Source organism: Peribacillus cavernae, assembly GCF_003989135.1.
GTDB lineage: Bacteria > Bacillota > Bacilli > Bacillales > DSM-1321 > Peribacillus > Peribacillus cavernae.
In genome coordinates this window covers 1-57,671 of the sequence record NZ_RYZZ01000033.1, presented here as the reverse complement: position 1 = coordinate 57,671, position 57,671 = coordinate 1, and the positions used below count along the sequence as shown (strand labels likewise).

The following is a 57,671-nucleotide window of genomic DNA, read 5'->3' as shown; positions in this document are numbered from 1 at the left end:
GAAAAGAATCAAGGCGGGGAATTCTTCTACCTATCTAAATTTGGCGAAAAGCCGCATACGACTTTTGATTACAGTGACAGGGATAAGGAATATTACTTCTTGTTCGGCCGTGAGACAACCGGCCTCCCGAAAGATTTAATCCATGAACAGATGGATCGCTGCCTGCGTATCCCTATGACCGGCAATGTCCGTTCGCTAAACTTGTCCAATACAGCAGCCATCCTTGTGTATGAAGCACTTAGACAGCAGAATTTCCGTGACTTAGAGATAAAAGGAAATCTATAGCGAAGGCAGCAGGGAATTCTCTGTTGCTTTTTCTGTCTGTCCGCCTGCTTTTTGCTTTGTCCCAAATGGAGAGAGGGAAGAATACATGAAGAGGTGAAGAATGATGAACGAAGTAATCGAACGGATGCTCTGTTCGATCCTATGAGGAGAGGCTGTTAGGGTTTTAATAAGCGACAACAAGTAAGAAAGCTGCCACACTGGCAGCTTTCTTACTTGTTACTTAACACTTGGTTTATCATTGTACCCGCCAGTGAAAATGGCAGTTAAAAATGTAATAGCAACAGCAATAATTATGACTGTACCCATTATGTAGCCCTCCTTTTTGCTTGCACAGGTCGTGGCAAACATCGACTTTCCTCTATTTACCCTAATTCTACTATTAAAAGTATTATACCCCAACTTAGTATGTCTGTGAATGAAAACGAATGTTTTTTGTCCACAAATTTCCCTTTTCATTATCTAACATGTTCAGGCAAATTGAAGCATAGATATAGTAACAACTCTGAAAGCTACAGGGGGAGGTTCCTTAAATGGATATATTGAAGAGGATTGAGAAGTACAGAGAAGATGAACAGAAGCTGAAATGGGAAGGCACCTTTGCAGAATATTTAGAAATTATAAGAGAACAGCCATTGGTTGCTCAATCTGCACATTCACGCGTTTATAACATGATCAAAGACGCCGGAACAGAAGAAGTCAATGGAACCCGCAATTACAATTTCTTCAGCGGCCAGCTCTTTGGCCTTGAGGAATCGCTTGAGAGGCTGGTGGAAGAATACTTTCACCCTGCCGCCAAAAGGCTCGATGTCAGAAAAAGAATCCTGCTTTTAATGGGACCTGTTTCAGGAGGAAAGTCTACGCTAGTGGCAATGCTAAAGCGGGGATTGGAATCCTACTCACAGAATAATCAAGGAGCGATTTATGCCATAAAGGGCTGTCCGATGCACGAGGATCCGCTCCACCTCATTCCGCTTTACTTACGACAGGACTTTCACGAGGAATATGGAATCAGAATCGAAGGCAACCTATCACCGCTCAATGTCATGAGACTGGAAAAAGAATACGGCGGCAGGATCGAAGACGTGATAGTTGAAAGGGTATTCTTGTCGGAGGATAAACGTGTCGGGATTGGAACATTCAGCCCATCCGATCCGAAATCACAGGATATTGCTGATTTAACGGGAAGCATTGACTTTTCGACGATTGCTCAATATGGTTCTGAATCAGACCCGCGCGCCTACCGCTTTGATGGTGAACTCAACAAGGCCAACCGCGGCATGATGGAATTCCAGGAAATGCTCAAATGTGACGAGAAATTTTTATGGCATTTGCTCTCGCTTACACAGGAAGGGAATTTCAAAGCGGGAAGGTTTGCGTTAATTTCCGCGGATGAGCTCATCGTCGCTCACACGAATGAAACGGAATACAAATCGTTCATTGCCAATAAGAAAAACGAGGCGCTTCATTCAAGGATTATCGTGATGCCGATTCCGTATAACCTGAAAGTAAGGGAAGAAGAAAAAATTTATGAAAAAATGATCCGCGAGAGTGATGTTGCAAATGTGCATATTGCCCCGCATACATTAAAGGTGGCGGCGATGTTCACCATCCTGACGAGAATGAAGGATCCGAAAAAGGGTGATATCGATCTTGTGAAAAAAATGCGCCTGTATGATGGGGAAAACGTGGAAGGTTATAGTTCTGCGGATATTACCGAACTGCAAAAAGAACATCAGGACGAGGGAATGAGCGGCATCGATCCGCGTTATGTGATTAACCGGATTTCGTCGACAATCATCCGTAAAGAAGATAATCCATCCATCAATGCACTCGATGTTCTGCGCTCATTGAAGGAGGGCCTAGACCAGCACCCTTCGATTACGAATGAGCTTCGGGAACGCTATTTGAATTTTATTTCGCTGGCACGTAAGGAATATGATGCAATTGCGAAAAATGAAGTGCAAAAAGCCTTTGTATACTCGTATGAAGAATCGGCCAAAACGCTTATGGACAATTACCTTGATAATGTGGAAGCTTACTGCAACAAGTCAAAACTCCGCGATCCGTTGACAGGGGAGGAAATCTCACCGGATGAAAAGCTGATGCGTTCCATCGAGGAGCAGATTGGTATTTCCGAAAATGCGAAAAAAGCATTCCGTGAAGAAATTTTGATCCGTATTTCTGCCTATGCAAGAAAAGGAAAACGTTTTGACTACAATTCACACGACCGTCTGCGCGAAGCGATTCAAAAGAAATTGTTCGCCGATTTAAAAGATGTTGTGAAAATTACGACATCCACAAAAACTCCAGATGAAAGACAGCTTAAGAAGGTAAATGAAGTTGTTGCAAGGCTGGTTGAAGAGCATGGATACAATTCTACCTCTGCGAATGAACTGCTGCGGTATGTAGGAAGTTTGTTGAATCGGTAATAAGCTGAAAAAAAGCTGTTGGGATAAGACCAACAGTTTTTTAGTTTTATTAAAAGAATTCTTGCATCATCTGCTTGAATACATCCTCCATCTCTGGGGAAGGTAAGTGAGGAGGCGGTTTACTTGGAAAAGAAGAATCCGGAACAGGAGACAGAAAGTACGGTAGCTCCCGGTTTTGATTATAAAGATGAGCTAAACGAAAGTGCTACAGAAGAGGAAATTGAAAAGGATGAATATACAAATGTGACTACTTTGTCGTTGGACGAGGTTGAGCCAAGCTAAAAACCCTGTCTACTGACAGGGTTTTAAAAAAACGAAGGCCTCCGCTATTTGGTGACATTCAATCCATGTTCTTCAAGCTTTAAAATGATTTGATCATGGGAAATTTTATTTCGGTCGAATTCCACTTTCACTTCCCCGTCATCAGTATCCACAATTGCCCGTTCAATTCCTTCACTTTGCAGCAGTAGTGACTCTAGCGTCTGGATCGCTCCGCTTGAAATAGCTTCCTTTACATAAATCGTTGTACTATCCATTCCTGTATTCCTCCTTTTTTCCTTTGAAAAAATGGCTTGTTTTATCTATACCCCGGTCAACAGGAGTTATGTAAAACGAATTGAATCTTGGTCTTACCTTGTTTATTGACTTCTAGTTTGGGGTAAAGATTGGTAGAGGTGATTTATAATGGATAAAGAACTCAAAAAGGAACATGTACCAGAAAACAGCTCTATGGCGAAGGATTTGGAAGAGATGAAGGACCTCGGTAAGCAAATGGAACATTTAAGAACAAATAAAGAATTAAAAGAATCGGATAAGCACCCCGGTACAGTACAGCATGAAGAAGTTGAACAGGAATAAACAAGTCTCCAGGTCTGGAGGCTTTTTTTTATTTTCATAATGATTGAACCTGGAATCAGGATTGTCCTATTTTTTGTGGACGAGCGCCCATTGTCAAAATTTTTGTAAATTATCCTCTATCTCTGCATATGATAGAGTAATACTTTTCTTAATAAACTGTAACTTTGCCAAGGGAAATGCCCTGGATTAACCTATAGAAAATAAGTATGAAAACGAAAACCATTGAAACACCTTTTTTAAGGGAATTTTCACATTACCACATCGTATGCGTGATCATGAAAGAATGTGCAAAAAAATAAGGAGGGGAAGAACATGTCAGAAGAGAACAATCATCAGTATGTGATTTCGAAAGAAGATTGGTCCCTCCACCGCAAAGGCTATGACGACCAGCAGCGTCATCAGGAAAAGGTTCAAGAAGCGATTAAAAACAATCTGCCGGATTTAATTTCAGAAGAAAGCATTGTCATGTCAAATGGACGTGATGTTGTCAAAATTCCGATTCGCTCTTTGGATGAATATAAGATAAGGTACAATTACGACAAGAATAAGCACGTCGGACAGGGAGACGGAGAAAGCCAGGTGGGGGATGTAGTTGCCAGGGACGGATCCGATTCCCAGCAGAAAGGTCCGGGAAAAGGGCAAGGAGCGGGTGACCAGGCCGGTGAAGATTATTATGAAGCAGAGGTTTCGATGATGGAACTTGAAGAAGCATTATTCAGCCAGCTTGAGCTGCCGAACTTACAGCGCAAGGAGCAAGCTGAAAACACGGTCGAGCATATCGAATTTAATGATATCCGCAAAACCGGACTTATGGGCAACATCGATAAAAAGAAAACAATGATATCTGCTTTCAAGCGCAATGCCCTGACCGGTACACCTGGATTCCATCCGATCTATCAGGAGGATTTGAAGTTTAAGACATGGAGTGAAGTCACCAAACCGGACTCTAGAGCAGTGGTGCTGGCGATGATGGACACTTCAGGATCTATGGGAATTTGGGAGAAGTACATGGCGCGCAGCTTTTTCTTCTGGATGAACAGATTCTTGAGAACTAAATATGAGACAGTCGAGATTGAGTTTATCGCGCATCATACAGAGGCGAAGGTCGTCCCGGAAGAGGACTTTTTTTCTAAAGGGGAAAGCGGGGGAACCATTTGTTCATCGGTTTACAGGAAAGCCCTGGAGCTGATTGATTACAAATACGATCCAGTGAAGTATAATATCTATCCATTCCATTTTTCCGACGGTGACAATTTGACATCCGACAATGCCCGCTGCGTCAAGCTTGTGGAACAGCTAATGAAGGTATCGAATATGTTTGGGTACGGCGAAGTCAATCAGTACAACCGTCACTCTACACTTATGGGTGCCTATAAGAACATCAATAATGAGAAATTCCGCTATTATATTTTAAAGCAAAAAGCTGACGTATTCCATGCGATGAAGAGCTTTTTTAAGAACGAAGACAATAAGCAGTATGCGTAAATAAAGGCCAGCCGCAGGGCTGGCTTTTATTATTTGGTCATTAAGCTGCATAGTTTTAATCATCCAACAAAGGAATCCGGCCCTTATATTTATCGCACATTAACGGGATTTTGACCGATAACTGTCCGTAAATTCCTGATTTGTAAAATACAACTCAAACATTGCTCAACCTCGAGCAAGACGTCACCGTTTCATATGAATCATAAACCTGTAACGGTCGGCGCGGTACACAGATTTAACAAATTCAATCGGGGTACCGTCTTCAGAAAAAGATTTTCTTTGGATTAGCATGACCGGCAATCCTTTTTTTATCTTCAAATATTGTGACTCCATTTGATCTGCTATGGAAGATTCAATGATTTGTTCAGCCTGATCAATTTTTACACGTGAATGGTCCTCGATGTATTCGTACAAGGATTGATTGATCATGATTTCTTCGGTTAAACCCTTTATCAGGTTGGCGGAAATATAGGTTGTTTCCAGGGCCATCGGAACATCATCTGCTAAACGGATTCGTTTGATTTCATAAACGGGTCCATATTCCTGAATGGCAAGGTGATTTGCAATCGAACTGCTTGCCGGTATAACTTCGAAGCTGAGAGGCTTGCTCCCGGGCTTCATTCCTCTCGATTTCATATCTTCTGTAAAGCTGGTCAGGCCCTGAAGCGGCTGTTCAATTTTTCTTTCAGCAACAAAGGTGCCTTTCCCTTTGACACGGTATAAATAGCCTTCATCGACCAGTTTGGTTAGTGCCTGTCTGATTGTCATGCGGCTAATTTTAAATTTCTCTGCATATTGTCTTTCAGAAGAGATTGTATCACCGGGCTTTAATTCGCCTTTTTCGATCATATTCTTTATTTGTTCTTGTAACTGATAGTAAATGGGAATAGGGGATTTTTTATTGATCATGCGAACTTCTCCTTGCCTTTGCCAGAGCCGCTTCATCAGCGATAATTGTAACATCTGGATGCCTTTTTAACACGGACGCCGGAAAGCTTTCATCGATATCGCCATGCAAAAGACGATCCACAGCTTCTTTCTTTTTATCACCTGAGATAAGAAGCAATATTTCTTTGCTTCGCATGATTGTGGCAATGCCCATTGTGATTGCTTGAAAAGGAACGTTTTCCTGCTTATCAAAAAAACTTGCGTTTGCTTTTCTGGTAGAATCTGTTAAATTGACAATATGTGTTTTGGAATCGAATGGCGTTCCCGGTTCGTTAAATCCGATATGACCGTTGCTGCCAAGGCCTAAAATCTGAAGGTCAATCCCGCCGTAGTTTTCGATCAATTGTTCATAAAGCTGGCATTCTTCTTGAATGCCCTTTGTATCACCGCGGGGGATATGGGTTCCGGACATTTCAACGTCAAGATGATTAAACAGGATGTCATTCATGAAATATCGGTAGCTGTTGGGATTGTCGCCGGCCAGGCCGATATATTCATCGAGGTTGAAAGTTGTGACTTGTTTATAAGAGATTTGATTGGTTTTATGATCTTCAATTAAATTTGCATACGTTCCTGCAGGAGTATTACCTGTAGCGAGCCCGAGGATAATCGCCGGGTTTGTACGTACCTTTTCAAGGATGGTCTCAGCTGCTTTTTTACTCATTGCCTTATAATCTTTTACTTCGATAATTCTCATTGTGGTTCCACCTCTTTACTAAAAGCAAGCATTCCTTTGCAAAATGTCATCACTACATCATGATTTTCGTCAAAAATGACAAGGTCAGCATCTTTCCCTGCTGCAATGCTTCCTTTGCGGTCAAATACATTCAATTGCTTTGCCGGATTGACTGATCCCATTTTGATGGCACTCTCAAGTGTGCAATCTGTATAAGCTACTATGTTTTTAACAGCCTGGCCCATTTTTAAAATGCTCCCGGCAAGAGTTCCGTCACGCAGTACAGCCTTGCCATCCTTAACGGTCACATCCTGTCCTCCCAAATCATATGTCCCATTGTTTAAACACTTTGCCCTCATGGCATCCGTAATCAAAATAAGTCCATGCTGTCCTTTTTGTTTATAGACGAGATTGACCATTTCCGGGCGTACGTGGACACCATCGGCAATAATTTCAGCCTTTAACTCAGCTCTCAACAGCGCAGCCCCGGCAACGCCAGGCTCTCGATGATGCAACCCTGTCATTTGATTAAAAAGATGGGTTACATGGGTAGCGCCTGCAGCTATTGCTTCCGACACTTTTTCATACGTTGCATCAGAGTGGCCGATCGAAGCGATGACGCCATTTTTCTTTAAATATTGGATCAACTGGAGCCCGCCTGGTTGTTCCGGAGCCAATGTAACGAGTTTAATTGTATTTTTTGATAACTGTTGCCATTTTATGAACGTTTCCAGGTTTGGTTCAACGATATATTCTACTGGCTGTGCTCCGGCTTTTTTGGGATTTACAAAGGGGCCTTCCAGATGGACTCCAAGGATTTCCGCTTTTCCGGGAGATTGGCGATCCTCGATATAGCGACTGGCATTTAATAAAGCCTGTTCAATTGCTTCACTTTCCTGAGTGATTGTCGTCGCTAAAAAGCTTGTTGTCCCTTCTTCCGGAAGCGCCGTAGACATAGTTTCCAATGCCTCTTTTGACGCGTCCATCGTATCTGCGCCATTGACGCCATGAATATGGACATCAATAAACCCGGGGATAACCTTAAAATGGGCTGGAAGTGCAAAATTCTCATATTGTTCTTGATTGGAGAGTTGGTTTATAGAACCAACTTCTTTAATTTTTCCATCCTCTACTTTTATAAATCCATTATCTATTATCATATTCTCGGTATAAATAGAGATATTTTTAAGTAAAATTTTCTGATTTGGCTTCACAGTGCTTTACATCCTTTCTAATCCATAGAAATTTTATCATTTACTAAATATAGTTGTCTATACCACAACATGTGGACATAATAGGTGCCTTTTCTTAATATTAATATTATAGTAAAGAAATCTCATGATTGACAAATCTATAAAAAGTTCTCAGTGAAAGGGAGGTAGATTGGTATAGACATCTATATTTCCCCAATGATAAGATGATGTCAAGCAGGAAAAGCGCTTTCATAACTTATAACTTATTTAAGGAGTGATTCTAATGTTGGGATTTTTGCAGCGCATCGGTAAATCCTTAATGCTTCCGATTGCCGTATTACCGGCAGCTGGGTTATTGTTGCGATTTGGGCAGTCTGATTTGTTGGATATTCCTTTTATTGCAAACGCAGGAAATGCTATCTTTGCAAATCTCGCACTGATCTTTGCCATTGGGGTGGCGATGGGTTTTGCCAAAGATAACCACGGTGCCGCAGCTTTATCGGGAGCGATCGGTTATTTGGTGTTGACAGAAGGGGCAAAAGCAATCGATAAAGATATTAATATGTCCGTTCTTGGCGGGATTATCGCGGGTATCATTGCAGGGTTATTATACAATCGTTTTCATGATATTAAATTGCCGGAATGGCTTGGTTTTTTCAGCGGACGGCGATTTGTCCCGATCATGACCTCACTGGTAATGATTGTCCTTGCAGGAATTGCCGGGTTTGCCTGGCCGCCGATTCAAGATATAATCAATGGGTTTGGTAATTGGATTATTGGGCTGGGTGCAATTGGCTCTGGTGTATTCGGGTTTTTTAACCGTTTATTGATTCCGCTAGGATTGCACCATGTATTAAACAATTTATTCTGGTTCCAGTTTGGGGAATATGCGGATAAAACCGGGGATATAGCCCGTTTCTTTGAAGGAGATCCAACGGCAGGGCTATATATGACGGGCTTTTTCCCAATCATGATGTTTGGTTTGCCGGCAGCTGCATTTGCGATGATTGCTGCGGCGAAACCGGAAAAGAGAAAAGCGGTAGCAGGTATGCTTGCCAGCCTTGCTTTAACATCATTTGTTACAGGGATAACAGAACCTATCGAGTTTTCATTTATGTTCTTATCACCGTTGTTATACGTAATACACGCTGTATTAACTGGCCTTTCGATGTGGGTTACCTCTGCGTTGGGAATCAGGGATGGCTTTACGTTCTCTGCAGGAGGAATTGACTATCTATTAAACTTTAATATTGCCGAAAAACCGTGGCTGCTCCTGCTTGTAGGCGTGATTTATGGCATCATTTACTTTATTGTTTTCTACAGCTTAATCAAAATGCTGAAATTAAAAACACCTGGCCGTGAAGACGATGAAGTATATCTCGAAGACGGCAGCGAGACAGTTAGCGATGATAAGTTTGAACAAATGGCTCATCACTTTATGAATGATATCGGCGGAAAAGAAAATATTATTTCAATTGATAATTGTGCCACCAGGCTTCGTCTGCAGGTTGAGGACATGGGAAAAGTACAAGATTCTTCCTTGAAAGCACATGGTGCCAAAGGTGTTATGAAAATCAATGACCATAATCTGCAAATTATTGTCGGGACTGAAGTGGAATTTGTTGCCGATGCTATGAAGAGGCAATAAGGTGGATAGAAAGTAAAATTGAAGGACCATTGAATAAGAAGGGTCTATCAGGTTGACTGGAATAAATCTCAGAAGATTGGCAGGATATCTCCTTCCGATCTTTTTTTGAATTCTTTTTATAGTCTTTTGTGTGATTATAAGTACAGTTGTGACAACTGTTTGATCAATCCAGGATTTTAGAAGGATTCCAATATATTCAACCGGGACTAATGGCGTAAAATGGCGTGTAATTAACAAAATTATGTAGTAAAACTCCAAAAGTTATATTATTCTTTATTTACAACAAGATGGCAACAGATTTCGATATAAATGGAAGCCCTTACAAGAAAAAAGGAGGGTAAGATGAAAAAAACATTATATGTTGTTACAGCCGTTCTTAGCATTTCGATGGTATTTTCCGGAGAAGAACTTGTAAATGCCGCTAATGAAAAGCTTACTTTTTCAACAATTGTGCAAAAGAAAGAACTGGGTATGGCAGCCAACAATGCTTATCCATTTACTTGGGACAATCCCGGGCCTTCATCTCCAGTGCTACAAACCGGCTCGGTACGATCAGCTGGAATGGTCACTCAGCCTTTACGTGAAATCGATCGTTTGATAAAAGATGCGATTGAGCAAAAAACAATGCCTGGTGCCGTCGTTTATGCTGCACGTCAAGGCGTTACTGTGAAACATGACGCATACGGATATGCGGCTCGTTATAAAGATGATCAATTTACAGAGATAGACGAGAAAAATCCTATGAAGAAAGACACCATTTTTGACCTGGCGTCGATTAGCAAGGTATTTACGACAACGGCTGCTATGAAGCTTTATGAGCAGGGAAAATTCGACTTGGATGATCCAGTAGCCCATTATATCCCCGAGTTTTCACAAAACGGCAAATCAACTGTCACAATTAGACAACTCATGACCCATACCTCAGGTTTTGTCTCATGGATTCCTCTATACAAAATGGGTAAAAACCGTGAAGACCGGATACAAGTTGTTTTTTCGCAGCCTTTACAAAACGAGCCTGGCACCCATTATACATACAGTGATCTTAACATGATAACCCTCGGTGCCCTTGTTGAAAGATTATCTGGAAAACGGTTGGACGAGTATATAAAAGAAACCATTACAAAACCTCTCAAAATGAATGATACGATGTATAATCCGCCAGCATCCTTAAAGGAGCGGATCGCAGCTACAGAATATCAGCCAACGCTGGGACGCGATCTTGTCTGGGGTGAAGTGCATGATGAAAACGCTTGGTCGCTTGATGGTGTTGCCGGTCATGCAGGTGTTTTTTCAACTGCAGCAGATCTGGCGAAATTCGCCCACATGTTTTTGCAGGAAGGAAAATATGGCCGTACAAGAATTCTTCAGCCCGAAACAGTCAAGCTCTTGAACGAAAACCAGAATGCAGCTTTTGAAGGAGACGATCACGGCTTAGGATGGGAACTGCAACAAGGCTGGTATATGGATGCTTTAACGGGAAGCAGTACACTTGGGCATACTGGATACACAGGTACCTCCATTGTAGTAAGCCCGGCAAATGATACGATAGCGATTTTACTAACAAATCGTGTTCACCCCTCACGTAACACAGTATCTACAAACCCAACGAGAAGAATGCTTGCTCGTCAGGTTGCAGATTCGATCCCTGTTGCAACTCCTGGCAGAAAACCAGCGTGGTTCTCGGGGTATGGAGATAACCTTAAAAGACAGCTTGTGCTGGAAACAGAACTAAAGCAAGGTGCAGAGTTATCGTTTAAAACGTGGTATAGAATCGAAGCAGAATCTGATTATGGCGATATAGAGATTTCAACAGATGGAAAACATTGGACACAAGCTAGCACATCGGTTACAGGAAGCAGCGGAAAGTGGCTCTCACAATCGTTTTCAATACCGGCAAGCACCAAATTTATCCGTTTTACTTACAAAACAGATAAATCTATTAACGGAAGGGGCTGGTATATCGCGGATGTAAAGCTATCGAGCAAAAATGGCAAAGTTACCCCCAAAGTCGATAATGAGGGGTGGATTCTTCGAAATTATTAGCACACCGAGTTTCTTTTAATTTTTGCAAAAAATCTGTTTAAGAAAGTATGTTTTACTGAATTTTCCCAAGGAGGTTGCATAATGATCGATTTGCGAAAAACATTTGCCATTCCTTTCCTTATCGCGGGATTGTTGTTTACTCAGTTGTTTGCCACAGCTAAATCGGAGGAAGTAAAGGCGGAACGCAATCAAGGAAACACTGATGTAATAATCTACCAGAACCTTCCTGAAATAGATTCGGAGATGAAAGATGGTCAAACTTCATTAAAGGTTCTCCGTATTCATGAACAGGGTCATTTTAGTGAGGTAACCGAGGGACTAACATGGAAATCAGCGAATAAAAATGTCGCCCGCGTTGATGAAAATGGAAAGGTTACACTTACCGGAAAAAGCGGAAGAACGTTCATTACGGTAAGGGATGGAGCAGCCTCCGACCGAATTGGGATAGAGGTTAAAGGTGATTCAGTGCCTAAGAAAAAGGGCAAGCCTGGAAAGCCAGCCAGCGAAGTAAGTATCGTCAAACAAAAAGGAATACGCTATAACATCATTGAAAAAGCGATCGATGGGCTAACGGTAGAAGAAAAAGTTGGCCAGATGCTCATGCCCGATTTCCGAACGTACAATGGAAAAAACGTTACTGAAATGTTGCCTGAAATTGATGCGTTAGTGAAAAAGTATCACCTTGGCGGAGTCATCCTATTCCGGGAAAATGTCGACACAACCGAACAGACAGCAAGACTTGTTGCCGATTATCAAGATTCGTCTGAGAAGTTCGGTATACTGCTGTCAATTGACCAGGAAGGCGGCATTGTAACCCGACTGCAGTCCGGTACCGATTTCCCCGGAAACATGGCGCTTGGAGCAACAAGGTCAGAGGAAATTACCAGAAAGGTTGGCAATGCAATAGGCGAGGAACTCAATTCCCTTGGCATTAATACGAATTTTGCTCCTGTCTTTGATGTGAATAATAACCCGGACAATCCGGTTATAGGTGTTCGCTCATTTGGTGAAGATCCAGAACTTGTCGCAAAATTTGGTGTGGCTTATACACAAGGGTTACAAGAAAGTGGGGTTTCTGCAACAGCCAAGCATTTTCCGGGCCATGGTGACACCGCTGTTGACTCACACCTTGGTCTTCCAGAGGTACCTCATGATAAAGAACGTCTAAAGGAAGTAGAATTATATCCGTTTCAAAAAGCAATGGACGCAGGCATTGACGCGATCATGACTGCACACGTCACTTTCCCCAAAATTGATGATACTAAAGCGATCTCGAAAAAGGATGGTACAGAGATAGCTGTTCCAGCGACGTTATCCTACAAAGTGTTAACTGAATTAATGCGTGAGGAAATGGGCTTTGATGGTGTCATAACAACCGACGCTCTCAATATGAATGCCATCGCTGATCACTTTGGAGCAGTAGATGCCGCGATTCGTGCGGTAAAAGCAGGCTCGGACCTTGTTTTAATGCCGGTCGGTCTTGAGGCTGTTGCGGAAGGCTTGTTAAAGACTGTAAAAACCGGAGAGATCCCGGAGGAGAGAATCAATGCTTCTGTGAAACGCATTTTAACCCTGAAGGTAAAACGGGGAATCTTCAAATCGGAATCATCGATTGACAATGAAAAGAAAATGGAAAATGCACGGCAGGTTGTCGGATCTGAGCAACACAAACAGGTTGAAAGAGAAGCCGCTGAGCGCTCGATTACGTTAGTGAAAAATGATAACGCATTGCCTCTTAATTTAGACGATACTGAGAAAGTGGTCGTAGTCGGCAATACGTATCTGGATCCGCTTGCCCAGTCTGTCCAAAGTCATCACAGCAATACCACCGTTATGAAGGCAAGCAACGTTCTGGCAGGCGATCAGCTAGACGAATTAAAGTCAGCATCAGCCGTAATTATCGGCACATATACATTCAATGTTTCCGGCAGGGCTTCTGACAGTGCTCAAATGAAAATGGTCAATCAGATTATCGAAGAGGTCGAGGCGCCCGTAATTGCGCTTGGAATACGTAATCCATATGACATTATGGCCTTTCCAAAAGTGGATGCATATCTGGCGCAGTATAGTTTTAGAACAGCAAGCTTTGAAGCATCTGCAAAAACGATTTTCGGAAAAAATAATCCGACCGGAAAACTGCCTGTAACGATTCCAGGCAATAATGGCAATGCACTTTATCCATTCGGACACGGCTTAAGTTACTAATTTACAAGGCGCTTACGCCTTTCTTCCTTTATAGGAAACTATAGATTGAATTTTAAGTGGATAGCTTAGTTTTGGTTATCTGCATCCAGCTCCAGCGCCTAGCCCCGACGCACAGGACGTGCTAGTGTCGACGATGCCACAGGACGTGGCGGTTTTTAGTCGACGTTCCTTTATTCAAGGCGCTTGCGCTTTTGTCCTTAGGAGGGAAAATAATGAAACGATGGCTGTTTAGCATATTCATTCTTGTACTCTTCCTTTCATTCCTGTCTGTCGCGATGGCAAATGATACTCGAGGGAAAAGTCAAGGAAAGGGAAAGGCGCCGAAAAAATTTGAACTTGGAGTCGAAGTGTTGCTTGATGAACAGAAGGATCTCATTAAAGGGAAGCGAGTCGGCTTAATTACAAATCCGACCGGTGTCGACCAAGAGCTAAATAGTATCGTTGATAAACTGCATGAGGATCAGGACATAAATCTTGTCGCGCTGTACGGACCTGAACACGGAGTCCGTGGAAGCGCCCAGGCTGGGGAATATGTTCCATTCTATACGGATAAAGAAACCGGACTTCCTGTTTACAGTTTGTATGGACAAACGAAAAAGCCGACTCCGGAAATGCTTGAGGGAGTCGATGTGCTTCTATTTGATATCCAGGACGTTGGAACTCGCTTCTATACCTATATCTATACGATGGCCTACGCCATGGAAGCAGCGAAAGAAAATAATATTCCATTTATTGTGCTCGACCGACCGAATCCGCTTGGGGGAGCAAAGGTGGAGGGGCCAGTTCTCGATCCTGACTATTCTTCCTTTGTCGGCATGTATCCGATTCCGCTGCGTCACGGCATGACCGTAGGTGAATTGGCACTATACTTTAATAAGGAGTTTGGGATTGGTGCGGATCTTACTGTTGTTGAAATGAACGGATGGAAACGAAATATGTACTACGATGACACACCGCTCGAGTGGGTGCTCCCTTCACCGAACATGCCTACATTAGATTCGGGACTCGTATACCCGGGAGCTGCGTTGATAGAAGGTACAAACGTATCCGAAGGCAGAGGAACCACAAAGCCGTTTGAATTAATAGGTGCACCATTTATTAATAGCACAGAATTAGCGAAAAAGCTGAACGAAGAGAAGCTTCCAGGTGTCACGTTTAGAGCGGCAAGCTTCACGCCAGCCTTCTCTAAGCATACGGGTAAACTTTCGAACGGCATACAAATTCACATTACAGATCGGAATGCATATAAACCGGTGGAAACTGGGTTAATAATCGTAAAGGCGATTCTTGATCTATATCCGGATGCATTCGAATTTCGTGCAGAGGATAGCAAGGGAACTTCCTTCTTCGACTTATTGATTGGCAACGGCTGGGTCAGAGATGCCATTGAGGAAGGGAAATCTGTAGACGAAATAAAGAGAACGTGGCAACCTGGTCTGGAGGAGTTTATACAAAAGAGAGAAAAATACCTTCTTTACTAATCGGGTCGCAAATACGGTAGTAATAAATCTAAATTCCGAGATAATAAATCCAAATCCAAAGATCATTCGGTAGTAACAAGAAAACAGCGCCCGCCAGGCGCTGTTTCTTGTTTAGTTGCTATAAGTTGAAATAGTCAGTTCCTATTCCGGTTAAAGTTTTGCCGTCTGTTTTTTATATAAGCGCTTAATAGAATTTATGAGCCATTACTGAAATTTAAGAGCTATTGTCCAGGTTTAAGAGCTATGGCCGAAATTTATGAGCGATGTCATGAATTAGCCGGCTGTCATTGCCATTTTTTATAGAAGGGGCCTGTATCTTAGCGTAGATAGCGGTCCATTTTTACTCTTATGAGCGCTTAATAGAATTTATGAGCCATTACTGAAATTTAAGAGCTATTGTCCAGGTTTAAGAGCTATGGCCGAAATTTATGAGCGATGCCATGAATTAGCCGGCTGTCATTGCCATTTTTTATAGAAGGGGCCTGTATTTTAGCATAGATAGCGGTCCATTTTTACTCTTATAAGCGCTTAATAGAATTTATGAGCCATTACTGAAATTTAAGAGCTATTGTCCAGATTTATGAGCTCAAGCAAAATATCAGATTTGTTTCCGAAATCTCAAAGTTGAGACTAATCCTATTTCGCCGCTTTCCGAAATCCTTCCGAGATAAAGTCTGCTGCAAATACGAGAATGATATAGCAGATGAGCAGCAGCGTAATTTCAGTGTAGTGGAAGTAGCTGAGGCTCAGTTTGAATTGCTGTCCCAGCCCGCCGGCTCCGACAAATCCAACAACGATGGAGGTTCTCATGATCACCTCGCCGCGATAAAGGATGTAAGTGAGAAATTTCGGCATGACGGTTGGAATGATTCCATAGAAAAGGATTTGGGCGTTGGAAGCTCCGCTTGAGGCCAGGTTTCGTATCGGCCTCGCATCCGTATCTTCAATGACCTCCGCGCAAAGCTTTCCGAGAATCCCAAAATTATGAAGGGCCAGCGCAACTGCTCCCGGCAGAATGCCTGGTTTTAGGATAAAAACGATAACCATTGCCCAGACAAGTTCAGGAATCGCACGGGAAAAAATATAGATGACACGGAAAAAACCGAACAAAATCCAGCGATACCAACGTTTTGAAACGGTTAACGTTCCATCCGCGATGTTGCGTGCGGCGGGGATGACGGTAAGCAAGGCGGCAATGGTCGCAAAGCCAATGGCCATGACACTCATTTGCAACGTTTCATAGGTAAGCTTCCCTGCATTTATCCAAGCCTCTTTATCAGTAAAAGCAGGCTTTTCTTCCTGAAGGCCGAATAGTCCGGAGAAAAATTTTTTCGCATATTCAGCATTCTGCTCATTGAAAAGAGTAAAAAAGTTGGCTCTTTCCGCATAGAAAATATGTCCCCAGGAACCTGCAAGCAGGGCTAATGCCAACAGAATAGAAAAAGCTACAAATGAAAAACGGCGTTTTTTTGAAGGGATTTTTATTTTACTCATCATAGCACCAATCGCTTTCGCAGGGAGTTGCTCCAGGCATCGATCAGGACAACAATCGCAATCAGAAAGAAGAGAAATGTCCATACTTCATCATAATGGAGATCTGCAAGCGAAAGCTGAATTTGATAACCCAGGCCTCCAAGCCCGACAAAGCTCATGATGGCTGATGAACGGATCGAGCATTCAAAACGGTACATCGTATAGCTAATCATGTTGGAACGGATAAGAGGCAGGTATCCATACATCAGACAGTGCAGACGGGAAGCACCGGCCGCACGAAGAGCCTGGATTGGTTCTCCGGGAACGTCATTTAACATATCCGCAAAGATCCTGCCTAGAATGCCGCCGTATGGAATGCCGAGGGCAAATATAGCTGCATAAGGGGACAGCCCGATGACGGCGACAAATAAAAGCGCCCAGACGAGTTCGTGAATCGCTCTGATTATTGCCAGTACTGCCCTGGAAAAACCAGCCGTAACGATTCGAACAGGACGGGAGGATACTAAGACACCGGAACCTAAGACCCCTAAGACAAAAGCGATAATAAGGGCGACTGTCATGCCTGTCACCGCGTATACAACCGTAACCCACGAGGATTCTACCGCCAGTTCCAATATATCGGGAGAAAGATCGGGTTTGATCAATCCTTCCAGTATTTGTACGGTAGTAGCCCATCCGCCAGCGTGAAGCAGGTCACGGCTCCAGGTAACGGAAAAAAGGCTCCAGATAAAGGCCGCAAGGAGGACGAGCGTTAAACTTAAGCGTTTATGAAGATAAAGGGGAGACAGAAGTTGTTTCATCTAAAGAGCCATCTCCTTTAATAAGTAAAGCTCAGCCAAATGTTCTTTCGTGATTTCACTAGTTGGCAAATCAAAAAAAACTTCTCCGTCGCGGAGGGCTATAATCCTGGAAAAATATTTTTTGGCGTACTCGACAGAATGGAGGCTCATGACAAGCGTCTGGCCTTCTTCTTTAACTAGTTTAGTCAGCATTGCCAGGACATCTTCTGCTCGCGCAGGATCCAATGAAGCAACAGGCTCATCAGCAAGGATTACTGCAGGACTTTGTACGAGAAGGCGGGCTAAGGCGACACGCTGCTGTTCTCCTCCTGAAAGCTTGGAGGTTTGATCGTATAGCTTGTCCAAAAGGCCGACGCGATTCAATGCATTCGCTGCAAGTTGTTTATCCTGCGGCAGAAACAGCGAGAGCATCGATTTAAAAAATCCCCATTCACCAAGTCTCCCTGCCAGAACATTCTGGATAACGGGGAGAGAGGCAATCAGATCAAACTGCTGGCGGATGACGCCGATTTTTTTTGCAAGTTCTTTTCTTTTTTTATAATGCTGGATGGGAACACCGTCTAAAAGGTAAGTTCCTGTGTTAGGAGCAGTGATTCCCGCCAGCGTATTCAACAACGTTGATTTTCCTGCACCACTTGGTCCGATCAGCGCAACCATTTCCCCTTTTTTTACATGAAAAGAGAGGGAAGATAGTGCTATCTTCCGCTCGAATTGTTTGGTTATATTATTTAATTCGATAAGAGGCATTTCTTTAACACCTTCTATTTAATGATCTCGAGTTCTTTTGCAACTTCTTCAATTTCTTTATAGTTTTCATTTTTTGTTTCGATAAATGAATCTGTTTGGAATAAGTCGAGGAATTCTTTCAAATCTGCATCGTCTTTATTGACTGCAAGAATGGCTTCCTTCATATTATCCTTTGTGCCTTTTCCAAACTTATCATCCACTTTGTTGATTGTCCAGTGGTAGTCATAGTAGGACGGAGTTTTATAAACAACTTTGACTTTGTTTAAGTCCACCTTTTTTTCTGCTACTGCCGCTTCCCATACAGATTCATTCAGTACGCCGGCTTTAAAGGCCCCAGACTCAACCAGCTTATATGTTTTATCATGTGATCCAGAGTAGTTAGGCTGCCCATCAAAGTCCTTGTCAGGGTTGATTCCTGCCTTTTCCATGAAATAACGCGGCATTAGGTGGCCAGAGGTTGAGCTTTCGCTGCCGAATGTGAAATTAAGTCCTTTTAGATCGTCTAGTTGATCTGCTTTGACATCTTTTTGGGCAATAAAGATAGAATGGAATTCTTTATCGATAGGCCGTTGAGCGATTGCATCTGCTTCAGGTACAAGATTCCGTGCCTGAACGCCTGTCAAACCACCGAACCAGGCCATGTCGATTTCACCGCGTTCAAATGCTGTCACAAGTGCTGCATAATCGACTGATGGAACATATTCGACCTTTAATCCAGTTTCTTTGCTAAAGTACTTGGCAAGTACATCCATACTCCTGCTTAAATCTGCAGCATTTTGGTCAGGGAGCGCCCCGATTTTAAAAATCTTTTCTTCCTTTTTATCTGAGGAGCTACCATTAGTGGAATTATCGTCCGATGAACATCCAGCAATAAGTGCAAAGGTTAGCATAAACAATCCAATAAAAAACTTCTTCAATTCCGTCAGTCTCCTTCGTTTAAATGATAATGACTATTAGATTTTACACCTATTATGAAAATTTACAATGAGTAAGACTTCCTAATAGATGAATTAAACGAATTTGTCAACTATTCGAATGAATTTCCTCTTGATGTATTGGAAGATTTGTTACCGGAAACGAATGGGCTGTCTGTGACCCAAAACCTCCAAGGGTAATCTTTTGCTTCGCCAGAATTGCCAATGCCGATCCGCGGACCAGAGGATATTGTATCAGGGATCTTTCCTGCTGCAATCCACAATGGCGGTTCGCAGCAAGTATGTCCATAATCCGCCATTGTAATGCCGAGTGCTTTTGTCAGCTTACCGGGCCCATTGGTCAATTTCCGCAGCTCTGACATTCCCCGCCGTTCCTGCATCAGCGGGATGCCCCGATAAGGTTCAACCGCTCTGATCAATATCGCCTCGGGCTTTTCTGTTTCTCCGCTGACGATATTCACTAATGTATGGGTATGCATGACATAAGTATAGATATGCCCGGCCTCGCCAAACATGACTTCCGTCCGCTTGGTCCGTCTATTGCCGAAGCTGTGTGCAGCCCTGTCTTCAGGGCCGATATAAGCTTCTGTTTCCACAATATATCCGGATGCGGTTCCTTCAGAGGTTTGTTTGATAAGGAGGCGGCCAAGCAGTGCCTGGGCAAGCTCTAATGGCGGAATTCGGAAAAACTCTAAAGGAAGAGGCTGGCAATTAAAATGTTCCTGTTGAAGATTCTTTGGCATAGCATTTACCTCCTTCTCATAATTCTTCTATAATCTAAACTTCCCCTTACTGGTTCAATTAAACGAATTTACTCGCGGAAAAGTAAATAAATAGGGTTTATACAATAAGCATTCGTTGAAAGTTTGGGCGGATGCTTTTTCTATTGTTTCATACAGAGCCTGATTAATAATTGGATAGTTGGATAACCTATCCTTACATGTTAATGTTATTGTTTTCACAATGGAGTGACTTCTTTAGGGCGTAGGAGTAGTTTCGCAGTATACAAACAGAAAGGATCATTTTCCATGAAAAAATGGTTTCGCAACAAATATAATCAACAAGTTCAATCCTCGAAAAAAATGTCTCATACAAACTATGATCAACAAGACCAATCGCTTTTTGCACTAATAAACCAATTCAAACAATCAGGTGATTTTGTCCATTTTTATAATCCGCAATCCCCTCAACCATTTTGGATCTCATATTTTAGCTCCTTGATCGATGTGGAGATTTTGCATCGAGATATTCTCCCGTATCTGAATACAATAAAACTCTCTTCATTGGAAGAGTTACGTGGAGCGCTTCCTATTGAAAACATTGTTATCACAAGTGATCTGGAAATCATTCAAAAGGAGTTATTCAAAGGATTCGTTCTTATTCAATTCAATGAAGAGGATTCGGCATGTGCCCTTGTTCGCGGAGAAATAAAGAAGGTACGTGAGTTGACGATTGCAGAAGAGGAATATAGTGTTGTCGGTCCAAAAGAAGGTTTTGTGGAATCCTTAGCTACGAATTTAAATTTAGTTCGAAAACGATTGCCCGTTTCACAATTATTAGTGAAAAAAATGGAGATGGGAAAACTTTCGAAAACAGAAGTGGCTGTTTTATACCTCGAAGGAATTGCGAATGAGGAAAACGTCAATACCGTTTTACAGCGTCTTCAGAAACTGGAATTTGATCAAATTATCGATAGTTCTGTTATTGCTGAATTGATTGCTGATAATGGGAACTCTGTCTTTCCGCAATTAATGGATACAGAGCGGCCCGATCGTGTGGCTGGCGTTCTAGGGGAAGGAAAAGTGGTTATTTTAGTCGATGGTTCTCCTCATGCCCTGATTGGGCCGATTAATGTCGTGAATTTTTTTAGTGCTTTTGAAGATTATTACATGAATTGGCAAATGGCTTCAGCCTTTAGAGTCATTCGTCTGTTTGCCGTTATCTTCTCCGTACTGGTCACCCCGATTTACGTGGCAATTGTAACCTATCACTATCAATTAATCCCGAAAGATTTAATGGTTACCTTGGTTACTTCAAGAAGAATGGTTCCTTTGCCGCCGATTCTTGAAGCGCTTGTCATGGAGTTAACGATTGAATTGCTTCGTGAGGCCGGTGCAAGGCTCCCGACAAAAGTTGGAACTACCATCGGGATCGTAGGCGGTATCGTCATCGGAACGGCAGCCGTTGAAGCAGGGGTCACGAGTAATATTTTGCTGATTATCACAGCACTCGCTGCGCTTGCTGCCTTTACGACACCGATTTACAGGATGAGCAGCACGATCCGGTTAATTCGCTTTCCATTTCTTCTATTCGCACAACTGTGGGGACTGTTGGGAATTGCTGTTGCATTTATCTTTTTGACCACGCATCTATTACGCTTAACTTCCCTTGGAAGACCGTATCTAGAACCAATTTATCCTCCGCGTCTTGGTGATTTGAAGGATGCATTCATTCGTCTTCCCTTTTCCTGGCAATCAAAACGGCCCATGTTTTTACAGGCGGAAAGCCAGAAGCGTTTTGTAAAAAAACAAGCAAAGGAAAAAAGGGATATTGATGAATAACAGTCCGCAGATAGTGGGAGGCATTTTATGAAAACCCCAATTAAAGAGCAGTTTCTTGTTGCACCTTTTCTTGTTTTTTTTCTCGTTCACAGTACGCAATTAGGTGTTGGAGTTTTGAGTTTCCAACGGGATATTGCCGAGTTTGCCGGTCAGGATTCTTGGATTACTGTTATCGTATCGGGAATCATTGTCCATGTCTTAATTTGGATGATATATACGATATTGAACAAGGAAAAGAGTAGCCTTATCGTCATTCATCAAAATGTGTTTGGAAAATGGCTCGGTGGTCTGATAAATATCCTGTTTATCCTCCACTTTCTTGTAATCAGCATCGTCGTATTACGGACGTTTATAGAAGTTGTTCAGGTCTGGATGTTTCCTTCACTGAGAACATTGCCGCTTGCTTTAGTTTATTTATGCAGTGTTTACTATGTTGTTTCAAGCGGTTTTCGCACTGTTACCGGGGTCTGTTTTATAGGGGTAATCTTCTCTTTGTTTTTGATCGTTACTTTTTTAGCGCCATGGGAATTTTCCACTTTACGGAACTTATTGCCTGTATATGATCATTCATTTAAAGAAATGGCCAACTCCATAAAAGAAATGACGTTTCCTTTTATAGGATTTGAATTTTTATTAATGTATTATCCTTTTATTCAAAAGCCGAAAACATCACAAAAATGGGCTCATTATGGAAATTTAGCCACAATGGCGATTTATCTTATTCTCATGTTAACGGCATTGGTTTATTTTGAACAAGAGCATTTACTAAGGACATCCTGGCCTACATTAACGATGTGGAAGATCATCAATTTCTCCTTTTTGGAACGGTTTGAATTGATAGGGATTGCATTTGGGGCAGTAGTGGTTTTTCCAAAGATGTGCTTGGTTTTATGGGCTGCAAGCCGGGCCACGAAGGAATTGTTTAAAGTCAGGCAGATAAAAATACTTGTTTTCCTGTTATCGATTTGTCTTATTGGAAGCTGCATCCTCAAGGACCGAGACAGTATAGACCTATTACAAAAATTTGTATCAATGGTTGGATTTTATCTGTCTATTGTTTATATCCCTATCCTATTTCTCATTTACCATCTGCGTTTTAGAATGGGGGGCAAACGATGAAAGTAAAAGCAGTAATAATCGGCATCATAACAGTAGCTGTCATTATATATGGCAGGCAACCCACACGTATTTTGGATGAAATAAGCATGCCCACCGCTATAGGATATGATTATGCGGGGAAAAATAAAGTGAAAGTAACGTATACTTCCACCATCTACAAGCCGGATAAAAGCATGGAGACTACAACTCTCTCTGCTAAAGATGAGATAAGTAAAGAAACGCTCAGCAAAATCCAAAAAAAATCAGTCGGCTATGTCGTAACCGGCAAGTATGAGGTTATCGTCTATAGTAAAAAACTTGCAAGACATGGAATCGAAAACTATATTGACACTCTTCAGCGAGATCCTTCTATCAGTGAAAATTTATATCTAACCGTTGTGGATGATGAAGCCAAAAAGATTTTAGATAAACAGTATGGCGTTGAAGATACGGGTATGTATATATCAAAGTTGATCGAACACAATACGGAGAATGGAGTGCTGCCTAGAATGAATCTGCATTTTTTTCTGGGCGACTATTATTCCAAAGTCAGGGATCCTTTTTTACCATTACTTGAACAAGATGGTGAGGATGTTAATATAAAGGGAGTGGCCTTATTTAAGGGTGGCCGTTATGTTAAAACCCTTCGACAAGATCAGCTTTTCACCTTTAGAGCGCTTATTGAAAAAGTCACTTTAGGGAACTTTAAAGTTAAACTAAGCAGTAGTGAATATGCCTCCATCGAGGGGATAAGGACCAGACACAGATATCATGTTCGAAACGGAAAAAAAGAGCCGGAAATTGATATTGATCTATATGTGAAAGGGAATATCAGGGAATATCAGGGGAAGAAGTTAGATGAAAGAAAGTCGAAAAAAATTGAAAAAAAAGTGGAAGAAAAACTCGAAAAGCAAGCCACTTCAATGATTCGCTCTTTTCAGAAGTCTAACATTGATCCACTGGGTCTAGGAAGGCAAGTACGAAGCCGTACAAGGGATTTCAGCAATAAAAAGTGGAGGGAACAATATTCAGATGTAAAGGTCAACGTAAGGGCGAATGCCATAATAACGGAGAAGGGTGTGGTGGACGGGGAATAACAAAAGCAGGGAAGATTGTCAGGAGAAATAATAACATTTATGAAATTGTTCAATCGGCTGATTGGTTCAATATTGTCGGAAGCGGTTATGTAAAGTTTCTGCAGATGATTGTGATGCCGCTTGTTTTTATTTTATATAAAAATGAATCAGTGAAACTTGAAGCTGAAGCATAAGAAAAAGAACTCCTGCATTGTAGGAGTTCTTTTTCTTATGCTTCAGCCATTCTCAAAAATACTTTCGAAGTAAAGGTTTACAATACAATTTACATCAAAATCTTAATAATGATAATAGCTCTAAGCACTAATACTTTCACTATTCAACGCTTCCTCCACACATACATAGTTATAGCCAAGGTCGCATGCAACTGCCTCAAAGGTGATTGCGCCGTTTGCAACATTCACGCCTCGAGCTAGTGCAGCGTTATCACGGATCGCCTGGATTGCTCCTTTATTGGCAATTTGCAGGGCGTATGGTACGGTTACGTTGGTCAGGGCGATCGTCGACGTTTGCGGAACAGCACCCGGCATGTTTGCAACGGCATAATGGACTACACCATGCTTATCATATGTCGGATTGTCATGGGTGGTAATCTTGTCAACTGTTTCGAAAATGCCGCCTTGGTCAATGGCAACGTCGACAATCACGGAGCCTGGAGACATGGATTTAACCATTTCCTCTGTAATAAGCTTAGGAGCTTTTGCACCTGGGATTAATACAGCGCCGATCACAAGGTCTGATTCGGCTACAGCATGGGCGAGATTGTACGGATTTGAAATTAAAGTCGTAATTTGATTGCCAAAAATATCATCCAATTGGCGGAGACGGTCAGGACTTAAGTCGATGATCGTTACATCTGCACCGAGGCCGATGGCGATTTTCGCAGCGTTTGTGCCGACGACACCGCCGCCGATGATCGTTACCTTTCCGCGTTTTACCCCTGGTACACCGCTAAGCAGGATGCCCTTGCCGCCTTTAGGCTTTTCAAGAAACTGAGCGCCGATTTGCGCGCTCATTCGGCCGGCCACCTCGCTCATCGGTGTAAGCAGTGGGAGAGTGTGGTTGACAGCTACTGTTTCGTAGGCGATTGCCAGGACACCGCTGTCTTTTAAAGCCTGTGTTAATTTAGGCTCAGCAGCCAGATGCAGGTAAGTGAATAAGATTAATCCTTTTCGAAAATATTTAAATTCTGCCTGAATCGGTTCCTTAACTTTTAGGATCATATCTGCCCTAGTCCAAACATCGGCAGCGCTTTCAACAATTGCCGCACCTGCAGCAAGATAAGAAGCGGTTGTGAAGCTGCTTCCCGCTCCGGCATCTTTTTCAATATATACTTCATGGCCGGCGTTCACGAGAGCTATGACACCTGCTGGAGTGATTGCTACACGGTTTTCATTGTTTTTAATTTCTTTCGGTACACCAATTCGCATGATATAATACCTCCATTAATAAATTTCACCTTTGTAATAAAATTATAATGCGAAAATCAAAAATAATAATTGTGTAAAAAAGAAAAGAAAAAAAGGAGCGTTTGTGTAATTCCACAAATGCTCCTTTTTATATGATTCATTATTTGTATTCGCTTTCAAGCAAGTAATTAAATTTGTCCAGTCTCTCGAGAATCCGGCGTTTGCGATAGAGCATATGTCCAGTTTCGGCAATCTCTTGTATCATCGACCGGTTCGTGAAAGCCCCAAAAATCATCCCGGCAATCGGAACCATCTGCAATAACTTTTTCCAGCCGAACTGATCGCGATATGTGAAAACAACCTCGCGCCAGCCCTGTAATTGGGACATGATCACCTTCGTATTTTTATCCTCGTGCCGATAAAATGAAGATAGCTCATTAAGAATGGCTTCTTTTCCGACTATATCCGCAGTTGCGAATTGGAGGCACTTCACGATGAAGATTCTTTCTTCTTTCTTTTTCGGATCAAACCCATAAGCCATTGCGATATCCTGAAGGGTTTTTAGCGAAAGTCCTAATAAAACAGGGATATCAACAGCGAGTGTAAAGATACCGCCAAAACCTGTCGTGGCTCCCTGTACGGTAGCTATTTGGCTATGTTTCTTCTGTATATCTTCACAAACAGTGTCCATCACTTCGAGTGGTACTTTTTCAATATCTTCAATAACTGAAATGGTTGTATCAGCAGGAAGCCTGTCCTGCAATTTGTTTAGGATCGTTTTTTCTTTTGATAAATAGCGGCCGCCTGACTGGACGAAGCTGCCAAGTTCCTCTAGAAGGATTCCTATTTTCTTTTGAATAAACGCAGGCGTAATCTTATCCAGTAATTTGAATGGAATCCTGCCAATCCGCTCCCAGAACCATAGCCCTTTCTGGTCGTTTTCCCACTTTTCTATCTGTTGCAATTCGAATTGCAGTGTTTCTTTAGATTCCGGTATCACCAATTTGTCCACCTTTTTTATGAGAATAGTATTAATACGGAACAAACATGATCAGGTTTCCGTTTTCTTCAAAAAAATTTCGTATTGCTTTAGTTTAAAACCGAGAAACAGGGACATTTTTTGCAAGGGATCTTTCAAGTTAATCTCCCCAATATCAGTTATCCTCTTTAAGCGGTAATTTAATGTATTAACGTGAATGTGAAGCTGCTTTGCGGCTTCATTGGGATTGCAGTCTTTTTCTAAATAAACCTGCAATGTTTGCAAAAGGTCTGTCTGGTTTTTAGCATCATACGCCGTGAGCATTGAAATGGAAACATTTCCGGTTTCGGAGTATTGGCTTTTTACCAGCATATCCAGGGATTGATAGATACCAAGCTCTTTATATTGGGTCATAGTTTCAGTATCTTCGGGAAAGGCCTGCTTTATTTTTAAAGTATACAAGGCTTCCTGGTAGCTGTGCATTCCCTCCGATAACTTCTGGTAAATACCGCCGGCAGCACCTGTTATGCCACTTACATGAAACCGGGACTTCATTTGCGTAATAAAGTAAGGAACGAACTCGCTGATCGATGCTGGAAATCCTGTCGTGTTTTCAGCTCCAATTAATAAGATCAGCCGGTTGTGGTCAGTAGTGAAAAAATACGGTTTAATTTTTTGGGTGGTCGTAAGCATATAGGAAATGTAGCGCTCGACATCTCTTGTTATCTCATCGGCAAATTCGAAAACAAGTACTGAAAAAAGGGCAGGGACCTGAAGGGAAAATTGCGAAAGATGTGCCGTTATTTCCTGTTCATTCTGGTAGTGCCCGGTCAGCAATTGCCAGAAAAATTCTTCGTGGCCTTCTTCTTTCCTTTTTTTTCGCAATTGGAGCTGCAATAGTTGGTTTTTGGCTTCTTTAGCGGCCAGCTGTAAGAAATCCATGTCTTCTTCAGAAAATGGTTTATTTATCTCAAGCGCCCAGATGAAACCAAGGACTTCATCATTTTTTCGAATGGAAATCGCTGCTCTCTTGCCAAGACCGACATCCTCGATGGATTGTACCAGTATCGGTTTTTCATCTTTCAGGAGTGCCGGCAAAACGCCCTCTTTCCATAAACTGTTAATCACTTTCTCAGGAACCCTTCGCCCGATGATCGTTGAAATCCTTGCTTGATCAGTCGTTTCTCCATGTGTACTGTACGCAAGCAACCGATGATTTCCGTCTTCGACCGTAACCGGGCAGTCAAGCACTGAACTGATACGATCCGCAAACTCCATAAGATCACCGAATACGCCTTTAAAGACTTCCCTTTTTTTGGATTCCTGCATATACCAGCTCCCCTTAATCATCAATAATCGCCTTCTATTGAAAGTGTAATATACTTTGCAGTAATCAGTAAAGAAAACTCGCCGATTGGCGAGCCTGTAAAGGCGATGACAGAGGCGTAGTTGCACTTATGCAGATAAGAAAGTTTATATTTTCTTATCTGCCGAAAAAATCCTTTACGAAGGGAAAGGATTTTGTCTTTTTTTAATAAATTCTAAATTGATTTCAGAGTGGCTAAGATAATCTAGGCTATCTACATCTAGCTCCAGCGCCTAGCCAGTTTTCTTCTTTGAATTACTCCCTGAGTATCTTGCGAAAAACATGACCTTGACCTTCAGGTGATGTTTTTCGCAGCTCGAGGTCATAAGCCAATCATTTGGGAAGAAGACCGCTCCCCATACAAATGCTTGTCTTATGCTTGTCAGGGCTGAGCAAGGCGCTTCCGCTTTTGATCTTAAAAGAAAAGATTTAATAAAAAGTACATCAGGGCAGCAAAGGAGCCGGAAATAGGCAGGGTGATAAACCAAGTAATGATCATACGCTTTGCAGTACCCCACTTTACTCCTTTTATGCGGTGTGCGGAACCTACACCAAGGATAGAGGAGGAAATGACATGCGTCGTACTTACTGGTAAGTGAATGTATGTAGCGCCGAAGATAATCGCGGCACCTGTCAAGTCAGCTGCAACGCCGTTAACCGGGCGGATTTTCATGATTCCGCCGCCAACTGTCTTAATGATTTTCCATCCGCCGACAGAAGTGCCAAGGCCCATTGCCGTAGCACAGGAGAGTTGGACCCAAAATGGGATGTCGGTGCTGGTAAGCTGGCCGCTTGAAATCAAAGCCAATGTGATAATCCCCATTGCTTTCTGAGCATCGTTTGTACCGTGTGAGTAAGCCTGAAGTGCAGCGGTTGCAATCTGGATATAACGGAAACCCCGATTGGTTTTTGATAAGTTGTTATTCTTAAAAACGACTTTAAAAATGCTGTAAACGATATAACCCACTGCAAATGCCAGTAATGGAGAGATGATTAAGGCTTGAAGGATTTTAAGGAATCCACTCCAATTTAAAGATCCGAAACCAGCGGCTGCTATGGCTGCCCCTGCGATCGAACCGATGATTGCATGGGAAGAGCTGCTCGGTATGCCGTAATACCAGGTAATTAAGTTCCAGGCAATCGCAGCAACAAGGGCTGCAAGAATAACCAGGGATCCGTTGTGTAAAGTGAACGGATCGACGATATCCTTTGTGATTGTTTTGGCAACTCCTGTAAAGGTCAAGGCTCCGAGAAAGTTCATGACTGCTGCCAGGAGAATCGCATGTCTAGGTTTTAAAGCTTTTGTGGAAACCGAGGTGGCGATGGCATTGGCGGTATCATGAAATCCGTTGATGAAATCAAATGCCAGGGCCCCGATGACAATCAGTATTGTTAGAACAAATAATGTATCCATGTATGGAGGACTCCTTACGCATTTTTCATGATAATTGATTCAAGTGTATTGGCAACAGTTTGACAGCTGTCTGCAATTTCTTCCAGGTTTTCGTAGATTTCTTTATATTGAATGATACGGATCGGATCCTTCTCGACTGTAAACAGGTTTTTAATCGATTGGCGCTGTATGCCATCGCAAACTGATTCTAGATCTTTGATTCTGATTGCATTTTCACGGATGCTTAGCAACTTTTTCGAAGACAAAAGATCTACCGCCTTTTCAATCTCAAAGGCACAACTCTTAAGCGCGTCGACAAATTTCAACATATATTCATCGGCATTGATGATAGAATACATTTCGAACAGTGCTGAACTGTGTTCAAGGCCGTCCAGTACATCATCCATGCTCATTGTCAAAGCAAGAATATCTTCACGTTCGATTGGAGTGATGAAGGCGTTGTTTAATTCCTTAATGACTTCATGAACCATGTTATCGCCCTTGTGTTCATAATCCTTCATTTTTTCTGCGAATACTTTTAAATCACTGACATTATTCAGTTTATAATCAGCGAAATAATCAGCGGCCTCTTTTAAATTTTGGGCAATGCTGAAAAGCAGAATTGCAAACTTGTCCTTTTTCTTGAAAACCATTAAGAAACCCCCCAATTTTAAATACGCTGTAATGCATAGCTGTCTTCATCCAAGAACTGATATATGCATAGTATGAGCGAAACAATTGTATCGGATTCTTTTTGTTGTAGGGAAGGGATTTCGACGAAAATTTACAAAAACTTAACATTATGAATGCTGAATATTTAACAAACTACTACATTTTCTTAAAAACTATATTTATGAACTATGGAGTATGTCTTGTTTTGCTATGGTAATGCTCATCGGTAGAAATTGTCTTTTGTAAAATGCTACTATAACCAAAAGGAGGTTTTTCTTCATGATAAAAAATGTTCAGGATATAGTCACTTTACATAATGGTGTAAAAATGCCGCAGCTTGGATTCGGCGTTTTTAAGGTGGAAGGCGGCAGCCAGACTGTGGAATCTGTGAAAAAAGCTCTTGAAGTTGGCTACCGTGCCATTGATACGGCAGCAGTCTATAAAAATGAAGAAGGCGTGGGACAGGCAATAAGGGAGAGCGGTATACCCCGAGAAGACCTTTTTATTACTTCAAAAGTATGGAACAGTGATCAGGGTTATGAATCGACACTTAAAGCATATGAGGAAAGTTTGAAAAGGCTTGGTTTGGAATACTTGGATCTATATTTAATTCACTGGCCCGTAAAAGGAAAATTCAATGACACATGGAGAGCGCTCGAGAAACTTTATAAAGATGGCAAGGTGCGCTCCATTGGCGTCAGTAACTTCCATGTCCATCATTTGGAAGATTTATTTGCAAACAGTGAATTGAAGCCAGTTATTGATCAAGTGGAGCTTCACCCGCGATTGTCGCATCAAGAGCTAAGGGATTTCTGCCAAAAGCATGAAATAAAAGTGGAGGCATGGGGTCCCCTTGGGCAGGGGAAATTAATCGAAGAACCAACCCTGAAACATATTGCCGATAAACATGGCAAAACAACGGCCCAGGTATTAATTAGATGGCATCTGCAGCATGATATCGTTGTTATCCCTAAGTCGGTGACGCCATCTCGCATCGAAGAAAACGCCCAGGTGTTTGATTTCGAATTAAGCCTTGATGAGATGAATCAAATTGATTCGTTAAATCTTAACGAAAGATTTGGAGCGGATCCAGATAACTTTAATTTTTAACAAGAAAAGCGCAAGCGCCTAAAAGGAACGTCGATTAAGATCCGCCACGTCCTGTGGCAACGTCGGCACCCTGTGCGTCGGGGCTAGGCGCTGGAGCTAGACACAAATACTGTTGAAAAAGTTATACTTTCTTATTTCTGAAGTAAAAAAGGAAAAGGCTGTTCTGGCTTTTTCCTTTTTATTTTCGTTTTCAGGTTTTGATTTTTGTGGACGGGGAAAGTAATAAGTACAACGGCAAGAACACATGAACAACTAAGATAAAACTTGAAGAAGTGAAGCAAGCTGCAGTCAAAGGACAGAACAAAATTCGTGCGAATAATCACTCGATCAAAAAAAACGCTTTAATTTCATGAGTAAATGTAAAACTGCATGAAATGAAGTTTGAAGACATATAATATCCCTGAAGACGCAGCTATATAAAAACGGCTTCTATATGCCTAGAAGTGGAAAAAGTAATTATACAATTAAATAAAAAGGCATAAAAAAGACGTTTTTATTCAAGTATATTCTTAGTGGGACTGCCGTATAGAGCAGAAGAAGGTTTGACGCCAGCTTCACACTCTAAGGATTCAAAAAACAAACTTACTTACTTAGGAGGAATTAAACATGGGTTTCTTATGGTCATTAATTATTGGTGGGATTATCGGTTGGTTAGCCGGTATGATAGTTGGAAAAGACGTTCCATTTGGAATTATCGGTAATATTATTGCAGGTTTCATTGGCGCTTGGTTAGGTTCTCTAATCCTAGGCGATTGGGGTCCAGTTGTAGGTGACTTTGCAATAATCCCTGCATTAATCGGTGCAATCGTCCTTGTTTTCATCTTAAGCCTAATCTTGAAAAGCATGCGAAAAGCATCATAATAAGGTAGATCTAAACCTTCCTGGAAGCAGGAAGGTTTTATTTCTGTTATGGGAGGTGGATATCAGGAAAAATAGGCGGATTATCTAGAAATGGTGCACGGCAGACAATTGTTTCTTCTGTAATCGGATGGATGAATTCAATTTTATAAGCATGAAGCGCCTGGCGTGGATAGACAGGCTTTCCCCCATATAATGAATCCCCGGCAAGAGGGTGGCCGATGTGGCTGAAATGTACACGAATCTGATGGGTCCGCCCGCTTTCAAGAGAACATTTCGCCACTGAGAGCTTTTTCTTTGGATAGCGCCTGAGCACTTGATAATGGGTGACCGCGGTTTGGCCTGTCGGGGAAACTCGCCGTCTTGTGGCATGGTGCCGGTCCCGGCCGATTTTTTCACTTATCGTTCCTTGATTCTTTGCAAGAATGCCTTCACAAAGAGCAACATAGGTACGTTTGATTTTTCTATCCTCGAGCATTTTATCAAGCATGGATCCGGCGAGACGATTTTTCGCAAAAAGCACTGCCCCTGTGGTATCTCTATCAAGTCGGTGAATATGCTTTATCATCCCTGGGCGTCCTTCCGCGAACAGGTGGTAGGCTGCACCGTTCAGCAGTGACTGTACCTGGTCCGGTGAGGAAGGGTGGGTATCGAGTCCGGCAGGTTTATTTGCAATTAAGACATGTTCATCTTCATATAAAATAGAAATTTGCAAATCGGAAGGGTGGACCGATACTTCTATTTCTTCAGTAAAAATTGGAATCTGTATACATTCACCGGCTTTCAAGGAGGAATTCCAGGAGCGGAATTGATTGTTAACGAAAACCTCTTTGCCCATTCGCCATTCGTGGATTAACCCCTTTGGAACCTGCCAATAATCCTTAAAAATCCCTTCAATAGTAAACTGGTTCCATTTATCAGGTATCGTAACAAGCAAGAATTTTCCTCTTCTTATTGAATGAATCAATTTTCCCCCTACTTTCGACATTATTTTTGCTGTATCGACATAATAAATACTATAAGATGACTTTATCAGGAAAAATGAAGCGTGTTTTTTCCTATAAAAGGAAATAATTGCGGGTATAATTACCACCCTGTTTTTTATAGGACTTATGTTATTCTAAAAAAAAGAAATCATAAATAAACATATATATATATCTGTATAACTAAAAAGGTGGGTTTTTAGTGAAGATCGTTTTCTCTTCAACACCTGCACAGGAGCAGGAAATCGGAAATCTTGTCTCATTCTTTTACGGATCCATTTTCCCGAGATATTTTACCGAAGAAGAAATTCTTCATTTTGAACAAATAGGGGTATTACAGAACTCTGTGAGCAGCTTAACCTATTTTGGTACCCTTAAGGATGCTTTTCAAGTCATGACCTGTTTACAGGTTATCATGTCTATTCTTGAAAAAAAAGATCGCAGTAAAATCCCTCTGGAACAGAAATTTGAAGATTTGTTTGAAATCAATGCTAGAATTCTTAATGATTATGGCGTCTTTTTTCCCTTGAACTTCGATCATTTTACCCTTTTGAAAAACGAAAAGAGCGAAACTTCATATCTTTTATATGCTGAAGCGGCGAATCAATATCTTATCTAAGCCTACATAGGTTCCAATGCAAGAAAACTGACAAAAAAACGAGGCTGACTCTTCAATGAGCCAGCTTCGTTTTTTAATTTTAATTTATATCATTCGTTTCAAACCAATTTCTGAATACTGATTCTTTATTAGAGCCGACAATTCGGTCCTGTTCCTTTCCTTTTTTGTAATGGACAATGGTAGGTGTGGATTCTATTTGATAATCATTCCAGCCCTTGTCGAACTCTAACACGTTGTATTGCACCAGGTCTATGCCCATCTTTTCAGCAAGCGGGGCAACAATTGGTGTAGTATTCCTGCAGTGAGGGCAAGTCGGGCTGTAGAAATAGACGGTAACATCCTCTTTATCCCCCAGCTTTTGTTCTAACTCTTCGGGAAGGATTAAGTTTTGGTAATTCGGATCATCCAGCTGATCGACAGTTGCTGATTGCAGGTTTTTCTTTCCGTAAGGATTCCCTTCAGATTTATCTTCTTTTTGAACATTTGTGATAATTGCAATTGCAGCAAATAAAACAATGATAATGCCCAAAAAAATAACGATCTTTTTCATGACGCTGCCTCCTTGGTTTTTTTCCATACGAGATAACTGCAGATAAAGATAATCACAAAAGCAATCAATGCCAGAAACGGAATCGTGATAAAGCCAAGCCAGTTAATGTATTGCCCTGTGCAGGGAACCTGACCGCAAGCAGGCGCGTGGTCAGAGAAAAACGACACCTTCTGAAGTAAATAATGGTATGCGGAGATCAACGCACCAATTACAGAAAGGATCATCGTGTAAAAACTGATCCAATAGTCCTTTTTTACAATGGCAATTCCTAATATGACCGTGAAAGGATACATGACAATTCTTTGATACCAGCACAGTTCGCAAGGTTCATACTGCTTGATCTCGGAGAAATATAAACTGCCGAACATAGCAATAATGGCCGCAGCCCATGCGATAAAAAGAATGTTTTCCTGATTGCTTTTCGTATTGTTCATCCATTCCCCACCTACTTATGATTTCTTAAAAATTATAGTATGTAATCCCATCCTGTGTAAAATATATAATCTTATCATCACACTTTTCTTATCATGCAGCCGAAGTGCTGTACTACATTTCCGCCACTTTTCTAATTAAATGTAATAATTGGCTTGAAAAAAGGGACAGCTACATATAGGGATCTATGCCTGGTGTCACTGCATAAGGCATCGTTTGAGCTTTAAGCGGAGGGGGTAAAAAGAAAGTTATATACATAGACGGAAACGTATGTCGGCGAGGGGACGTTCCCTTACGGACGGTTTATGCAGGAAAAGGAGTGCACAGCTTATGACAAAACTTGATTTACACAAATTTGAAAAGATAATGGAAATTCGAAATATGAAACATAGTGATATAGATGAAATTATCGCGATGCAAGCTGATTGCTTTCCAGGAATGGTCCCATGGAAACGTGAACAGCTTGAAAGCCATCTGGAAATCTTCCCGGAGGGCCAATTCTGTGCGGAGTATGACGGGAAAGTCATCGGTTCCTGTTCAAGCTTGATTATCAACTTTGATGAGTATGATGACCGCCATTCCTGGGATGATGTGACAGATAACGGCTATATCACAAACCATGATCAGAACGGCTATAACTTATATGGCATAGAAGTAATGGTCCATCCTGATTTCAGGCGGATGAAGATCGGGCAGCGGCTATATGAGGCAAGAAAAGAAATGGCTGCACAGATGAATCTGAAAAGCATCATTATTGGCGGACGTATCCCTAACTACCATAAACATGCCGAGGAATTGTCGCCGAAGGAATATGTACGGGAGGTCGAGCTTCATAAAATTTATGATCCGGTCCTTTCCTTTCAGCTTTTAAACGGCTTTACCCTTATGCGGATCAATCCAAATTATCTTCCGGATGATAAGGCATCCAATAAATATGCAACCTTGATGGAATGGAACAATGTCGATTATCATCCAAAATCAAAACGGCATTATAAAACGTCAGAACCGGTGCGTATTTGTGTTGTGCAATATATGATGCGGCAAATTGGCTCTTTTGACGATTTTGCGAGCCAAGTGGAATATTTTACGGACGTCGCATCGGATGCCAATGCTGATTTTGCCGTATTTCCAGAGCTCTTTACAACGCAGCTGATGTCTTTTCTGGAAGAAAGATCTCCGAGCCTTGCGATAAGAAAGCTCACTGAATTCACGGAATCTTACATTGAGCTGTTTACGACTTTAGCGGTACGCTACAATATAAATATTATTGGCGGATCCCACGTTGTGAAAGAGGACGATGAAAACATTTACAATATCGCTTATCTTTTTCGCAGAGATGGAACGATCGAGAAACAGTATAAAGTCCATATCACTCCGAATGAACAGAAATGGTGGGGCATCAGTGCCGGAGACCGTGTAAAGGTCTTTGATACGGACTGCGGCAGGATCGCCATCCAAATTTGTTATGATATTGAATTTCCGGAGCTGGCCCGGATTGCCACGGAAATGGGTGCAAAGATTATTTTTACTCCTTTTTGCACAGAAGACCGCCAAGGGTACCTGCGTGTCAGGTATTGTGCGCAGGCCCGTGCTGTAGAGAATCAAATTTACACAGTCATTTCCGGCACAGTCGGTAACTTGCCGCAAACCGAAAATATGGATATTCAATACGCGCAATCTGGAATCTTTGCACCGTCTGATTTTGAATTTGCCCGAGATGGAATCGTTGGGGAGACAAACCCGAACCTGGAAATGGTATTGATTGGGGATGTGGACCTAGAAATTTTGCGCCGGCAGCGGCAGTCAGGGACCGTACGGCAGCTAAAGGACAGACGACATGATATTTACAAAATCCAATATAACCGAAAATAACAGAACAAAAGCGCAAGCGCCTAAAAGGAACGTCGACTAACATCCGCCACGTCCTGTGGCGAACGTCGACGTCAGCACATCCTGTGCAAGTCCGACAAGCATAAGACGAGCAGCTGTATGGGGAGCGGTTTTCTCCCCATCAGATGATTGGCTTATGACCTCGAGGGGCTAGGCGCTGGAGCTGGACGCAGATAATCAAGATTAAGTTATCCACATAAATTCAATCTATAGTTTCCTTTACAGTAAAAAAAGCGGAAGCACCTAAAAAGGAACGTCAACTAAGATCTGCCACGTCCTGTGGCGAACGTCGACGTCAGCACATCCTCGAAAAGCTATCGCTTTCCTTCGTGCGATGTAAATGCTGCCGAAGAAGCGTCCCTTGTCCTGTGCGTCGGGGCTAGGCTGCTTGCGCTAAACACCAGTATAAATTGAAAAGTTATTTAATAAAAAAGAGGCTGATCTAAGAGTCAGCCTCTTTTTGTTTCGCTTTATTAGGAGTACCAGCCAAGTATTCCATTATTTTGCGTATAAAAATTTCCCATTTGCAAAAGCTATTTGTAAAATTATCTGCAGATCAGCCATATAAGAAAATATCTTGTGAAGACATTTCCGCGGCATGGTCCAAATACCGAAGTAAGACATACAGTTTTTCCTCGATTACCCTGTAATCATGTTCAAAGTTATATGCATGCAGAAAGTGCTCGATTTTCTTTGACAGAATGTTATCCTTCGTCCTGACCATTAAGATCAGCAAGTTATCCCATTCAGAACGATGTGTATAAAACAACGCCCGATCATAATCCGCTTTAATCATTTTATCTTCCTCCTTAAAGGAGTTACTTGTAGTTTGTTCAAATGTGAAGGAACATTCCCATACAATATGTGGAGAGGACGTAAGCCGCGACTGTTTCAATTTACCTGAATAAAAAAGCAGGTGTTTTTACATGAAGAAGATCATACTTTGCCTGGCCTGTCTCCTGTTTTTCCCCTGGCACATCCAGGCAGAAAATATTGTGGATATAAATCATATTTATACATATGAAAAAATGGAAGCAGATTTGAATACTTTACAGAAAAAATACAAGAAAATGGACATAAAAAAAATTGGCGAATCGCATCACGGCAGAGAAATTTGGGCGGCGAAACTCGGAAACGGCGAACAGGATATTTTGCTCGTTGGCGCCCATCATGGCAGGGAGTGGCTTACGGCATCCCTGTTAATGAAGATGCTTGAAACATACAATGCCGCATATGCCAAAAATCAATCAATTGATGGATTCTCAACGGGTATTCTCAATGAAGTCAGTATTTGGTTTGTTCCGATGCTAAATCCGGACGGTGTCACTATTCAGCAGGGGGACATGACCGGGCTTTCCTGGCCAGAAAAAGCGGCCCTATGGAGAATGAACAACCTGAGGTTCGACTACCGGAGATGGAAAGCAAACGGTATAGGAATTGATCTTAACCGACAATACCCGGCCGGCTGGAAAAACAGTAAAGCAAAAGCTAAACGCGCGCATTATCAATTCTATAAAGGAAGACATCCTTTACAGGCTAAAGAAGCTCTGGCATTAGCTAAATTCACCAGGGAAATTAAGCCGGAAATTGCTGCAGCGTACCATACTTCCGGGAGGGAAATATTCTGGTATTATCACAACAAACCGGAAAACGTTACCAGAGATTATCTAATAGCCAAAAAAATGGCGAGCTTGACTGGCTATGAGCTGTCCCTTCCTGAAAAACATGCAGTAGGAAGCGGATTTACGGATTGGTTCATTACCGAATTCAACCGTCCGGCATTAACAATTGAGCTTAGTTACCTTGTAGGGGAGACGAGTCCTCCGCTATCTGTTTTTGCAGAAGAGTGGGAGAGAAACAAAGCAGCGGGCCTTATGCTTGCAAATGAAGCGAAAAGTACAGGTAAGAAGAATAAGAATGACGATCTCTTTACATATTAAAGATATCAAAAGCAAACGAGGAGGCAGATCATGAAAAAAATTCTTGGTATTTTGTTTACAGTATGGATTATGTTCCAGGCAGGCACGGCTGGAGCACAAGCGCCTGATTATGAAAAGTACGGGAAAATAGCGATTATGGTCGTACAGGCTGATTATCCAGGTGAAGAAGTGACCGAATACCAATACCTTGGACGCAACAAATTAGAGAAACGTCAGGTAGAGGATTCCTTTTTATTTACAGTTAATGAAAATGGAAAGAAAGTCGATGTAACCGTCCGGGTCAGGCATAGTCTTACCAACAATAAAATGTTGAACTTGACTGTAGAAGAAATTAGAGGCTAGTATCCCGAAAAAGGCTGAGAATGAAAAGATATCGAAGTCTGGCGTCATTGTTCCGATTCTTCCATCATACATTGTCATAAGACTAAAAATGGGGGAGAAGCGATGAATATAGCGGAACAAAAAGCCCTGGAGTATACGATCAGTGAAATTACCGAGATTGCCAAAGGATTTGGCCTCGATTTTTATCCAATGCGCTATGAAATTTGCCCTTCTGAAATCATTTATACGTTCGGTGCCTATGGCATGCCGACACGTTTTTCTCACTGGAGCTTTGGAAAACAGTTCCACAAAATGAAGCTTCATTATGATTTTGGGTTAAGTAAAATTTATGAATTGGTGATCAATTCAAATCCATGTTATGCCTTTTTGCTCGATTCCAACGCGCTAATCCAGAATAAGTTGATTGTTGCCCATGTACTGGCTCACTGTGACTTTTTCAAAAATAATGTGCGTTTTCAGAATACAAAACGTGACATGGTAGAGAGCATGGCAGCCACCGCAGAACGAATCCGGCAATATGAGACAGAGTATGGCAAAAAGGAAGTGGAGACCTTCCTGGATGCAGTATTGGCCATTGAAGAGCATATTGATCCATCACTGGTCCGTCCAAAACTGCCCTGGACGATGGAGAATACAGAGGACGAAGAGGAAACAGCAAGAACTTCTTCTTCACCATACGACGATCTATGGTCGCTTGATCAAAAAGCCCAACAGCAGTCAAAACCTGTAAAGAAGAAAAAGAATTTCCCGCTGCAGCCCGAAAAAGACCTCCTTTTATTTGTTGAGCAATTCAGCAGGGAGCTGTCGGATTGGCAGCGTGACATCCTTACAATGATGCGGGAAGAAATGCTTTATTTCTGGCCGCAGCTTGAAACGAAAATCATGAACGAAGGCTGGGCATCATTCTGGCACCAACGGATCCTCCGCGAACTCGATCTGACATCAGATGAAGCGATCGAATTTGCGAAGCTGAATGCGGGCGTGGTGCAGCCTTCAAAAACAAGCATTAATCCATATTATTTAGGGCTTAAAATCTTTGAAGACATCGAAGAATGCTATAATAACCCGACCGAGGAAATGAAAAGGCGGGGTGTCAAGCCAGGATCTGGCCGGGAGAAAATGTTTGAGGTTCGCGAAATCGAAAGCGATATTTCCTTTTTGCGTAATTACCTATCCAAGGACCTGATAATGCGCGAAGATATGTATCTGTTCCAGAAACAGGGCAAGGATTATAAAATCGTCGATAAAGCCTGGGAGCAGGTACGCGACCAGCTCGTCAACATGCGCGTCAACGGAGGCTTCCCATATATCACAGTAAACGACGGTGATTATCTGCGTAATGGGGAACTGTATCTGAAGCATTGGTTTGAAGGAATTGAACTTGATATTAAATATACGGAGAAAGTTTTGCCTTACATCCATCAGCTATGGGGCCGCCCTGTCCACCTCGAATCAATGATGGAAAATAAAGAAGTTCTGTTTTCCTATGACGGGAAAGGGATCCATCGGAAATATTTATAAAACGGCTTTATCCAAAAAAAGAGCGTGCCTCGGGGGAGGCCACTGAAAAAGTCCCCTTAATGTAATAAAAAAGGTATAATTCCTCAATCTGTGAGGAGATTATACCTTTTTTTCTGTATAATCAAAGTATCATATACAGCCATTTAGGATATAAAAGGAGGCTAAACATGGCATGACTGTAGAAGCTGGCAGCATAATTACTTGGGAACGGACATTTACTGTAGAGGAAGTAGAATTATTTACAAAAATTTCAGGAGATGAGGGTGATCATCATATACATCCTGATGAACAGGGGCGTGTAGTCATTCAAGGATTATTGACGGCGACGCTGCCAACCAAAGTTGGCGGTGACTTTAACGTTCTGGCCCGCAAGATGTCTTTTGAATTTTTAAGACCTGTGTTTACCGGAGATACGATCCGTTGCGAAGTGAAAATTGAACAATTTGAAAGACAAAAAGAACGAATCGCCATGGCAGCTTCCTTTGTATGCATGAATCAAAATAAAAAAGAAGTCCTGAATGGCACTTTTTCGGGTATTATCTTGGATGGCATTTGATTTTCATCAAAAAGAGTAAACAACTTATTTCAACACCGTCCGAAAATGTTTTATTAAAAGTTGAAATAAGGACACTGGTATATCACTACCAAGTGTCCTTTTCACCTATTTAATGTTATAGATTTGAGGTGGTACCCTTTATTCTTACTTTACTGTTGCATTTTCCAAGAAGGAATCTGCCGTCTCGATTGTAGCGTAGAGGCTTCCGAGTGCAGCCATAAATGCGTCGTGGACATCAGTTGCTGGGATGTTACGTCCGCGAAACGATAGGTCTGGTGATGTGCAAGCGTCTTCGATGACGGTGCATTGGAAGCCGTTATCCACGGCTGCACGGGCCGTTGCGTCAATACACATGTGGCTCATCATGCCGCATACGACAACATGCTCCGTGCCAACTTCTTGAAGCTGATTAAGTAGCGTAGTCTCACGGAAGCTGTTCGGATAGTTCTTCTGGATGACCGTTTCTCCTTCGAGTGGCGCAACTGTTTCGTTAATGATGATTCCTTCTGTTCCTGGAGCGAAAAACGGCGCATTGGGATCATTGAAAATATGTTGGATGTGAAATGTTGGCATGTTTTTGCTACGGTAGAAATCGAGTAACTTTCGGGCATTTGCTGCTGCCTTATCGGGTTCATGCAGCTCCATGCGTCCATTTGGGAAATAATCGTTTTGAATGTCAACAAGAATTAAAGCAGTCTTTTCCATTTATTTTTCGCTCCTTATTTTTTCATTTATATTAACGACGAAATCTAAAGTAGACGACAAAACCGAAAAACCGGCGACTTAACTGAAAATTCCGCTACAAAACCAAAATCGAAAAATTAAGATGTATTAAATAAACAGGGACAAAAGCTTGCCCCTGTTATCATGATATTTTATTCAAACAAAGATAAATTAGTTTAAGTTAATCCAGACACTCTTAATTTCAGTATAGTTATCTAACGCATAGCTTCCCATTTCTCGACCAATTCCACTTTGTTTGTATCCTCCAAAAGGAGAAGCAGCATCAAAAGCGTTATAGCAGTTTACCCAAACGGTACCTGCTTTTAATTCATTGGCTACATAGTGTGCTTTTTTCACATCCTGTGTCCATAACCCTGCTGCTAAACCATATTCGGAGTTATTTGCACGGCGGATTACATCGTCTAAATCGTCAAACGGCATGGCAGCTACAACAGGGCCAAAGATTTCTTCTTTAGCAATCGTCATTTCATCGTTGACATCTGCAAAGATTGTCGGAGCTACAAAATAGCCATCTCCTTGACCGTAAACGCCGCCGGCTACAACTTCTGCACCTTCTGCTTTCCCTTTTTCAATATAGCTTCCCACACGTTGTAATTGTTCATCAGAAACCAATGGCCCTATTTGGGTAGATGGATCAAGCCCAGCCCCTTGCTTAATGTTTTGTGCATGAGCAGCTAAATCCGCTACCACATTATCATAGGATTTCTTCTGAATATAAAGACGAGAGCCCGCACAACAAACTTCCCCTTGGTTAAACATAATGCCTGCTAAAGCTCCAGGAATTGCTTTGCTCATATCGGCATCTGGCAAAATAATGTTAGGCGATTTCCCGCCCAGTTCAAGGGAGATCTTTTTAACTGTACCGGATGCTTGACGCATAATCATTTTTCCTACAGCCGTTGAACCTGTAAAGGCAATTTTGTCTACATCTGGGTGGTCTACAAGCGGTGACCCAGCTGTTTCTCCAAATCCAGGTATAACATTGAGAACCCCTGGCGGGAATCCTGCTTCAAGTGCTAATTGACCTAAGTATAAAGCCGATAACGGAGTCTGCTCCGCCGGTTTTAAAACGATCGTACAACCCGTAGCAAGGGCTGCTCCTAATTTCCACGCTGCCATAAGAAGAGGGAAATTCCAAGGAATAATTTGTCCTACCACACCAACCGCTTCATGGCGAGTATAGTTAAAGTAGTTTCCTGCAACTGGAATCGTTTGACCTACAATCTTTGTGGCCCATCCAGCATAATAACGGAAGTGATCGATGGCAAGAGGTACGTCTCCATTAGTCGTTTCACGAATCGGCTTCCCGTTATCTAATGTATCTAATTGTGCTAACTCTTCTTTGTGTACTTCCATTAAATCAGCTAATTTATAAATAAGGCGCCCGCGTTCAGAAGCACTCATTTTTTTCCACGAACCATTGTCAAAAGCTTGGCGGGCTGCTTTGACCGCCTTATCAACATCTTCTGGTCCTGCTTCGCTCACAACTGCCAATACTTTTCCGTTAGAAGGATCAAGAGTCTCAAAGGTTTGCCCAGAAGTAGCTTCTACCAATTCCCCATTAATCAAAAGTTTTTTAGTTCCTTTTAAAAATTCTTGTACACGTGGACTAATTCGAATTGTTTGTTCCATTAATAAAACCCCTTTTCATTTGGTATAAGAAAATGTTTGACCTAGTAAATTTGCTCCCACAATAGATAATGATGAAAACCTTTTCATGAAATCCTATCAAAACACAGCAGAAGGATAGTTTACCAGCGATCCAGTACAGTAACTCCCACTGTTTTAAACTCGCCCATTGACATTAATACATCACCAGCATCATCGAGGCCTACCGTCTGTGTAACCATTTTTTCAGGTTGTAAAGTATTGCTTTCGACCATTTGAAGCATTGCCGGATAACGATTTGCCTGCATTCCAAGTGAACCTATAATGGAAAGTTCTTTTTGAACAATCATATCAATTGGCAATGGAACCATGCCCTGTTCTTCTTGGGTTGTAAGACCTACTTGCAAATGACGTCCTCTTTTTCTCAAGCTGTTAACAGCATTTTGACATGTTGCTGTAATACCCAGTGCATCGACCGATACATGTGCGCCACCTTTTGTTAATTCTACAATTTCTCCGACAGCATCCTTTTCCTTGCCATTAATTGTAACGGCTGCACCTAGCTCTTTTGCCAGTGTAAGAGTATCGTTATTAATATCCACAGCAATCACTTTAGCACCCATAGCGGAAGCGATATGAATGGCAGAAAGACCAATACCACCGCAACCATGAACAGCAACCCATTCTCCAGGTTTAACCTGAACTTGGTCTACAATCCCATGAAATGAGGTCATAAATCTACAACCAAGTCCTGCTGTTCCTCAACACGGACAATGACACCATCTGGAGTCATTGTTGGATCTGGCATATTTAAGACCTCTAATGGCTTTTGAAGTTCAGTTAGTACCAATGCTTTCATTCTTTACAACTCCCATATATATTTTATGGACCTCGCTGGCTATGTACCACCGTGTTAACGATGGTCTTTTCATCGGTGTATGTAATCCTGTTCGTATGGTTGTTTTGTACCTCCCTTTCATTATCTTATTGAAATCAGGTTCTCAACTTGTTTTATGCAAGATTCGTGCCAAAAGAAAAAACCTAATAATTCCCCACTAAAGTAATTAACTGATTGTGATAAAAATATATACTGTTCTACTATGGAACATCATCGTGTTCCGCCTTGGAGCATTATTACTATTTTTGTATGACAGAAGGCAATCGTTGGCTATCTTTCTGAATCTTCTGTTACAATAGGTTATATTTGAGTTATTTCCAACTACCTTTACGGAGTACTTTACTAATGGGAGGTGTAATTCTATGTCAGTCAATTTTGATGCGTCTAAAGGAACAATACCTGCTTATATTCAAGAATCGTGGAAGCGCTGTCATTCAAAAGGACTTGAACTTACAACAATGGATAAAAAAAGTTCACTTGGAGAATATGAGCTCGCTGAATACTACGATCAATATGCAGAGCTCCTTTATTATTCCTCTCCTATTTTGAAAGACGTGTATGATTCGATTCACGGAACGGATTCCATACTATTACTTGCTGCACCAGAAGGGTATATCATTGATGCTGTTGGCGATCCTTCTTTTATTAGGAAAGCCGAAAATGTAGCCCTGCGGAAGGGGGCAAATTGGCTGGAGGAATCAAAGGGAACAAACGCTATTGGTACAGCGATTGTTGAAAAAAAACCAGTACTTGTTCACGGGAGCCAACATTTTTATCAGGATAATCATTTTCTTACTTGTGCAGCAACTCCAATTTTTCATCCGGATGGACGGCTTCTTGGTGTTTTAAATTTAAGTAGTCATCAACAAAACTATCATCCATTTTCTTTAAGTTTAGTCCAAAGAGTAGCGCATAGTATCAAACAATCCCTTTTATTAGCGGATACTCAAAAACAAACGAAAGATTTATATTTTATTTATGATCAGCATCCAAACTCCCTTATTACACTCAATAAAGAGGGAAACATCACAAGCCTCAATTTCGCTGCATCCCGTACCATTGGTTGTTCAGAGCAAAACGCGGTTGGCCAACCGATTGGGAGCATTATATCCGGACTTGATTCTTCTGCTTTGCTAAAAGGACAAGATCAAAACTTTTCGCTTAATAACCAGTTGTTTACCGTCCATACAGTTGCTAGTGATAACCAAGATCATTCCCGTGTAATTTTGCGGGTAGAGAAACAACAACAGAAAGGTCTAATCAGCCGATATCAATTTACAGATATTATTAATAATGACTCTCATTTGAATGAAACGATATCCATTGCTAAAAGGGCTGCCGACTTGGATATTAGCCTTCTTATTACTGGTGAAAGTGGTACAGGAAAAGAGCTGTTTGCTCAGTCTATTCATGGTGCCAGTTTAAGGAGTGATAAACCTTTTATTGCGATTAACTGCAGTGCTATTCCAGAAAGCTTATTAGAAAGTGAGTTATTTGGATATGAGAAAGGGGCCTTCACTGGAGCAAAAAGCGGGGGTCAAACAGGTAAGTTTGAAGCTGCAAATGGCGGTACTTTGTTCTTGGATGAAATTGGAGATATGCCCCTTACTGCCCAGGCCACATTACTTCGGGTACTGCAAGAACGCTGTGTGACACGTATCGGCGGTATTACTCCTCGCCCTATCGACGTGCGGATTATCGCCGCCACAAATAAAGACCTACAAAAAGAAATTGAAGCAGGCCAATTTCGTGCCGATTTATTTTTTCGTCTTAATGGCTTTACCTTAAAACTACCAGCACTACGGAATCGTACAGATATGCTGCTGTTAGCAGAACATATTTTATCTCAGTTACCCTTCAAAAAAGAAAAAGCAGAACTAACGGAAGACGCCAAAACATTTATTGTCGAATATGATTGGCCAGGGAACTTCCGAGAGATGCAAAACATTCTCCAACAGGCAGCTTTTCTAGCCGATCATAATCCGATTACAAAGGCCTTGCTTGTTTCCCTTTGCCCAACCTCAACCAAACGGAAAAATGAAGAAACAACAGAACAAAAGCCAACAAGCTTACTGGAACAAGAAATTCATCTTATTAAACAAACGTTAGAACGAACAAACGGAAATATTAGCTATGCTGCAAAACAACTGAATATCGGCCGAAATACGCTTTATCGGAAAATGAAAATGTATAATATCACGCTATGACGTACAATAGGGGGAGTAGTAAGGTTTCTATTCCATTCTTCGGGTTAGAGGCATTATTGTTACTTGAAAAACAAAGAGTATAAACCATTGGTTTAGGAGTATTCAACTGCCTAGTGTACAAAAAAAGGAGGGGGATGAATGATCATCCCCCTCCTTTTACTTATATTTGTTCTGGTTGTTTTCGTAAAGGTTTTAATGCGCCGCTCCAAGCGATCACTTGGTCAAGCATAAGATTCATATTATCAAGGTGTAAATCAGCTGGTTTAAACTCACTGAAGTTTTCAAAGTCTGTAAATAATGACAATGTTGGGTGTATACGAACGTCGGCAACTAGTAATTCTCCTAAGATTCCACGTAAATGTTCAGCTGCACGAGCTCCACCTGTTGAACCATAGCTTACGATACCTGCTGCCTTATTGTTCCATTCATCACGTGCTGAATCAAGTGCATTTTTTAATGCTCCTGTAATGCTGTGATTGTATTCTTGAACAATAAATACGAATCCATCGAAGCTAGCAAGTCTTTCTGGCCAAGCTGTTAATCCTGGTTCTTCACCAGTACCTTCTCCTAAAAACGGCAATTTGAAGTCTGCAATATCTACGATTTCGTAATTTGCATCTCCACGTTTGTCAGCTATATCCTTTACCCATTTTCCTACTTGTGGGCTTAAACGTCCTTGACGTGTGCTTCCTAAGATAATCCCGATATTTAATTTTTCCACTTGTTGTTCCTCCTCATTGGTTGATCCACCAAATAATTTGTTAAAAAACGCCATGCTGCACCACCTATAATACCTTTTACTAGGTATTCTATATTTTCTGTAAAGCCTCAATATTTTAATTATCTCTAATTAAAGTATTTTGAACATGAGATAATATAACACGGTATATTTATTTTGTCAAAACACAAGGTAATATAAAGAAAATTATAGATGGTTCTTCTTGTTCTCTTGCTCAATCCAAGATTAATACGTTTTTATTACTTTTCGCTTAAATGGAAGCAACTTTCGCTTGAAAATCCACTTTTTCGCTTAAATCGGGTTTTGTTCGCTTAATTATCTGTATTTTCGCTTAAAAAAAGAGATTTAGTTACATTTAGTTTAAGAAAAGTTTGCTGTATACTTAAGGAAAGTTTGCTCATATCATGAAAGAGTAGAGGAAGTGGAGAAGTGAGAAAATTTTCTTTAATTGTAACCCTGATAGCGCTATTGATCATAAAATCAATTCCTGTGGAGGCACATACAGGCTTGGCATCCTCGACACCGGATAATGGAGAAGTGTTGAAAAAGTCTCTCCACGAAATCGTTTTACATTTTGAAACGGACATTGAATCATTGAGTACGATGAAGTTATTCGATGAATCGAATAAGGAAATTCCTTTACAGGGTGTAACCGTAGAGAAAAATGTAATGAGTGCGAGTATTGGCACGCCTTTAAACAATGGGTCTTACAAAATTAACTGGAACATTGTCGGAAAAGATGGCCATGTTATACAAGGTGACATCCCTTTTCAAATTGCACAGGAAGAGGAGAAACAGGCAGTTAAACCGGAGAGTGAAATAAAAAAGGAAACGCCTACTCAGAATCAACCCGAGAAAAAGAATATTGTTAATGAGGATAAAGAGACTCCGATCTTTACTTATATCATTATTGGTTTTGTCGTCTTACTCATAGTCGGATTTCTGCTCCTGAGAAGGAAAAGGTAATAACAAATGAATGTATTGATTGTCTTATTGGAATTGTGCAGCTATATTTTCTTCTCCCTGCTGATGGGCCATGTTGTATTGTTATTTGTAAGTGACGATAGAAAACCAGCCATACAGATGTCTAAACCCTGGCTTTTAATTAGCATATTAGGAATTATTCTCTGTTCTTTAGGTCCTGTTCTGCAGGTGGTTGCCCACTTTAATGGAGTCATGAGCGTGAGTGAGACCCTGATGACTGTGATAACGGACTTTCAGGTCGGAAAGGCATGGCTGGTAATTTCGTGGGTGTCCATTTTTCTATGGTTTACGACTCTTCATAATGGCTCCCGCTATCTTCAGGCATTTTGGATGTTATGTTTAATCACTGCAGTAGGTTATGCCAGCCATGTCGCTTCATTATCGTTTGTGGCAGGCTGGGCGATGCATTCGATCCATTTACTATCTGTTACCTTATGGGCCGGTGTGCTGCTTCATGTATCCTGGTTTGCAAAGGATGGGAAAAATCTGCACTCCTTCCTTAAATGGTTTTCCACTTTTGCTGCGATATGCATGGCGATCATTCTCTCGAGTGGCTTTGCGGTTATGCTTTTTGTAGTGGATGTGAAGGATTATGTGAATTCCTGGGTACTATCCTATGGGCAGACGTTATTATTGAAGCATCTAAGTATCATACCGCTTTTGGCACTTGCCTTCGTAAATATGTATCTAACAAGGAAAGGGAAAAAGGGTGGGTTTAATCCATTCCCATTCTTAAGAGCAGAAAGCATTCTTTTCTTTATTGTGATTGGTTTCACAGGCCTTTTGGGGACGCTTTCTCCTCCACATAATATTGATTTTACTGTCGATTCGGAGGGGGCTGCCAAGTGGGCACAATTTATGGCAGGCGGTACGATAAGTTCGCCTGTCCATCTAACCATTCAATCCGGTCAGATACTGGAAGGGGTTTCTCTGATCACCTTTTCCATTGCCTTTTTAGGGATGCTTGCATACTCGATCCGCAAAAAAGCTTCGATAGTATGGTATGTATTGTTCAGTGTATGCTTTATTGCAAGTGCATACTTTGGGCTAAATCGTTTATATTTATAAAGGATGGTCCTATCAATAAAGGCAGCCGGCGTCCTATGCAGGCTGCTTTTATTATGCATTCTGGCTAATTTGCCGTACATACAATGACAATTAAGTGTACTTCCTAATATAAAAGGGAAAATAAAAAAATATAAAGATTGAACTTTTTTTGCTAATCCGACATAATATATATGAGCATATATTCATGTATATAGAAAGAAGTGATTTTCTATGGGACATCATCACGGGCATTCACATGGTCACAGCCACAGTCATGGCTCAGAAAATAAGAAAGCGTTATTTTGGTCATTTCTATTAATTACTGCCTTTATGGTAGTTGAAGTAATCGGCGGTTTGGCAACAAATAGTTTGGCATTGCTGTCGGATGCCGGCCATATGCTAAGCGATGCCGTGGCACTGGGATTAAGTTTATTCGCTATTAAGCTGGGGGAACGACAAGCATCGCGAACCAAAACCTATGGGTATAGACGATTTGAAATTATTGCTGCTGCTATAAATGGGGTAACCTTGATTGCCATATCCCTTTACATCTTTTATGAGGCATACCACCGCTTTTTTAACCCGCCGGAAGTGCAAAGCACGGGAATGCTGCTGATCTCCGTTCTGGGGCTGGTTGTTAATATTGTCGCTGCCTGGATATTAATGAAGGGTGATAAGGACGAAAATCTAAATGTAAAAAGTGCGTTTCTCCATGTTTTAGGAGATATGCTTGGTTCTGTAGGTGCAATCGCGGCCGCATTGCTTATCATGTTTTTTGGATGGGGCATCGCTGACCCGATTGCAAGCGTAGTAGTATCAATTCTTGTTCTCATTAGCGGCTGGAGGGTGACAAGGGAATCTTTCCATGTATTAATGGAGGGGACTCCTTCTCAAATTGATGTGCAAAAAGTAAAAGCATCCCTGCAGAATATACCGCTTGTTAAGGAAGTACATGACCTTCATATCTGGTCGATCACTTCGGAGCTGACGATGTTAAGCTGTCATATGGCAATAACAGGAGAAGGAAATCATGATGTAGTATTGCTTCATGCTCAATCCGTTCTCCATAATGATTTCGGGATAGAGCACAGTACGATTCAGGTTGAACTCGTTGACAACGGATGCCCAAGCCCCCATGGCACCTGCAATTAATGATGGTGGGCGTGTTCAATGGTCTGTTTTAAGATATCCATGACATGTTCATCATCATGAGAGTAATAAAGTGATGTGCCTTCCCTCCTGAACTTGACTAGACGTAAGTTTTTCAGGAAACGCAGCTGGTGGGAGACTGTGGATTGTAGCAGGGAAAGTTTCTCGGCAATTTCATTAACAGAGTATTCTCCGCCAAATAATAAATGCAGGATACGCAGCCGGGTCGGATCCGATAAAGCTTTAAAGGTTTGGGAAACGATAAACATTGTTTCTTCGTCCAAATCCCCCGGTGAAGCTTGATTGTTTTCCTTTTCATTCTTCACATAAATCAACCTCCTACGCCTTATTATAGCGATAACAAGCAAGAAAAAAAATCATGGAGCTGAAAAGCGCATGATTTTTTTAGAAAAATGGGTAAATCAGCCAGGTTCGGGAATGATATGAATCAAAAGGAGGGGTTCGAGATGAAAGAACCAGAGAAGCAGGTCAATGGAGAAACCGGTGATGATGGCATGATGGAGCTATTTGAAATTATAAACGCCAAAGGCGATGTCGGCGAAATAAATGAAATACTAAGCAGAGAGAAAAAGGGGGAAGACCATAGCTTAACCTGTAACAATGAGTTATTCAATAAAGAATTATGGGCGATTGTTGACGATACGGAGAAAGAAGACTAGAAACAGTTTTCATGCTGCTTTTACACATGCATCAAAAAGGCTGACAGACTTGTAAATATCCTGTCGGCTTTTTTTTATTGTCGAAAAAGAATTGACATATAAGTGTCATAATAGGTTGAAATTCAAATTCCAAAAATAGTATACTTGAGTTAAGAAATTCCATGGATGGGTGACCGTTTCTTGTTAAGGGAATCACTTCAATAATAACCTGTACAGGGGAGAGATCACCAGAATATAATTGGTAATGAACGGATATAAATTTATCATAGTAGTACAATGCGGTTGTTTTTCATGGAAAAGTATTTTGATAAGGTAGTATTTTTGCGGTTTAGAATATGGGAAACTTTGAATGCGGGTGTGAATAAATTGAAAAAAGGTATACTGCTATCGGCGTTAGTTGGAGTGGTCGGCTGTTTGGGTTTATTGGTTAGTCAAGGAGGGGAAGCCTCTGGAACCTCCGAAAAAGAACTTCAAGGGTTAAGCAAGCATTTTAAAAAAGAAACTATGCTCTCCGAGAAAGAATTTGTTGAACCGGATCTTGTTTTTGTTGACTCGAGAAATGGGGATGAATTACAAAAGTTACAAGCATCTTCTTTCAGAAGCAAAGAAGATGCCAGGAATGTTGCTGAGAAATTGGAAGCGAAATATGACCAGCCAATGATTCCTGCCAGATTGGCCAGTGATGGTAAATTAAAGGCAGGGCAGGCCCGGGTTGTAGTGGATCAAGCTGCACTCATAAAAGAGCTTGAAAACGTGACTGCTTTCCAGAGAGTAATAGAAGTGCCAATCAGTGAAACGGCGCCCAATGCTACAGCTGGAGCGGTTGCAAATATCGATCAAACTATGTTAGGGAACTTCATCACAAAATTCGATCCGACTGTAACCGGAAGAACGGCAAATATAGCTCTTTCCGCGCAGGAAATCAACCAAATCATTCTCGGTCCCGGAGACCGGTTTTACTTTAATCTGATTGTTGGTGAACGGACTCCTGAAAGAGGCTATCAAAAAGCTAAGGAGATAGTAAATAAAGAGTATGTAGAAGGGATTGGCGGAGGAATTTGCCAGACATCCAGCACGCTGTATAATGCAATTGACCAGGCGGGCTTAGGAATTATCGAACTTCACCACCACTCGAAGCAGGTCGGATATGTACCAAAAGATCGGGATGCTACGGTTTCATATGGAGGGAAGGATTTTAAATTCTTGAACAATAAGGACTTTCCTGTGATGATTAAAACGATAATGAATAGGGAAAGTGGCACTCTCGAAATTCAGGTAAAAGCTGCTGCACAAAATGTAGCCAAAAGCTAGAAAAAAGGTGGAAACGTAAAGTTTCCACCTTTTTTCTGCTCCATCATTATCATTTTTTATTTTTCAATTTTAGCACTTGTCCAACCGTGGAATCTAAATATAGAGAATGAAAATAAAAAATAGCCTAACATCTATTTGACATATTACTGTGTTATATTTTTTTCAACTATGTGGCTAATGATAAGTGAGAGTAAAGGAGGTCCCTGTTTGAAAACGATAGTAATAGTGGAAGATGAAAGAGCGATTTCGATGGTGCTAAAAGCATACCTTCAGCGAGAAGGTTTTCAGGTTATCCAGGTTTTTGACGGGGAAGAGGCTTTGGCCGTCTTTGACGAAAGCAATCCAGATCTGGTTTTGCTTGATGTCATGCTTCCCGGAAAAGACGGTTGGGAAATACTAAAGGAAATCCGCCGGAAGGATTCATGCCCAGTGATCATGCTGACTGCGCTGGGCGATATAAATTATAAATTAGTGGGTTTCAAGAAGGGAGCGGATGATTATGTTTCAAAGCCGTTTGTTGCAGAAGAAGTAGTTGCAAGAGTGCATGCTGTTTTAAGGCGCTCAGCAGGCATCCTTCCAGCAGAGAATGTTAGGCAGTTTGGAAGTTTGAAAGTGGATCTGGATTCATACAGCATCCAGATAAACGGAAATGAGATAAGCCTTACACCAAGAGATCTCTCCTTATTTATCTTTTTTGCTAAAAATCTGAACCGTATCTATACAAGAGAACAGTTAATCGAGCAGGTTTGGGGTATGGATTATGACGGCAGTGACCGTGCCGTCGATTTAGCCATCAAACGAATCCGTAAAGCGCTTGAAAATTGGCCTGCTTCTGAAGGGGAAATCAAAACTTTGCGGGGATTGGGGTATCAATTGTGTGTTTATGAAAACTGAAAAACGAACGACACTTCTAAGGTATTGGACAACACGTTATTTGCTTACCCTTTGTGTGGGCTTACTGTTACTGGCTGTTGTCTCCATGTGGTGGATGCAGCAAACTGCACTTGAATACAGGCTGAATTTGTTAAAGTATTTAGCCGATGAAACATCCGACCGCGCCATCAAGGATAACGGCCAAGTTGTCATTGGCCCGATTTTATGGGGAATCATTGATGATCGGGAGAAAATTCTCCATCTGAATAAAGAGCCGATCATCTATCTAACCGATCCTAAAGGACAAATCAGCTTTACGAAGCCGCAAATTGATATAAAAGAGGGCGAAAACCATATACAACAATCGATCCTTGATAATAAAGACAGTATTCAAAAAGTAGAATTGAAGGATGGCAACGAGGTATATGTGGTAAAATCGCCAATTAATTATGCCCAACAGCAGATTGGCTGGGTTATCATCGTTCAGGAGGAAGATTCGTTGAAGGAGGTTAACCAGGATCATGGCTTGTTAGCGATTATGCTGTGCGGTCTTGGGATTCTGGGATGGGCGGTTATCTATGTGTTATCACGGAAAATTTCAAAACCGATCCGGGATGTAGCGAAGGCAGCTGTGCAAATCCGTGAAGGAAACTATGATATCGAGTTATACGAAGATGCCCGAGAGGAAGAAATCTACGAACTGATCCAATCGTTTAAAGAGATGACGAACCGGTTGACGCAGCTTGAAAAATTGCGGGCTGAGTTGTTTGCTGGTGTGACCCATGATTTAAAGACGCCTGTGACCTCAATCAGCGGACTTGTGCAGGCGGTGAAGGATGATGTGGTAACCGGAGGAGAAAGCAAAGAATTTCTCGAGATTTCTTTGAAAGAAATTAGAAGGCTTCAAACAATGATTGAAGATCTCCTTGATTTCAACGCAATCTCTTCAGGCGCATTCACGATTAAGGTGAAACAGAAGAACTTAAATGAACTGATTGAAGAGATTGCCTATCAGTGGAAAGTTACCCAGGAGGACCAACATTTCAATTTAGATGTGAAGGTCCCCGAAAAAGTGACTTTTGGACTGGCAGACCCGCTTCGATTGCAGGAAATCATCATTAATTTATTAAATAATGCAAAACAAGCATTAGCAGAGGATGGAAACATTGAAATTTCCTTGTATAAAGGTGAAACGTCCAAGGTAAATATTGATGTGAAAGATAATGGAAAGGGAATTCCTTTGAATGAACAGCGCTATATTTTTGAACCGTTTTACAGGGGAGAAAAGAAAAAGTTGAAAGTGCGAGGCCTGGGACTTGGACTCCCTTTCAGCAGAATGCTTGCCAAGGCGCAAAAAGGTGATCTCGTTCTCAAAAAAAGCAGCGAGAATGGAACCATCTTTACGATAACCCTCATGGGAACGTAGCTCCGAATAAAAAAGGTTGCCCAATTTTAATCGGGCAACCTTTTATAGCTAATTTATTAAACTGATTGCTCTCCACAGTTGGATATTACGGACTTTACGGGGAAGAAAACGGCCCATTTCTTCTTCGTTATAGCCTGCGTGTAAATTTTTATGATCAAAAATAATCGGACGGCGCAGTAAATCAGGATTTTCCTGGATGATCTTGCAAAGCTCGTTGAGAGGGGTGTTATTAATATCTACATTCAGATCTTTGAACTTCTTAGAACGTGTGGAAATGATTTCATCTGTACCGCCCTCTGTTTTTCTGAGAACTTCCTTTATTTCTTCCACCGATAACGGTTGTGCATATATATTTCTTTCGTTATAAGTGATGTCATTTTTCTGAAGCCAGGCTTTTGCCTTTCTGCATGCCAGGCTGCTTGGAGTAGTGAAAATAGTAATCATTTGATCGACTCCTTTAATTTTTAAAAATTTCAATAGTTACAGCATTTTTGGTTGGGAATTTGTGATACCCTTACTTTATCTTTACATTGTGTCAGCAAAATGTCAGGGAAATATTTTTTGTGGACAAATTTATTTTTTCCTGATTCATTGTACAGGTATAATCAAGTTGATACAAAACATCCAAAAGAAAAAGAAAGAAAACCGTTAGATGATTATTTACAGGGAGATAAAGCAATGAATATGTTGAAAAATTATGGATTTAAGGACATAAGCTAAGGATGGCAGCCGATTTTTGGTCACCAGTCAGCTTATCGATCAAGATTGCACTGCTTTCAGGCATTATCGTTTTCATATTAGGTACTGTAGCAGCACGAATGATGGCAGGAAAGAAGTTTAATGGGAGTGTACTGATCGAAACTCTTTTTTTGCTCCCGCTTGTACTCCCGCCTTCTGTCGTCGGTTTTTTGCTAATCGTTATCTTTGGGAATAACAGTCCCGCTGGCAGAGCGATTGAATGGCTGTTTCATATGCCAGTCATGTTCACCTGGTGGGCCGCCGTTATAGCCTCGATCGTCGTTGCTTTTCCACTGATGTATCAGTCAGCTAAAACGGGCTTTGAAGCGATTGATGGAGACATCGAAAATGCGGCCCGTGTCGATGGAGCCAGTGAATGGAAAGTATTTATCCGGGTATCCCTGCCTCTCGCGGTAAAGGCCATTCTTGCCGGGGCCATCCTTAGCTTTGCAAGAGCACTCGGTGAATTTGGCGCTACATTAATGTTTGCCGGTAACATTCCCGGCAGGACCCAGACGATGTCAACAGCGATTTATGTGGCAATGGATTCAGGAAACATGCAAATGGCATGGCTCTGGGTCGGGACAATGATTATCATTTCTTTCGTTATGCTCGTTTTGGTTCATATTATCAGGGAATGACCTTTTTTTAGCAGATCAAACGGTTATCTTTTCTCAAATAGACTCAAATAAAATCCGGGAGCTGCTTCAATATCTCTTATCAACTTGAAACCATTTTTTAGATAAAGACTGATAGCAGGGTGGTTATCCTTTCCAGTCGAAACAATCATTCTTTCTGGACTTCCTTCATTTTGGAGATGGGCCAGTAACTTTTGGGCGATTCCTTTTCTGAAGTGGGCTGGATCAACGATTAACCGGCAAATATGCACCGTTTCGTCCTCAAGCGAGTAAGAGACGGCTCCAACAAGCTTTTCATCGATAAAGTACCCTATGAACTCTTCCTGGCAGGATAGGAGTTCATCAAATGTTTCCTTTAACGGAGGGATATCGAGAAAACCGATTAGCTCGGCTTCAATAGTGTAGGACTTTTGTTGAACAGTATACAATTCATTGGCTAATGAAAGGTTTTGCAAGTCCACTTTTCGAAGCATCATTTCAACTGCCTTTTCCTGTTTTATTACATCTGGTGTTGCCTGTCATCGAGCCTGTGTTATAATCAGTCAAAGAAATTGTACTACGAAATGAGGATGTTGTGTGCTAACTTTTGAAGAAAAACTGGAAATTATCGAATCGTACCCTGAGCTGCAAAGAAAAGATGTATCGCTTGGCCGAGTCAACTTTCATTTTGAAGGAAGCGTGTATGATAAAAAAATCGTAGTCCAGCATTTGCATCCGAATGGAAACGGGTTTGTCTATGCGGGCCATTTACCTAGAAAAGCAAGTGATAAAAAAGGTTTCATCAACATCAGGGAATATTCTGAGGAACAGCTCCGGAAAATATTGCAGGCGAGCATTTCTTACTTATCGGCATTTTCCGAGACCGGCGAGGAAGAAAACGCGGATCAAGAAATAGAGGGTACCTGGGTTGGACCGCAAAAACAGGAGCTTACAGTTGTCAATGAAGATCTGCTGTGGAATGTGTATGCCGGCATAAATCTTGAAGAATGTTTTGAATCGCCAGTTGAGGCAACACGTTACTTAATGGAAGAAGGATTTCGAAAAAAATCGGTATAGATATAATATCGGCTTGTGGAAAAAGCTGTAACTAATTTTTTAAATGACCTTGTTTTTTAAAATATACCCTGTTATAATATATTCAATTATTTTTGTGGGGAATAAGGTTACAGAGCGATTCACGAAAAGTTTCCTCTTAAGACATTATCCTAAATCAAGAATAGTTATAAAAGGATTTTTTCCAAACGGGAGGAAATATACATGGTACAAGGGAAAGTTAAATGGTTTAATGCAGAAAAAGGTTTCGGTTTCATCGAAGTAGAAGGTCAAGACGACGTATTCGTACACTTCTCTGCTATCCAAGGTGAAGGTTTCAAAACTCTTGAAGAAGGCCAAGAAGTTTCTTTCGAAATCGAGCAAGGCGCTCGTGGACCTCAAGCTGCTAACGTTCAGAAGTAATGGAACGCTAAAAAAGACCCCATCCGGGGTCTTTTTTATTGGTCTTTTATCAGTTATATCGACCGAGCCTGTTTAAAATGGATTCCAAATGGTATCATTTTGATGAAACCATTCTTGGTAAAGTATCGCTATGAGGTGTTAATATGGATCTTTTTTTCATCATGATTGGCGGGTTTCTTGGAACGATATGCCGTTATCAAGCAGGAGAATGGTTACAGGCTGAAAATGGATTTCCGCTCTCGACTCTGATTATAAATCTTTTGGGCTGTTTTTTGCTCGGCTGGCTACATTCCTTTTCAGGACGGAAAACAAAGAGAAATCCGAGGCTCGTCCTGGTTCTAGGTACTGGCTTCATTGGATCTTTTACAACCTTCTCGGCATTTTCAATCGAAACAGTCATGCTTGCAGAGTCAGGACATATTTGGCTGGCTATTTTATACGTCGTGATCAGTATCTCGTTCGGATTGCTTTTTACCGTAGCAGGTAAAGTTTTTTCGGAATTCTTTGCTTTAACAAAGAGTGATGCAGTGTGATTTGGCTACTTGGGGCGGGAGGGGCATTGCTGTCTCTTATA

General features: G+C 41.5%; 58 protein-coding genes and 1 pseudogene (1 of these 59 running past the window's edge). 33 read left to right on the top strand and 26 right to left on the bottom strand.

Annotation, left to right across the window (positions count from 1 at the left end):
- From trmL to ELQ35_RS22720, 3 genes are all read left to right on the top strand, one after another.
- Nucleotides 1–285, top strand: partial view of a tRNA (uridine(34)/cytosine(34)/5-carboxymethylaminomethyluridine(34)-2'-O)-methyltransferase TrmL gene (gene trmL, locus ELQ35_RS18235; RefSeq protein ID WP_126866634.1) — the 3' portion only. The gene continues 213 nt to the left of window position 1, outside the view; 285 of the gene's 498 nt are visible here — the last part of the coding sequence; its start codon lies beyond the left edge, outside the window; the stop codon is at nt 283–285.
- A gap of 530 nt (nt 286–815) precedes the next feature.
- Entirely contained in the window at nt 816–2,714 is a 1,899-nt protein-coding gene (locus ELQ35_RS18230; protein WP_126866633.1) for a PrkA family serine protein kinase, read from the top strand.
- 123 nt (nt 2,715–2,837) lie between these two features.
- Nucleotides 2,838–2,996 (top strand): hypothetical protein, encoded by a 159-nt coding sequence (locus tag ELQ35_RS22720; protein ID WP_185861826.1) that lies wholly within the window; start codon nt 2,838–2,840, stop codon nt 2,994–2,996.
- A 44-nt stretch (nt 2,997–3,040) separates the two neighbouring features.
- Here ELQ35_RS22720 and ELQ35_RS18225 read toward each other — a convergent pair whose 3' ends face one another.
- Nucleotides 3,041–3,250 (bottom strand): hypothetical protein, encoded by a 210-nt coding sequence (locus ELQ35_RS18225; RefSeq protein WP_126866632.1) that lies wholly within the window; start codon nt 3,248–3,250, stop codon nt 3,041–3,043.
- A gap of 148 nt (nt 3,251–3,398) precedes the next feature.
- On the opposite strand from ELQ35_RS18225, the gene ELQ35_RS22715 reads away from it, so the two are divergent.
- Nucleotides 3,399–3,572, top strand: a complete 174-nt coding sequence (locus ELQ35_RS22715) for a hypothetical protein (RefSeq protein ID WP_185861825.1) — start codon at nt 3,399–3,401, stop codon at nt 3,570–3,572.
- A gap of 312 nt (nt 3,573–3,884) precedes the next feature.
- Complete coding sequence (gene yhbH / locus ELQ35_RS18220) at nt 3,885–5,057, top strand: sporulation protein YhbH (RefSeq protein ID WP_126866631.1); 1,173 nt, start codon at nt 3,885–3,887, stop codon at nt 5,055–5,057.
- A gap of 183 nt (nt 5,058–5,240) precedes the next feature.
- On the opposite strand, the gene ELQ35_RS18215 is transcribed toward yhbH, so the two are convergent.
- The 3 genes from ELQ35_RS18215 to nagA are packed head-to-tail and all read right to left on the bottom strand — an operon-like array spanning nt 5,241 to nt 7,895.
- A complete protein-coding gene (locus ELQ35_RS18215; RefSeq protein WP_126866630.1) occupies nt 5,241–5,966 on the bottom strand; it encodes a GntR family transcriptional regulator in 726 nt (241 codons plus the stop codon).
- Nucleotides 5,956–6,702 carry a glucosamine-6-phosphate deaminase gene (nagB, locus tag ELQ35_RS18210; protein ID WP_126866629.1) on the bottom strand — a complete coding sequence of 249 codons (747 nt, stop codon included), beginning with the start codon at nt 6,700–6,702 and terminating at the stop codon, nt 5,956–5,958. The genes ELQ35_RS18215 and nagB overlap by 11 nt, the downstream gene beginning before the upstream one ends.
- Nucleotides 6,699–7,895 carry an N-acetylglucosamine-6-phosphate deacetylase gene (gene nagA / locus ELQ35_RS18205; RefSeq protein WP_126866628.1) on the bottom strand — a complete coding sequence of 399 codons (1,197 nt, stop codon included), beginning with the start codon at nt 7,893–7,895 and terminating at the stop codon, nt 6,699–6,701. The genes nagB and nagA overlap by 4 nt, the downstream gene beginning before the upstream one ends.
- Nucleotides 7,896–8,157: 262 nt before the next feature.
- Here nagA and nagE point away from each other — a divergent pair, with 262 nt between their 5' ends.
- From nagE to ELQ35_RS18185, 4 genes are all read left to right on the top strand, one after another.
- Entirely contained in the window at nt 8,158–9,522 is a 1,365-nt protein-coding gene (nagE, locus tag ELQ35_RS18200; protein WP_126866627.1) for an N-acetylglucosamine-specific PTS transporter subunit IIBC, read from the top strand.
- A 342-nt stretch (nt 9,523–9,864) separates the two neighbouring features.
- Complete coding sequence (locus ELQ35_RS18195; protein WP_126866626.1) at nt 9,865–11,565, top strand: serine hydrolase domain-containing protein; 1,701 nt, start codon at nt 9,865–9,867, stop codon at nt 11,563–11,565.
- Nucleotides 11,566–11,646: 81 nt separating this feature from the next.
- Complete coding sequence (locus tag ELQ35_RS18190; protein ID WP_126866625.1) at nt 11,647–13,770, top strand: glycoside hydrolase family 3 protein; 2,124 nt, start codon at nt 11,647–11,649, stop codon at nt 13,768–13,770.
- A 212-nt stretch (nt 13,771–13,982) separates the two neighbouring features.
- On the top strand, nt 13,983–15,251 hold the full coding sequence (locus tag ELQ35_RS18185; RefSeq protein ID WP_126866624.1) for an exo-beta-N-acetylmuramidase NamZ family protein: 1,269 nt from the start codon (nt 13,983–13,985) through the stop codon (nt 15,249–15,251).
- A gap of 636 nt (nt 15,252–15,887) precedes the next feature.
- Here ELQ35_RS18185 and ELQ35_RS23240 read toward each other — a convergent pair.
- The 5 genes from ELQ35_RS23240 to ELQ35_RS18165 form a co-directional block, all read right to left on the bottom strand.
- Complete coding sequence (locus ELQ35_RS23240; protein WP_246026127.1) at nt 15,888–16,745, bottom strand: PhnE/PtxC family ABC transporter permease; 858 nt, start codon at nt 16,743–16,745, stop codon at nt 15,888–15,890.
- Nucleotides 16,745–17,545, bottom strand: coding sequence for a PhnE/PtxC family ABC transporter permease (locus ELQ35_RS23235; protein ID WP_246026126.1), 801 nt, complete (start codon nt 17,543–17,545; stop codon nt 16,745–16,747). The genes ELQ35_RS23240 and ELQ35_RS23235 overlap by 1 nt, the downstream gene beginning before the upstream one ends.
- A complete protein-coding gene (locus ELQ35_RS18175; protein WP_126866623.1) occupies nt 17,546–18,292 on the bottom strand; it encodes a phosphonate ABC transporter ATP-binding protein in 747 nt (248 codons plus the stop codon).
- A 14-nt stretch (nt 18,293–18,306) separates the two neighbouring features.
- Nucleotides 18,307–19,209: a putative selenate ABC transporter substrate-binding protein gene (locus tag ELQ35_RS18170; protein WP_126866622.1), complete on the bottom strand. Its 903-nt coding sequence runs from the start codon at nt 19,207–19,209 to the stop codon at nt 18,307–18,309.
- 110 nt (nt 19,210–19,319) lie between these two features.
- On the bottom strand, nt 19,320–19,970 hold the full coding sequence (locus tag ELQ35_RS18165) for a DNA-3-methyladenine glycosylase (RefSeq protein WP_126866621.1): 651 nt from the start codon (nt 19,968–19,970) through the stop codon (nt 19,320–19,322).
- Between the two features lie 285 nt (nt 19,971–20,255).
- Between ELQ35_RS18165 and ELQ35_RS18160 the strand changes: the two genes are divergently transcribed.
- The 4 genes and pseudogenes from ELQ35_RS18160 to ELQ35_RS23230 all read left to right on the top strand — a co-directional run.
- Nucleotides 20,256–21,788 (top strand): spore germination protein, encoded by a 1,533-nt coding sequence (locus ELQ35_RS18160; protein WP_126866620.1) that lies wholly within the window; start codon nt 20,256–20,258, stop codon nt 21,786–21,788.
- 27 nt (nt 21,789–21,815) lie between these two features.
- On the top strand, nt 21,816–22,907 hold the full coding sequence (locus tag ELQ35_RS18155) for a GerAB/ArcD/ProY family transporter (protein ID WP_126866619.1): 1,092 nt from the start codon (nt 21,816–21,818) through the stop codon (nt 22,905–22,907).
- Complete coding sequence (locus ELQ35_RS18150) at nt 22,904–23,983, top strand: Ger(x)C family spore germination protein (protein WP_126866618.1); 1,080 nt, start codon at nt 22,904–22,906, stop codon at nt 23,981–23,983. Before ELQ35_RS18155 ends, ELQ35_RS18150 begins: the two co-directional genes overlap by 4 nt.
- A gap of 44 nt (nt 23,984–24,027) precedes the next feature.
- Nucleotides 24,028–24,144: pseudogene (locus ELQ35_RS23230) on the top strand (hypothetical protein); the annotation flags it as partial.
- A gap of 132 nt (nt 24,145–24,276) precedes the next feature.
- Here the strand turns inward: ELQ35_RS23230 and ald are convergent.
- The 5 genes from ald to ELQ35_RS18120 form a co-directional block, all read right to left on the bottom strand.
- Nucleotides 24,277–25,410: an alanine dehydrogenase gene (ald, locus tag ELQ35_RS18140; protein ID WP_126866616.1), complete on the bottom strand. Its 1,134-nt coding sequence runs from the start codon at nt 25,408–25,410 to the stop codon at nt 24,277–24,279.
- Nucleotides 25,411–25,549: 139 nt separating this feature from the next.
- Complete coding sequence (locus tag ELQ35_RS18135) at nt 25,550–26,386, bottom strand: EcsC family protein (protein WP_370873483.1); 837 nt, start codon at nt 26,384–26,386, stop codon at nt 25,550–25,552.
- Nucleotides 26,387–26,440: 54 nt separating this feature from the next.
- Nucleotides 26,441–27,697, bottom strand: coding sequence for a helix-turn-helix domain-containing protein (locus ELQ35_RS18130; RefSeq protein WP_126866614.1), 1,257 nt, complete (start codon nt 27,695–27,697; stop codon nt 26,441–26,443).
- Between the two features lie 452 nt (nt 27,698–28,149).
- A complete protein-coding gene (locus ELQ35_RS18125) occupies nt 28,150–29,148 on the bottom strand; it encodes an inorganic phosphate transporter (RefSeq protein ID WP_126866613.1) in 999 nt (332 codons plus the stop codon).
- Between the two features lie 14 nt (nt 29,149–29,162).
- Nucleotides 29,163–29,780, bottom strand: a complete 618-nt coding sequence (locus tag ELQ35_RS18120) for a DUF47 domain-containing protein (protein ID WP_126866612.1) — start codon at nt 29,778–29,780, stop codon at nt 29,163–29,165.
- A gap of 298 nt (nt 29,781–30,078) precedes the next feature.
- On the opposite strand from ELQ35_RS18120, the gene ELQ35_RS18115 reads away from it, so the two are divergent.
- Nucleotides 30,079–30,909 carry an aldo/keto reductase gene (locus ELQ35_RS18115; protein ID WP_185861824.1) on the top strand — a complete coding sequence of 277 codons (831 nt, stop codon included), beginning with the start codon at nt 30,079–30,081 and terminating at the stop codon, nt 30,907–30,909.
- Nucleotides 30,910–31,515: 606 nt separating this feature from the next.
- Nucleotides 31,516–31,770, top strand: a complete 255-nt coding sequence (locus tag ELQ35_RS18110) for a GlsB/YeaQ/YmgE family stress response membrane protein (RefSeq protein WP_126866611.1) — start codon at nt 31,516–31,518, stop codon at nt 31,768–31,770.
- 46 nt (nt 31,771–31,816) lie between these two features.
- Here the strand turns inward: ELQ35_RS18110 and ELQ35_RS18105 are convergent, their stop codons facing one another.
- Complete coding sequence (locus ELQ35_RS18105; RefSeq protein ID WP_246026125.1) at nt 31,817–32,704, bottom strand: RluA family pseudouridine synthase; 888 nt, start codon at nt 32,702–32,704, stop codon at nt 31,817–31,819.
- A gap of 248 nt (nt 32,705–32,952) precedes the next feature.
- Between ELQ35_RS18105 and ELQ35_RS18100 the strand changes: the two genes are divergently transcribed.
- Complete coding sequence (locus tag ELQ35_RS18100) at nt 32,953–33,369, top strand: DUF5365 family protein (RefSeq protein ID WP_126866609.1); 417 nt, start codon at nt 32,953–32,955, stop codon at nt 33,367–33,369.
- A gap of 79 nt (nt 33,370–33,448) precedes the next feature.
- Here ELQ35_RS18100 and ELQ35_RS18095 read toward each other — a convergent pair whose 3' ends face one another.
- Nucleotides 33,449–33,919 (bottom strand): thioredoxin family protein, encoded by a 471-nt coding sequence (locus ELQ35_RS18095; protein ID WP_126866608.1) that lies wholly within the window; start codon nt 33,917–33,919, stop codon nt 33,449–33,451.
- Entirely contained in the window at nt 33,916–34,353 is a 438-nt protein-coding gene (locus ELQ35_RS18090) for a disulfide oxidoreductase (protein WP_126866607.1), read from the bottom strand. Before ELQ35_RS18090 ends, ELQ35_RS18095 begins: the two co-directional genes overlap by 4 nt.
- A gap of 328 nt (nt 34,354–34,681) precedes the next feature.
- On the opposite strand from ELQ35_RS18090, the gene ELQ35_RS18085 reads away from it, so the two are divergent.
- The gene (locus ELQ35_RS18085; protein WP_126866606.1) at nt 34,682–36,223 is read left to right on the top strand and encodes a bifunctional GNAT family N-acetyltransferase/carbon-nitrogen hydrolase family protein; all 1,542 of its coding nucleotides are present in this window, start codon (nt 34,682–34,684) and stop codon (nt 36,221–36,223) included.
- A 574-nt stretch (nt 36,224–36,797) separates the two neighbouring features.
- Here ELQ35_RS18085 and ELQ35_RS18080 read toward each other — a convergent pair.
- Nucleotides 36,798–37,037: a YhdB family protein gene (locus ELQ35_RS18080; protein ID WP_126866605.1), complete on the bottom strand. Its 240-nt coding sequence runs from the start codon at nt 37,035–37,037 to the stop codon at nt 36,798–36,800.
- Between the two features lie 130 nt (nt 37,038–37,167).
- Between ELQ35_RS18080 and ELQ35_RS18075 the strand changes: the two genes are divergently transcribed.
- The 4 genes from ELQ35_RS18075 (at nt 37,168) to ELQ35_RS18060 (ending at nt 40,600) form a co-directional block, all read left to right on the top strand.
- On the top strand, nt 37,168–38,181 hold the full coding sequence (locus tag ELQ35_RS18075; protein WP_126866604.1) for a M14 family zinc carboxypeptidase: 1,014 nt from the start codon (nt 37,168–37,170) through the stop codon (nt 38,179–38,181).
- 30 nt (nt 38,182–38,211) lie between these two features.
- Nucleotides 38,212–38,523, top strand: a complete 312-nt coding sequence (locus tag ELQ35_RS18070; RefSeq protein WP_126866603.1) for a DUF3889 domain-containing protein — start codon at nt 38,212–38,214, stop codon at nt 38,521–38,523.
- Nucleotides 38,524–38,625: 102 nt separating this feature from the next.
- On the top strand, nt 38,626–40,044 hold the full coding sequence (locus tag ELQ35_RS18065) for a SpoVR family protein (RefSeq protein WP_126866602.1): 1,419 nt from the start codon (nt 38,626–38,628) through the stop codon (nt 40,042–40,044).
- A 172-nt stretch (nt 40,045–40,216) separates the two neighbouring features.
- On the top strand, nt 40,217–40,600 hold the full coding sequence (locus tag ELQ35_RS18060; protein ID WP_126866601.1) for a hotdog family protein: 384 nt from the start codon (nt 40,217–40,219) through the stop codon (nt 40,598–40,600).
- Nucleotides 40,601–40,744: 144 nt separating this feature from the next.
- Here the strand turns inward: ELQ35_RS18060 and ELQ35_RS18055 are convergent, their stop codons facing one another.
- The 4 genes from ELQ35_RS18055 to ELQ35_RS23495 all read right to left on the bottom strand — a co-directional run bounded on the left by ELQ35_RS18055 (nt 40,745) and on the right by ELQ35_RS23495 (nt 43,811).
- Entirely contained in the window at nt 40,745–41,305 is a 561-nt protein-coding gene (locus tag ELQ35_RS18055; RefSeq protein WP_126866600.1) for a cysteine hydrolase family protein, read from the bottom strand.
- Between the two features lie 189 nt (nt 41,306–41,494).
- Nucleotides 41,495–42,976, bottom strand: a complete 1,482-nt coding sequence (locus ELQ35_RS18050) for an aldehyde dehydrogenase family protein (protein WP_126866599.1) — start codon at nt 42,974–42,976, stop codon at nt 41,495–41,497.
- Between the two features lie 119 nt (nt 42,977–43,095).
- Nucleotides 43,096–43,686 carry a zinc-binding dehydrogenase gene (locus tag ELQ35_RS18045; protein WP_126866598.1) on the bottom strand — a complete coding sequence of 197 codons (591 nt, stop codon included), beginning with the start codon at nt 43,684–43,686 and terminating at the stop codon, nt 43,096–43,098.
- Nucleotides 43,683–43,811 (bottom strand): hypothetical protein, encoded by a 129-nt coding sequence (locus tag ELQ35_RS23495; protein ID WP_281278138.1) that lies wholly within the window; start codon nt 43,809–43,811, stop codon nt 43,683–43,685. The genes ELQ35_RS18045 and ELQ35_RS23495 overlap by 4 nt, the downstream gene beginning before the upstream one ends.
- 401 nt (nt 43,812–44,212) lie before the next feature.
- On the opposite strand from ELQ35_RS23495, the gene ELQ35_RS18040 reads away from it, so the two are divergent.
- Entirely contained in the window at nt 44,213–46,057 is a 1,845-nt protein-coding gene (locus tag ELQ35_RS18040; RefSeq protein ID WP_126866597.1) for a sigma-54-dependent Fis family transcriptional regulator, read from the top strand.
- Nucleotides 46,058–46,217: 160 nt separating this feature from the next.
- Here ELQ35_RS18040 and ELQ35_RS18035 read toward each other — a convergent pair whose 3' ends face one another.
- The gene (locus ELQ35_RS18035; protein ID WP_126866596.1) at nt 46,218–46,832 is read right to left on the bottom strand and encodes an NADPH-dependent FMN reductase; all 615 of its coding nucleotides are present in this window, start codon (nt 46,830–46,832) and stop codon (nt 46,218–46,220) included.
- Between the two features lie 393 nt (nt 46,833–47,225).
- Between ELQ35_RS18035 and ELQ35_RS18030 the strand changes: the two genes are divergently transcribed.
- From ELQ35_RS18030 to ELQ35_RS18020, 3 genes are all read left to right on the top strand, one after another.
- Nucleotides 47,226–47,762 carry a copper resistance CopC family protein gene (locus ELQ35_RS18030; protein WP_126866595.1) on the top strand — a complete coding sequence of 179 codons (537 nt, stop codon included), beginning with the start codon at nt 47,226–47,228 and terminating at the stop codon, nt 47,760–47,762.
- A 6-nt stretch (nt 47,763–47,768) separates the two neighbouring features.
- Complete coding sequence (locus ELQ35_RS18025; protein WP_126866594.1) at nt 47,769–48,848, top strand: copper resistance D family protein; 1,080 nt, start codon at nt 47,769–47,771, stop codon at nt 48,846–48,848.
- 210 nt (nt 48,849–49,058) lie between these two features.
- Entirely contained in the window at nt 49,059–49,979 is a 921-nt protein-coding gene (locus ELQ35_RS18020) for a cation diffusion facilitator family transporter (RefSeq protein WP_126866593.1), read from the top strand.
- Here the strand turns inward: ELQ35_RS18020 and ELQ35_RS18015 are convergent.
- Nucleotides 49,976–50,245 (bottom strand): ArsR/SmtB family transcription factor, encoded by a 270-nt coding sequence (locus ELQ35_RS18015; RefSeq protein WP_126866651.1) that lies wholly within the window; start codon nt 50,243–50,245, stop codon nt 49,976–49,978. The two genes, ELQ35_RS18020 and ELQ35_RS18015, sit on opposite strands and share 4 nt — an antisense overlap.
- A gap of 198 nt (nt 50,246–50,443) precedes the next feature.
- Here ELQ35_RS18015 and ELQ35_RS18010 point away from each other — a divergent pair, with 198 nt between their 5' ends.
- The 4 genes from ELQ35_RS18010 (at nt 50,444) to ELQ35_RS17995 (ending at nt 54,266) form a co-directional block, all read left to right on the top strand.
- Nucleotides 50,444–50,656 (top strand): hypothetical protein, encoded by a 213-nt coding sequence (locus ELQ35_RS18010; RefSeq protein WP_126866592.1) that lies wholly within the window; start codon nt 50,444–50,446, stop codon nt 50,654–50,656.
- A gap of 366 nt (nt 50,657–51,022) precedes the next feature.
- Nucleotides 51,023–51,967, top strand: a complete 945-nt coding sequence (locus tag ELQ35_RS18005) for a VanW family protein (RefSeq protein ID WP_246026124.1) — start codon at nt 51,023–51,025, stop codon at nt 51,965–51,967.
- 207 nt (nt 51,968–52,174) lie between these two features.
- Nucleotides 52,175–52,861, top strand: coding sequence for a response regulator transcription factor (locus ELQ35_RS18000; RefSeq protein ID WP_126866591.1), 687 nt, complete (start codon nt 52,175–52,177; stop codon nt 52,859–52,861).
- Nucleotides 52,851–54,266, top strand: coding sequence for a HAMP domain-containing sensor histidine kinase (locus ELQ35_RS17995; RefSeq protein WP_246026129.1), 1,416 nt, complete (start codon nt 52,851–52,853; stop codon nt 54,264–54,266). The genes ELQ35_RS18000 and ELQ35_RS17995 overlap by 11 nt, the downstream gene beginning before the upstream one ends.
- Nucleotides 54,267–54,314: 48 nt before the next feature.
- On the opposite strand, the gene spx is transcribed toward ELQ35_RS17995, so the two are convergent.
- Nucleotides 54,315–54,710 carry a transcriptional regulator Spx gene (spx, locus tag ELQ35_RS17990; protein ID WP_126866589.1) on the bottom strand — a complete coding sequence of 132 codons (396 nt, stop codon included), beginning with the start codon at nt 54,708–54,710 and terminating at the stop codon, nt 54,315–54,317.
- A gap of 278 nt (nt 54,711–54,988) precedes the next feature.
- Here spx and modB point away from each other — a divergent pair, with 278 nt between their 5' ends.
- Nucleotides 54,989–55,645: a molybdate ABC transporter permease subunit gene (modB, locus tag ELQ35_RS17985; RefSeq protein WP_126866588.1), complete on the top strand. Its 657-nt coding sequence runs from the start codon at nt 54,989–54,991 to the stop codon at nt 55,643–55,645.
- A gap of 23 nt (nt 55,646–55,668) precedes the next feature.
- Here modB and ELQ35_RS17980 read toward each other — a convergent pair whose 3' ends face one another.
- Entirely contained in the window at nt 55,669–56,118 is a 450-nt protein-coding gene (locus ELQ35_RS17980) for a GNAT family N-acetyltransferase (protein WP_246026123.1), read from the bottom strand.
- Nucleotides 56,119–56,218: 100 nt separating this feature from the next.
- Here ELQ35_RS17980 and ELQ35_RS17975 point away from each other — a divergent pair, with 100 nt between their 5' ends.
- From ELQ35_RS17975 to crcB, 3 genes are all read left to right on the top strand, one after another.
- Nucleotides 56,219–56,698 carry a hypothetical protein gene (locus ELQ35_RS17975; protein WP_126866587.1) on the top strand — a complete coding sequence of 160 codons (480 nt, stop codon included), beginning with the start codon at nt 56,219–56,221 and terminating at the stop codon, nt 56,696–56,698.
- Nucleotides 56,699–56,899: 201 nt separating this feature from the next.
- Nucleotides 56,900–57,097: a cold-shock protein gene (locus tag ELQ35_RS17970; RefSeq protein WP_028393295.1), complete on the top strand. Its 198-nt coding sequence runs from the start codon at nt 56,900–56,902 to the stop codon at nt 57,095–57,097.
- A gap of 143 nt (nt 57,098–57,240) precedes the next feature.
- Nucleotides 57,241–57,630 carry a fluoride efflux transporter CrcB gene (gene crcB / locus ELQ35_RS17965; RefSeq protein ID WP_126866586.1) on the top strand — a complete coding sequence of 130 codons (390 nt, stop codon included), beginning with the start codon at nt 57,241–57,243 and terminating at the stop codon, nt 57,628–57,630.
- Nucleotides 57,631–57,671: the final 41 nt, after the last annotated feature.

Bases quoted from the DNA above. Each gene is read 5' to 3' on its own strand.
- ELQ35_RS18230 (WP_126866633.1), top strand. From the start codon at position 816: ATGGATATATTGAAGAGGATTGAGAAGTACAGAGAAGATGAACAGAAG.
- ELQ35_RS18225 (WP_126866632.1), bottom strand. From the start codon at position 3,250: ATGGATAGTACAACGATTTATGTAAAGGAAGCTATTTCAAGCGGAGCG.
- ELQ35_RS22715 (WP_185861825.1), top strand. From the start codon at position 3,399: ATGGATAAAGAACTCAAAAAGGAACATGTACCAGAAAACAGCTCTATG.
- yhbH (WP_126866631.1), top strand. From the start codon at position 3,885: ATGTCAGAAGAGAACAATCATCAGTATGTGATTTCGAAAGAAGATTGG.
- ELQ35_RS18215 (WP_126866630.1), bottom strand. From the start codon at position 5,966: ATGATCAATAAAAAATCCCCTATTCCCATTTACTATCAGTTACAAGAA.
- nagB (WP_126866629.1), bottom strand. From the start codon at position 6,702: ATGAGAATTATCGAAGTAAAAGATTATAAGGCAATGAGTAAAAAAGCA.
- nagE (WP_126866627.1), top strand. From the start codon at position 8,158: ATGTTGGGATTTTTGCAGCGCATCGGTAAATCCTTAATGCTTCCGATT.
- ELQ35_RS18195 (WP_126866626.1), top strand. From the start codon at position 9,865: ATGAAAAAAACATTATATGTTGTTACAGCCGTTCTTAGCATTTCGATG.
- ELQ35_RS18190 (WP_126866625.1), top strand. From the start codon at position 11,647: ATGATCGATTTGCGAAAAACATTTGCCATTCCTTTCCTTATCGCGGGA.
- ELQ35_RS18185 (WP_126866624.1), top strand. From the start codon at position 13,983: ATGAAACGATGGCTGTTTAGCATATTCATTCTTGTACTCTTCCTTTCA.
- ELQ35_RS23240 (WP_246026127.1), bottom strand. From the start codon at position 16,745: ATGAGTAAAATAAAAATCCCTTCAAAAAAACGCCGTTTTTCATTTGTA.
- ELQ35_RS23235 (WP_246026126.1), bottom strand. From the start codon at position 17,545: ATGAAACAACTTCTGTCTCCCCTTTATCTTCATAAACGCTTAAGTTTA.
- ELQ35_RS18175 (WP_126866623.1), bottom strand. From the start codon at position 18,292: ATGCCTCTTATCGAATTAAATAATATAACCAAACAATTCGAGCGGAAG.
- ELQ35_RS18165 (WP_126866621.1), bottom strand. From the start codon at position 19,970: ATGCCAAAGAATCTTCAACAGGAACATTTTAATTGCCAGCCTCTTCCT.
- ELQ35_RS18160 (WP_126866620.1), top strand. From the start codon at position 20,256: ATGAAAAAATGGTTTCGCAACAAATATAATCAACAAGTTCAATCCTCG.
- ELQ35_RS18155 (WP_126866619.1), top strand. From the start codon at position 21,816: ATGAAAACCCCAATTAAAGAGCAGTTTCTTGTTGCACCTTTTCTTGTT.
- ELQ35_RS18150 (WP_126866618.1), top strand. From the start codon at position 22,904: ATGAAAGTAAAAGCAGTAATAATCGGCATCATAACAGTAGCTGTCATT.
- ald (WP_126866616.1), bottom strand. From the start codon at position 25,410: ATGCGAATTGGTGTACCGAAAGAAATTAAAAACAATGAAAACCGTGTA.
- ELQ35_RS18130 (WP_126866614.1), bottom strand. From the start codon at position 27,697: ATGCAGGAATCCAAAAAAAGGGAAGTCTTTAAAGGCGTATTCGGTGAT.
- ELQ35_RS18125 (WP_126866613.1), bottom strand. From the start codon at position 29,148: ATGGATACATTATTTGTTCTAACAATACTGATTGTCATCGGGGCCCTG.
- ELQ35_RS18120 (WP_126866612.1), bottom strand. From the start codon at position 29,780: ATGGTTTTCAAGAAAAAGGACAAGTTTGCAATTCTGCTTTTCAGCATT.
- ELQ35_RS18115 (WP_185861824.1), top strand. From the start codon at position 30,079: ATGATAAAAAATGTTCAGGATATAGTCACTTTACATAATGGTGTAAAA.
- ELQ35_RS18110 (WP_126866611.1), top strand. From the start codon at position 31,516: ATGGGTTTCTTATGGTCATTAATTATTGGTGGGATTATCGGTTGGTTA.
- ELQ35_RS18095 (WP_126866608.1), bottom strand. From the start codon at position 33,919: ATGAAAAAGATCGTTATTTTTTTGGGCATTATCATTGTTTTATTTGCT.
- ELQ35_RS18090 (WP_126866607.1), bottom strand. From the start codon at position 34,353: ATGAACAATACGAAAAGCAATCAGGAAAACATTCTTTTTATCGCATGG.
- ELQ35_RS18085 (WP_126866606.1), top strand. From the start codon at position 34,682: ATGACAAAACTTGATTTACACAAATTTGAAAAGATAATGGAAATTCGA.
- ELQ35_RS18080 (WP_126866605.1), bottom strand. From the start codon at position 37,037: ATGATTAAAGCGGATTATGATCGGGCGTTGTTTTATACACATCGTTCT.
- ELQ35_RS18075 (WP_126866604.1), top strand. From the start codon at position 37,168: ATGAAGAAGATCATACTTTGCCTGGCCTGTCTCCTGTTTTTCCCCTGG.
- ELQ35_RS18070 (WP_126866603.1), top strand. From the start codon at position 38,212: ATGAAAAAAATTCTTGGTATTTTGTTTACAGTATGGATTATGTTCCAG.
- ELQ35_RS18065 (WP_126866602.1), top strand. From the start codon at position 38,626: ATGAATATAGCGGAACAAAAAGCCCTGGAGTATACGATCAGTGAAATT.
- ELQ35_RS18060 (WP_126866601.1), top strand. From the start codon at position 40,217: ATGACTGTAGAAGCTGGCAGCATAATTACTTGGGAACGGACATTTACT.
- ELQ35_RS18055 (WP_126866600.1), bottom strand. From the start codon at position 41,305: ATGGAAAAGACTGCTTTAATTCTTGTTGACATTCAAAACGATTATTTC.
- ELQ35_RS18050 (WP_126866599.1), bottom strand. From the start codon at position 42,976: ATGGAACAAACAATTCGAATTAGTCCACGTGTACAAGAATTTTTAAAA.
- ELQ35_RS18045 (WP_126866598.1), bottom strand. From the start codon at position 43,686: ATGACCTCATTTCATGGGATTGTAGACCAAGTTCAGGTTAAACCTGGA.
- ELQ35_RS23495 (WP_281278138.1), bottom strand. From the start codon at position 43,811: ATGAAAGCATTGGTACTAACTGAACTTCAAAAGCCATTAGAGGTCTTA.
- ELQ35_RS18040 (WP_126866597.1), top strand. From the start codon at position 44,213: ATGTCAGTCAATTTTGATGCGTCTAAAGGAACAATACCTGCTTATATT.
- ELQ35_RS18035 (WP_126866596.1), bottom strand. From the start codon at position 46,832: ATGGCGTTTTTTAACAAATTATTTGGTGGATCAACCAATGAGGAGGAA.
- ELQ35_RS18025 (WP_126866594.1), top strand. From the start codon at position 47,769: ATGAATGTATTGATTGTCTTATTGGAATTGTGCAGCTATATTTTCTTC.
- ELQ35_RS18020 (WP_126866593.1), top strand. From the start codon at position 49,059: ATGGGACATCATCACGGGCATTCACATGGTCACAGCCACAGTCATGGC.
- ELQ35_RS18015 (WP_126866651.1), bottom strand. From the start codon at position 50,245: ATGTTTATCGTTTCCCAAACCTTTAAAGCTTTATCGGATCCGACCCGG.
- ELQ35_RS18010 (WP_126866592.1), top strand. From the start codon at position 50,444: ATGAAAGAACCAGAGAAGCAGGTCAATGGAGAAACCGGTGATGATGGC.
- ELQ35_RS17995 (WP_246026129.1), top strand. From the start codon at position 52,851: ATGAAAACTGAAAAACGAACGACACTTCTAAGGTATTGGACAACACGT.
- spx (WP_126866589.1), bottom strand. From the start codon at position 54,710: ATGATTACTATTTTCACTACTCCAAGCAGCCTGGCATGCAGAAAGGCA.
- modB (WP_126866588.1), top strand. From the start codon at position 54,989: ATGGCAGCCGATTTTTGGTCACCAGTCAGCTTATCGATCAAGATTGCA.
- ELQ35_RS17980 (WP_246026123.1), bottom strand. From the start codon at position 56,118: ATGATGCTTCGAAAAGTGGACTTGCAAAACCTTTCATTAGCCAATGAA.
- ELQ35_RS17970 (WP_028393295.1), top strand. From the start codon at position 56,900: ATGGTACAAGGGAAAGTTAAATGGTTTAATGCAGAAAAAGGTTTCGGT.
- crcB (WP_126866586.1), top strand. From the start codon at position 57,241: ATGGATCTTTTTTTCATCATGATTGGCGGGTTTCTTGGAACGATATGC.